Here is a 56,752-nt window from a genome sequence, read left to right as displayed (position 1 = left end):
CGGGGGATGTTGCCGCGCACCGATCAGGGAGCGGGGGTGAGCGTGACGGTCACCCCATCCGCCGACTCGTGGCCGCGCAGCGAGAGGATCCGCGTCTCCTCGTTCCAGGACAGCACCTCGGCGCCGCCGTCCACCCTGGCACCCGAGGGAAAGGTGCGCCGGGGCAGATAGACCTCGGTCGGCGCGGCGATCTCGGGATCGGGGCGGAAGGTCAGCTCGAGCCGATCCGGGTCCGCGGACCAGTGCGTCGGGGTGCCCGCGATCGCGCGGGGGTACGGGTGGTCGAGCGCGGGCACCAGGTTGCGCGCCGAGCCGTCCTCCTCGTACGGCCCCCAGCTGCCGTCGTCCCGCGACCAGTAGGCGACACCCGCGCCGATCTCGGCGGCCGTGGCGTACACCCGGTCGACGTAGTCGAGCGCCCCCGGGAGCGTGGTGTCGAGGCCGAACTCCCCCAGGATGATCGGGACGTCGCCCAGGGCCGCCGCGGTGCGCAGGGTGTTGCCGCGCCACGCGGAGACCGTCGCGTCGACCAGGTCGCGGGAGGTGCCCTCGTAGCCGCCGCCGAGATCCATCGGAAGCGGATAGATGTGCGGGCAGTAGGCAATTCGCGGGTCGCCGTCGCGGTTGTCGTCGATCGCACCGAGGCCGCTCGGGCTGCCCCAGTTGACGCCCATCGCCTGCGGCGCCACGCACACCCAGGTGTCCTGGTCGACGGCCCGGATCGCGTCGGCCGACTTCTGGTAGAGCGCGGTCAGCGGCCCGGCCTCGAAGACGGGACCCTGCAGGGTGCCGCCGTAGGGCTCGTTCATCAGGTCGTACGCGACGACGGCGGGGTTGTCGGCGAACCGCTCGGCCACCGCGCGCCACGCGTTCGCGTAGTGCTCGGAGAGTTCGGGGTGATCGCCGGTGGTGTTCCAGAAGTTGTCGAAGGCCCGGATCACGCCCGGGTCCAGGTAGTACTGCTCCCACATGTCGTGCGAGCCGACCGCCAACCCGTCCATGTAGGTGGCCCACGCCGGTGCGCCGTTGCCGGTCTTGCCATCCGGGGTGATCGCTCCCGACCAGAGGTCCTGGTGCATGTCCAGCATGACGTGGTACCCGCGGTCCGCGTACCAGCCGATGCGCTCCTCGACTCGGTCCAGGTACTCCTGGCTGTAGACCCCGGGCTGGGGCTCGACCGAGCGCCAGGAGATCAGGAACCGGACGAAGTTGGTGCCCATGTCGGCGTGCTCGCGTTCGAGGTCGGCCTCGGTGAAGTCGGGCATGCCGTCCGGGGTGCTCTTCGCGCTTGACGCCGTGTTGAACCCTCGAAGGATGAGCGAGCGCCCCTGGTCGTCGGTGAGGAACGCCGCTGAGGACGCAGAGGGCGCGGGATCGGATCGCAGCACCGCTCCGACGCCGCCGGCGAGGACGAGCGCACCGGCCGCGATGAGGGACACCACTCTGATTTGCCGCACGCGCTTCACACTCGACTTTCTTGATGATTCTGGACGCTTGGTCTGTTCGCTCCCGATAATGTTGCGACATGCCTGACGCCAGCGCTGCTGTTTCGGTGAATCCACAGGTCGATACCCGTTTGCCGGCCCCATGGCCCGGCGTCGTGACGCTCGCCGCCATCTCCGCCCTGTGCGGGGCCTGGTCGATCACCGGCGCCGTCCTGACGCAGCTGCCGGAGTTGCTCGTGCCGAGCGCGATCGGTCTGCCGTTCGCCATCCCGACGCTGCGGCTGTCCCCGCTCGGCGAGACGACCACCGCCTACTGGCTGGTCGATTGCGCCGCCGCGCTGGTGATGATCGCCGTCGTCTGGATGCGGTTGGTCAATTCCGCGCGCAGGCACCCGGGCGGCGGGGCCGGGCGAGCCTTCGCGGCCGGCCTGGGCGCCACCGTGATCGGCGTCCTCGTAGGCAACCTGATCCGCACCGTGTACCTGAGCTTCGTGCTGCAGGAGGGCCCGGGCGCCTACCTGGCCTCGCTCCTCGGCGGCGCGCTCATGTCGCTGCTCTGGGGTGCGATCGTCGGGCTGTTCGTCGGCGCGGCGCAGGCGATCGCACGAGCGGCAGCGGATCGTCGACCGGCAAAGGAATCGTCGAATGGTGTTCCCGCAGTGGATGAGTCGCCGATTGCGGAGGCCGTCAGCCCGCTGCCGTGAACCGAACATCGTGAGTCTCGGCGCCGGGATGCGCGAATGCCAGCAGGCGCTGCGCTTCGGCCTCAAGCGCCGACGTGGCACCCTTCGCGAGCGGTGCGAATGTCGCGATCTCGACGGCCGCAGAACGCTTCTTGGCGGTGACCGTGACGAATCCGGCGACCTGGCCACCGACCATGACAGTCGGCTTGATGATCCCGTTTGCGGTGAACACCACCTTGCGGTGCTCGTCCGCGAGCACCCGGCTCCGGTTCGCGTGGCCCAGCAGGACACTGTCGTACGGTGCCAGGATCCGTGGCGGCAGGCTGCCGGCCGCGTCCGGCCGCGCTGCGTCGGGCAGATCGAACAGTTCGGCGCCGTCCTCGTCAACGAACACCCGCAACCTGGGGCGGAGTCGGTCGAATACCTCCCCCAGCCTGGTCAGTCCGGACCATGCCTGGGCGTCCGCGGCCGACGCCGGGCCGTAGGCCGCCAGGTAGCGAAGGATCATCTCGTCCGGTTGCGATTCGGACAGCGGCGCGTCCGTCCACCGCTCCAGGGTGGTGCAGACCGGCTGACCAGACCGGCCCCAGATCCCCCTCGGGGGGACCTGCACGAGTGGGAGCAGGTTCCGGACCCCATGCGCGAGCGCCACCGGGTCGCGGTCCGGCCAACGCTCGGCCAGCAGCGGTCGCAGCTCGGCCATGCTCAGCGGGGTGTGCTCGAGCGTCGCCCGACTCCAGTCCGCCAACGCCGCGAGGTCCATCCCGACGAGGCCGTTCTTGTGCAGGGTGTTCGTCCGCAGGTCCGCATCCATGATCGGCTGTACCCACGGTCGCAGCGCCAGGGCATCCGCCGCGGTGACCGCATGCACCGTGCCGCGCATCACCACGATCCGGACGACATCACGGTTCTCGATCAACGAGGACAGGTCCGCCGGCCGAAATCCCTTGAGACGAGCCCACAACGCGAAGTAGGGCGCCATCGGCGCCTGCGCCTGCAGGCCGTACAGGTGCCCGATCACCTCGAGCGCGTTGTCGCCGGTGCGGCGTAACAGGTGCTGCCGTTCCAGCGTCGCGCGGCTCAGGGCTCGGCGCGACAACCGTTCTCGCAACACCGGGTGGTCAGATGGCCAGCTTGGCGAGCAGATCCCTGGCCCGCTCGGCGGTCTTCGGCTCGCACAACACGTCATAGCGTCCCGCCACCAACTGCATGGTGGACGCGAAATCCCGCTGACCGCGCGTGGCCGCGTACGGAATGGTGGTGGAGATCACTCCGAAGATGATGCCGCCCACGATGCCCGCGATGAGCGGACCGAGGAGGCTGTCGGTGAACAGCCCGAGCAGCAGGCCAAGGAACACACCCAACCAGGCTCCCGAAACAACTCCGCCACCAATCACTTTCGCCCAGGTGAGGCGTCCGAGAACGCGCTCGACCTGCATCAGATCGACACCGACGATGGTGACGTCCTCGACCGGGAAGGCCTGATCCGAGAGGTGATCGACGGCGTGCTGCGCCTCGGCGTAGGTCGGGTACGAGCCGATCGGCCACCCGGTCGGCGGGGTCGGCAGCGGCCCGCCGCGTCCGGGCCGATTCGGCTGTGCGAGCGGATTGGTCATCGTCTGTGCTCCCTCATCGGTGATTGACGCTCGTGAGAACTGCACTCTCGTCGACGTCCATCTTACTGAGGTTTCGGTTCGAACCGGGTGGTGCGTGCCATGCCCGCCGCACGGCCCTTGCCCGCGACGACCAGTGCCATATTGGCGCTGGCCTCGTCGATCATCTCGTCGCCGAGCATCGCGGCACCGCGCCCGCCGCCCGCGGCCGAGGTGTGGAACTCGTACGCCTCGAGGATCATCTCCGCGTGGTCGTAGTCGGCCTGACGGGGACTGAAAACCTCGTTGGCGGCGTCGATCTGGCCGGGATGGAGCACCCACTTGCCGTCGAAGCCGAGCGCCGCGGTCCGGCCCGCCGCGCGCCGGAAGGCATCGACGTCGCGGATCTGCAGATACGGTCCGTCGATCGCCTCGAGCCCGTGGGCCCGCGCCGCCATCAGGATCGTCATCAGGATGTGGTGATAGGCATCCCCCGGCTCGTATCCCTCCGGCTGCTCGCCGACCACCAGGGTCCGCATGTTGATGCTCGCCATGAAGTCCGCGGGACCGAAGACCAGCGTCTGCACCCGCGGGCTCGCGGTCGCGATGGCGTTGATGTTGGTCAGCCCGATCGCGTTCTCGATCTGCGCCTCGATACCGATCCGACCGATCTCCAGCCCGTTCGCCCGCTCGACCTGGGTGAGCAGCAGATCGAGCGCCTGCACGTGGCTCGCGTCGGTCACCTTCGGCAACAGAATCGCATCGATCTGGGCCCCCGCCCCGGAGACCACCTCGATGACATCCGCATGGGTCCACTCGGTGGTCCAGTCGTTGACCCGGACGACCCGGATCTGGTTGCCCCACCCGTCGGAGTTCAGTGCGTCGACGATCTCGGCCCTGGCCTGCGCCTTGGCGATCGGTGCGACCGCGTCCTCGAGATCGAGGAACACCTCGTCGGCTGGCAGCCCCTTGGCCTTGTCGATCATCTTCCGGCTGCTGCCTGGTACGGCAAGGATCGACCGGCGCGGGCGCGTGACCTGCATGTGGACCTCCAGTGTGAATTAGCCTGGCCATCATGGCAGCAGTGAGCAAGGTCTTCGTAGCCAGGCTCGCCGGCCTGGTGGTGCTCGGGCCGGACGGCGAATCGATCGGCCGCGTCCGCGACGTCGTCATCACCATCCGGATCGGTCGACAGCGCCCCCGGGTCCTCGGCCTGGTCGTCGAATTGCTCACCCGGCGGCGGATATTCATCCCGATGCTGCGGGTGACCGCGATCGAACCCGGCTCCGTCACGCTGACCGGCAACGTGAGTCTGCGGCGGTTCACCCAGAAGCCCGGCGAGGTCCTCGCGCTCGCGCAGGTGCTCGACACCCGGGTGCGCGTGGACGATCCCGAGCTCGAGGAACTCGAAGGCGTCGACGTGCTCGTCGTGGATCTCGGGATCGAGCTGACCCGGACCAGGGACTGGGTCGTCTCGCGGGTCGCGGTCCGCAAGCCTCGTGGACGGTTGACGCGGCGAGCGGCGATGCATGTCGTCGAGTGGCAGCACGTGTCGGGTCTGACGCATACGCAGCTCGCGCTGCCGGGGCAGGGTGTCTCGCAGCTGCTCGCGCAATTCGAGGGCATGCGCCCGGCCGACGTCGCGGCCGCGATCCGAGAGCTGCCCGACAAACGCCGTCACGAGGTGGCCGTCGCCCTCGACGACGAGCGGCTCGCAGATGTGCTGCAGGAGTTGCCTTCCGACGATCAGACCGACCTGCTCACCCACCTCGAGGTGGAGCGCGCAGCCGATGTGCTCGAGGCGATGGACCCCGACGACGCCGCCGACCTGCTCGGCGAGCTGCCCGACGCGGAGGCGGAGTCGCTGCTGCAGCTGATGGACCCCGAGGAGTCCGCTCCCGTGCGCCGGCTTCTCGAGCACTCCCCCGACACCGCGGGCGGCCTGATGACGCCCGAACCGGTGATCCTCACGCCCGCCACCACCGTCGCCGAGGCGTTGGCCCGGGTCCGGAATCCGGACCTGACACCCGCGCTTGCCAGCCTGGTGTTCGTGGTCCGGCCGCCGATCTCGACCCCCACCGGGCGATATCTCGGCTGCGTGCACCTGCAGCAGCTGCTGCGTGAGCCGCCCGCGTCGCTGGTCGGCGGGGTGCTGGACACCGACCTGAGCCGACTCGACCCGGACGACTCGCTGACGGCGGTGACCCGATACTTCGCGAGATACAACCTGGTCTGCGGGCCGGTGGTGGACGACGAGGAGCATCTGCTCGGCGCCGTCACCGTCGACGACGTGCTCGATCACCTGCTGCCGGAGGACTGGCGCGAACAGGAAGTGGCCGATGAGTGAGAAGCGGACAGCATCGGAAAAGACGACGGCGCTGAGCGCGCGGCAGCGGCTCGACACCCCACGCGGGACGCGCCTGTTCAGTTTCCAGTTCGACGTCGAGGCCGTCGGACGGGTCGGCGAGCGGTTCGCCCGATTCCTGGGCACCGGGCGCTACCTGGCCATCCAGACGATCGTCGTGATCGTCTGGATCACCCTGAACGTGTTCGCGATCCGGCTGCAGTGGGATCCCTATCCGTTCATCCTGCTCAACCTCGCGTTCTCCACACAGGCGGCCTATGCCGCGCCACTGATCCTGCTGGCACAGAACCGCCAGGAGAACCGGGACCGCGTCTCGCTCGAGGAGGACCGGTCCAGGGCCGAGCAGACCAAGGCCGACACCGAGTTCCTGGCCCGCGAGCTCGCCGCGCTGCGCCTGGCCGTCGGGGAGGTCGCCACAAGGGACTATCTGCGCCGTGAACTCGAGGAGATCAAGTCACTGCTGACCGCGCAGGACGACGAGGAACCCCGGCCGCCGCGCCGGTGAGCCACCCGACCCGCCAAAGAAGCACCACCACCGTCGCCGATATGTAATCTGGGTCACATTTCATGGGTCGGGCATCGCGAAGGGTGGGCGGATGCGGATCAGGGGTCTCGCGGCGGCATCGACGGCGACGATGGTCGCGGTCGGGGCGGCGGCCGCGTCGGTCGGCGCCGCGCTCGGCTTCGGCCCGTTCGGCACCGCTGCACCCACCCTGGCCGGGTACGCGGTCGCGGCGCCCGAGGTCACCGACCCGTCCGGGGCGGGCACGGTCGGCCTGCTGCCCCCAGCACCGCGGCCCGCCCGCGCACCGCACGCCTACACCCCGCCGCCGCCGGTCCGGTTCGAGTTGCCGCCGACCCTCGCCCCGCGGCTGTCGCCGATGCCGGTCGCGCTGAGCGAACTCGGCATCCCCGAGCTGGTGCTGGGCGCGTACCGCGTCGCCGAGTCGACGATGGCCGCGGAGGCACCGGGCTGCGGGGTGACCTGGCACCTGCTAGCCGGGATCGGCCGGATCGAGTCCGGCCACGCGGGCGGCGGGCGCACCGACGCCGCGGGCACCACGGTGACCCCGATCCTCGGGCCGACGCTGGACGGGCACCTCGCGGGCAACAACGTCATCACCGACACCGACGACGGCAGCCTGGACGGCGACAAGAAGCACGATCGCGCGGTCGGGCCCATGCAGTTCATCCCGGGCACCTGGGCACGGCATGCGGCGGACGGCAACGGCGACGGTGCCGCCGACCCGAACAACATCTTCGATGCCTCGCTCGCGGCCGCCAGATACCTGTGCTCGGGTGGGCTGAACCTGCGCGAGAGCGCCCAGGAGGTGCGCGCGGTGCTGCGCTACAACAACTCGATGGCGTACGCGGCCAACGTGCTGGCCTGGTCTGCGGCATACGCGGGCGGCGGGACGCCCGCCCCCGGCTCGATCCCGGACATCAGGCCTGAGCCGGTCGAGTCGACCTCGACCCCCGAGCCCGGCCGACCGGTGGACGGCGGCCGCGCGCTCGATGCCGCCGCACCCGCCGCGCCTGGCGCCCTGGCCCCTGCCCCTGCGCCACTGATCCCCGGACTGCCCGAGCTGCCGTGCCTGATCTTCTGCCCGCCGCCCGGCGCCGCTCCCGCAGCGCCGGTGGCGCCGCCTCCACCGCCCGTACCCTGACCGCGCGGTCGAAGAGCAGGCACCCGCGCCCTGCGCCAGTCCTCGCCCAGATCTCGAACGGCCCTCTTTTCGGTCTCGACCCGCCGCTGGCGTGACCTAACTGAAATTATCCGCTTTTCGCGTCCGACCAGCGATGACGGTCAAAATCTGGCTACGCAGATCACGGTAAAGTAACGGAAGTATCTCGAATTCGGGTAGCCTCGGCTCCGGTCGATAACAAATCAGTGCCCCCGACCGGGACGCAGGAGGATCACCGTGGGTCGTCACAGCAAGAAGAAGGACTCGAACCTTCGCCGCAACTCGGTCGTGGCGCTCGCCGGGCTCGTCCCGGCCGGACTGGTCGTCGGAACCACGGCAAGCGCCTCCCCCTCGCTCCCGTTCACGGTCGCCGCCGAGTCCGCGCCGATCGCCGACGTTCCCTCCGCACCGCAGCAGCCGGAGCCCGCGCCCGCCGCCGTGGCCACGCCCGCCCCCGAGCTCGCACCGGCCCTGCCGCCCGCTCCGGAGCCAGCACCCGCGCCCGCCCCCCTGCCCGGCGGACCGCTCGGCATCCCCGGGATCAACTTCGCCGCCTACCAGTCCGCCGAGAAGCTGCTCGCGAAGGACCTGCCCGGCTGCGGCATCACCTGGATGCAGATCGCCGGCATCGGCATGGTCGAGTCGCGGCACGCCAACGGCGGCCAGGCCGACGACAAGGGCGACGTGTTCGAGCCGGTGATCGGCCTGCCCCTCAACGGCAGCCTGCCCGGCCAGGCCGTGATCATGGACTCCGACGGCGGCACCCTCGACGGCGACACCGTCTACGACCGCGCGGTTGGCCCCACACAGTTCATCCCCACCACCTGGGCGCAGTTCGGCGCCGACGGCAACGGCGACGGCAAGGTCGATCCGCAGAACCTGTACGACTCCGCCGCGGCGACCGGAAAGTACCTGTGCGACCGCGGGACCAACATGCGCGACATCGGCTCGGCGACCATGGCGATCCACCGCTACAACAACTCGATGGCCTACGTGGCGAACGTGACCGCATGGGCGCTCGCCTACTCGACCGGCATCACCCCCACCGCGGACGCCCTCCCGCGAATCCACTGAATCCCAGGCAACCTAGGATTAGGGCATGCCAGTAGTGACCGAGTCCGACGTTCGTAGCGCGCTCTCCCGGGTGCTCGATCCGGAGATCCGCAAGCCCATCACCGAGCTGGGGATGGTCAAGAGCGTCGCGCTGTCCGATGACGCCAGTGTGGACATCGAGATCTACCTGACCACCGCGGGCTGCCCGATGCGGACCGAGATCACCGATCGGGTCACCAAGGCGGTCGCCGACGTGTCCGGCATCGGCGCCATCCGCGTCGAGCTGGACGTGATGAACGACGAGCAGCGCACCGAGCTGCGCAAGTCGCTGCGCGGCGACGCCACCGAGCCGGTCATCCCGTTCGCCCAGCCCGGCTCACTGACCCGCGTGTACGCCGTCGCCTCCGGCAAGGGCGGCGTCGGAAAGTCCAGCGTCACAGTCAACCTCGCGGCCGCGATGGCCGCGCGCGGCCTGTCGGTCGGCGTCCTCGACGCGGACATCTACGGCCACTCGGTCCCCCGCATGCTCGGCACCGACGCCAAGCCCACGCAGGTCGAGCGGATGATCATGCCGCCGCAGTCGCACGACGTGAAGCTCATCTCGATCGCGCAGTTCACCCAGGGCAACACCCCCGTCGTCTGGCGTGGACCGATGCTGCACCGCGCGCTGCAGCAGTTCCTCGCCGACGTCTTCTGGGGCGACCTGGACGTGCTGCTGCTCGACCTCCCGCCCGGCACCGGCGACGTGGCGATCTCCGTCGCCCAGCTGATCCCCGGCGCGGAGATCCTGGTGGTCACCACCCCGCAGCAGGCCGCGGCCGAGGTGGCCGAGCGCGCAGGCGCGATCGCACTGCAGACCCGCCAGCGCATCGTCGGGGTCGTGGAGAACATGTCCTGGATGGACCTGCCGGACGGCACCCGAATGGACGTCTTCGGCTCCGGCGGCGGTCAGGCCGTTGCCGACCGGCTCACCAAGGCCGTTGGCGCCAAGGTGCCGCTGCTCGGACAGATCCCGCTCGAGCAGGCCGTCCGCGTTGGCGGCGACGAGGGTGTCCCGATCGTGCTCAGCGCGCCGGACTCCCCCGCAGCCACCGCGCTGCGCGACGTCGCCGAGAAGCTCGCGGTCCGCTCCCGCGGCCTGGCCGGCATGTCGCTCGGCATCGACACCACTCGACACCTGTAAGCGCTACGCGCCCGTGCGCGGTTAACGGGTCTGTGGACCCGCTAACCGCGCACGGGCAGCGAAGCTGCCTGTCTGCTGCTACGTCGCGTCGGCGTCGTACGGCGGGCGCTCACCCGTGGCGAGCGGCGTCGACTCGCGCTGCGGCGAGGCGGGCAGGGAAGTGGCGCCGCCGGGCCCGCCACCGCTCTTCGGCTTCGCGTCGAAGTTCCCGGTGAGGATCGAGTCGTCGCCGTCGAGCAGATGCTTCGTGATCATCGAGCGCGGCGTCATCCCCCGCAGCTGCTGCAGGTCGGAGAGCGGCTTGCGCAGGTCCTCGAACTCGGGACCGAGCTCGCTCTTGAGCTGCTGGGTCGCGCCGCCCGCGTAGTCACGCACCTGGCGCAGCGACTTCGACACCCAGGAGACGGCACCGGGCAGCCGCTCGGGTCCGAGGATCACGAGCGCCGCGACGAGTAGGACCATGAACTCGCCCCAGCCAATGTTGCCAAACACCGGGTCAGCCTACGTGCCCGCGGCGATTCGCGCCGCGATCAGTGCCGAATTCACACCACATTCCGCGATCCCGAGGGCGGACACTCAGTCGGACGCGGGCGTGACCTGCACTTCGACAGTCCGCCCCGCCCGAACCAGCTGCACAGGGACCGGCTGGCCGACGGCCTGCTGGTGCACCGCGACCACCAGCTCGTCCGCGCTGGTCACGTCGCGATCGCCGACCTTGACGATGACATCGCCCTCGACGATCCCGGCCTGCTGCGCCGGCCCGCCCTCCTTGACGTTCGCCACCTCGGCGCCGCTGGTCTGCTCGTTGGTCACCGACCTCGCGTTCACCCCGATCTCGGGGTGGTGCATGGCGCCGGTGCGGATCAGCTCCTGTGCGACCGCGGTGACGTCGTCGACGGGGATCGCGAACCCGAGACCAACCGATCCCCCGCTCTCGCTGCGGATGGCGGAGTTGATCCCGATCACCCGGCCCTCCCGGTCCACCAGCGGACCGCCGGAATTGCCGGGATTGATCGCGGCATCGGTCTGGACCGCGTCGATCACCGCGTCGGTGTCGGTGCCCTCGCCGGTGAGCCGAACCGGGCGATGCAGCGCACTGACGATCCCGCTGGTGACCGTCCGGCTCAGGCCCAACGGTGAACCGACCGCCACCACGTCGTCACCGACCTTCAGGTCCGAGGATCGGCCGAGCTCGGCGACGGTCAGGTTGCCGACATCCACCTTGAGCACCGCGAGGTCGGTCTTCGTGTCGCGGCCAACGACACGCGCCGGAGCCTTGGTGCCGTCGGAGAACACGACGCGGAGCGTGGCGTCGTCCGGGTTCGTCGCGGCCATCGAGATCACGTGGTTGTTGGTGACGATGTACCCGGCGCCTTCGATGACCACGCCCGAGCCGGTGCCGGACTGCTCACCGAGGGCGACCTGGATGGACACCACCGACGGCAGCACCGCCTCGGCCACCTTCGCAACCTGACCGAGCTCGGTGGCGTCCCCGCTCGACTGGGTGAGCTCGACCCGCTGACTGGTCAGCGCGCCGACGTTCTCCGCGGTGACGCGCCCGATGATGCCGCCGACCAGGCCGATCGCCAGCGCGACGCCCGTCAGCGCGGCCAGCGCCCGGGGCGCGATGCGCTCGCCGAGCAGCACGTCGCGGACGCCGAGGGCGGGCGCGGGCAATTCCTCATCTGCCGGGGCGTCGAGGGCAGGGCCTCCGAGACGTGCGGGGGCGTCCGGATCCCGCCACGGGTCGGCCGGGACCTCCACGCCGGGCTCGTCGACCTCGCCCGCAGAGGGATCACGCTGGATCGAATCGGTTTCGCCTGCCGGTCGGCCGAACGCCTCGGCGAGCACCGGGTCGGGACTCCGAACGGCCACCTTGGGGTCGGCACCCCGGCCCGCGCCGGGCGCGAAGGAGGAATCGACGCCGTCAGGCCGACCGAACGCCGCCGCGGCCGCCGGGTCGACGGTGGGGCGGTACAGCGGTCGAGGCGTCAGGCGCGGCGGGGCCGTATCGCGTTCGGCTGCGCCGTCCGGCCGCGGGCCTGCGGCGGGCTGTGCGGGATCCGAGTTCACGCGGCTGTGTACCCCTCGTTGGCGTCAGTCACGGTTCCCAGTATCACCGACGCGGTGCCGGCTACCGCTTCCGACGCCAGGACGCGAACGTGTACGACGTCACCATCGCCGCGATCACGGCACCGGCCTTGCCGTCGGGACGCCGGAGTCCGGCCCGTTCCGCGAAGCGACGGCCGCGGTCGTCCCCCGAGGCGTCGACATCCGAGGGCGGGGTGCACATCGGGATCTGACTGAGCACGCCGAGAAGCGAACTGGGCATGCTGATCTCGGGCGCCTGGCGCAGCGCGCCGCGCGCGTGATGCTGGGCGTCGACCTCGGCCGCGCACTCCGGGCACATCGACAGGTGCTGCGAGGCCCGGAGGTAGGCGTTCATCTGCAGCTCGCCGTCGACGTACGCCGCGACCGCCTCGCTCGCCAAGTGCTCGGTCGAGCTGAACCGGCGCGGTTTCCGGGCCTGCGTCATCCAACCCTCCTGCACGGTCATGCGAATGTCATCTTCCCTGTCCCGGACACCGAAGTGAGGTACTCCTTCAGCGCCTGCCGACCACGGTGGATTCGGCTGCGCACGGTCCCGAGCTTGACTCCCAGTGTGGCACCGATCTCCTCGTACGACAGGCCTTCGACGTCACAGAGCACCACCGCGGCGCGGAATTCCGGTGCCAGCGAGTCAAGTGCGGACTGCAGCTCGGGATCGAGCCGGGCGTCGTGGTAGATCTGCTCCGGGTTGGGGCGATCGGAGGGCACTCGCTCGTAGTCCTCGGGCAGCGCCTCCATCTTGATCCGGTTGCGGCGCCGCACCATGTCGAGGAACAGATTCGTGGTGATCCGGTGCAGCCACCCCTCGAAGGTGCCTGCCTGATAGTTCGAGAGCGAGCGGAACACCCGGATGAAGGTCTCCTGGGTGAGGTCCTCGGCGTCCTGCGCGTTGCCCGAGAGCCGGTAGGCCAGCCGATATACCCGGTCGCCGTGCTCACGGACGAGTTCGTCCCATGAGGGCATGGTGGTCTGATCGCCGGTGGCGTCGAAGGCGGCGGTGCCGCTCAGATCTGCGGCGGCGGCGCCACCCGTGGACACCGACTCGGTGAACTCCGCGTCGAAGGCGGGAACGGCGTTGACCATCGAGATTGTGGAAACCTCCTGCTAAGGACAGCTGGTGAGTGAGCACAGACGATGCGAACAAAAGGCACAACCCCCGCGATGTCGGGTTTGTTCCCCCCGCCGGTTTCGTCCGATACCCCTTCCGGGCGGTCAGCGATCTCGTATGGACCCACCCTTTCCGATCCAAATGTGCGAGATGTGTGAGCAACCTGAGGTTCAGCTGAGAATCTGCGGGTCAGCGGCCAAGCTCACGTGCGCGCCTCGACTCCACCGCAGTGTGTCGGCTATAACCTCGGATCGTGCACAACAACGCCGAGCAGCTGCTGGCTCACACCGAGGAATCGGTCCTGGAAGACGCGATCCTCACGCTCGCGCGTGAACGGGCCGACGACCTCGGCGCGACCCCCGTTCCGCCATCGGTCGGCGCCCTGCTGAGCCTGTTCGCGCAGATGCTCGACGCGAAGACCGTGGTGGAGATCGGGACCGGCGCAGGCGTCAGCGGGCTGTGGCTGCTCGACGGCATGCGCGCGGACGGGGTGCTCACCACGATCGACACCGAACCCGAGCACCAGCGGGCCGCCAAGGACGCGTTCCGGTCAGGCGAGATCGCGCCCGGGCGCACCCGGCTGATCAACGGCTGGGGGCTGGACGTGCTGCCCCGCCTCGCCGACGCCGCCTACGACCTGGTGTTCGTCGACACCTCTCCCGCCGACCACCCGCAGTTCGTCGCCGAGGGCGTTCGGCTGCTCCGGCCAGGAGGGGTGATCGTCCTGCACAACGCGCTGCTCGGCGGTCGCGTCGCCGACCCCAACCAGCGCGACGCGACCACCCTCGCCGTCCGCTCGGCGGCCAGGGCGATCGCCGAGGACGACCGGTTGACGAAGGTGCTGCTGCCGGTCGGCGACGGTCTGCTCTGCGCGTCGCGCTCGGAGTAACCTCGGTCGGCCGCAGGCCATCTCGTCTCCGCGGTCGCCGGCGCTGCAGTCGGTGGGCTCAGATCCAGACGCCCTTGCCGATCGCGACGACGCCGCCGGGACTGACGGCGAACCGCTGGCGGTCGCGCTCGAGGTCGACGCCGATGATCTCGCCCTCGCCGACCACCACGTTCTTGTCCAGGATCGCGTGCCGCACCACCGCACCCTTGCCGACCCGCACGCCCGGCATCAGCACGCTGCCCTCGACGGTGGCGCCGTCGTCGACCATCACGTTGGAGCTGAGCACCGAGTTGCGGACCGTCGCGGCCGACAGGATGCAGCCGGATCCGACGATCGACTCCTGTGCGAGTCCGCCCTGCACGAACTTCGCGGGCGCCAGGTTCTCGGCGGCGCCGCGGATCGGCCAGCGCCGGTTGTACAGGTTGAACACCGGGTGCACCGACACCAGGTCCATGTGCGCGTCGTAGAAGGCGTCGATGGTGCCGACGTCGCGCCAGTAGCCGCGGTCACGGTCGGTCGCGCCGGGCACCACGTTGTCCTTGAAGTCGTAGACGTGCGCCGCGCCCTCCCTGACGAGTTTCGGGATGATGTCGCCGCCCATGTCGTGGTCGGAGTTCGAGTCCTCCGAGTCGGCGCGGATCGCGTCGACGAGCACCTTGGTGGTGAACACGTAGTTGCCCATCGACGCGAACGTCACGTTCGGGTCGTCGGGGGTGCCGGGCGGGTGCGCCGGCTTCTCCAGGAACTGGGTGATCTTCCCGGACTCGTCGGAGTCGATGCAGCCGAACGCGAACGCCTCGCTGCGCGGCACCCGGATCCCGGCGACGGTGACGCCCGCGCCGGACTCGATGTGGTGCTGGACCATCTGCTCCGGGTCCATCCGGTAGACATGGTCGGCACCGAACACGACGATGTATTCCGGATCCTCGTCGTAGACGAGGTTGAGCGACTGCAGGATCGCGTCGGCGCTGCCGGTGTACCAGCGCGGGCCGAGCCGCTGCTGTGCGGGGACCGGGGTGATGTACTCCCCGGCGAACCCCGACAGCCGCCACGTCTGGGAGATGTGCCGGTCGAGGGAATGCGACTTGTACTGGGTCAGCACACAGATCCGGAGGTAGCCGGCGTTGACCAGGTTGCTCAGCACGAAGTCGATCAGGCGGTAGGCCCCACCGAACGGCACCGCGGGCTTCGCCCGGTCAGCGGTCAACGGGTACAGACGTTTCCCTTCGCCTCCGGCGAGCACGATTCCGAGCACATGCGGCTGGCTCCTCACCCTGTCAACCTATCGGCCGCGCCTGACCCCCGCCAGCGGTGGCCCGAAGACGGCCCGGCGGCTACGTTTATCGCGTGCGGGTTGCGATGATGACCAGGGAGTACCCCCCGGAGATCTACGGTGGCGCGGGGGTCCACGTCACCGAGCTCGTCGCCCAGCTCGCCCGGCTCTGCGACGTCGAGGTGCACTGCATGGGCGAGCCCCGCGAGGGTGCGATCGTGCACCAGCCCGATCCCGCTCTGGCAGGCGCCAATCCCGCGATGACCATGCTGTCGGCGCAGCTGCGGATGGCGAACGCGGCTGGCGCGGCGGACGTGGTGCATTCGCACACCTGGTACACCGGCCTGGCCGGTCATCTCGCGGGCGAGCTGTACGGGCTACCGCACATCATGACCGCGCACTCGCTCGAGCCCCGACGCCCGTGGAAGGCCGAGCAGCTCGGCGGCGGGTACCGCATCTCCTCCTGGTCCGAGCGCAACGCGGCGGAGAACGCCGACGCCATCATCGCGGTCAGCGCGGGCATGCGGCTCGACGTGCTCGACGCCTATCCGTTCGTCAACCCGGATCGAGTGCACGTGGTGCGCAACGGGATTGACACCGACGTTTGGTACCCGGATTTCGGCGGCGAACGCCCGGCGTCGGTGTTGCGCGATCTGGGTGTCGACCCGGCCGCGCCGATCGCGGCATTTGTCGGCCGGATCACCCGGCAGAAGGGCGTCGGCCACCTGATCGCCGCAGCCCACGACTTCGACCCCGACGTGCAGCTGGTGCTGTGCGCAGGCGCGCCCGACACGCCCGAGATCGCAGAGGAAACCGAGCGCGCGGTGGCGAAACTGTCCGAGGCGCGGGGCAACGTGTTCTGGGTCAGGGAGATGCTGCCCACCGCTCAGGTTCGGGAGATTCTCTCCGCGGCAACGGTGTTCGTGTGTCCCTCGGTGTACGAGCCGCTCGGCATCGTGAACCTGGAGGCGATGGCCACCGAGACCGCGGTGGTGGCCTCCGATGTCGGCGGCATTCCCGAGGTGGTCGAGGACGGCGTCACCGGGCACCTGGTGCACTACAACTCCTACGAGCCGGAGGCGTTCGAACACGCGCTGGCGGCGGCGGTCAACGCGATCACCGCCGACCGAGCGGGCGCGTCCGCGATGGGCCGGGCGGGCCGGGCGAGGGCGATCGCGCACTTCTCCTGGGGTGAGATCGCCCGGCAGACCCTCGCGGTCTACGAGGCCGCGGTCGAGGGGTACAACGGTCGTCAGCCCGCGGCCGGAATCGGCCGGTAGCTGCTGATCGTGACGGACGCCGTCACCGTCGAGTGCTCGGCCAACCCGGCGATGCGCTGCGCCCTGGCCTCGTCCCCGAGGTGCCGGGCGGACGGGCCCATCGCGATCAGGCTGTCGACGTCGGTGCGCGAGAGGGTCATCGGGTATTCGACGCCGACCCGGTCCACCCGCTCGAAATGCCCGGACATGGTGGCGCCAAGGCGCACCGTCTTGTTCTCGTCCACCCGAACGAGTCCAAGCAGGTCCACGATCTCACGCAGGTGCCGGTCCGTCGGGGTGAGCACCACCAGCGTGCCGTCCGGCCGCAGCACCCGGCGCAGCTCCGCGGCGTTGCGGGGGGCGAAGATCGACAGCACGTGGCTGAGGGCGTGCCCGCGGACCGGGAGCTGGGTCCAGATGTCGGCGACCACCGACGCCGCCCGCGGATGGCTGCGGGCGAGCCATCGCGCGGCGGCCTTCGACACGTCCACGCCGATCCCCTGCGCGGCCGGCAGCGCGTCGAGGACGGCGGCGAGGTAGTGGCCGGTGCCCGCGCCGACCTCGAGCACCGCCGGGTCGTGCGGGGCCGCGGCGACGCAGGCGCGGGCCACCGCGTCCATCAGCGGGTCGAAATGGTGGCCGTCGAGGAATCGGGCACGGGCCGCGATCATCTCGGCACTGTCGCCGGTGAACTTCGCGGACCCGGACAGCAGGCTGACATAGCCCTGCCGGGCGACGTCGAAGCTGTGTCCCCGGCCGCACAGCAGGGTGCGGTCGGCAACGTCGAGGTCCCCGCCGCAGTGCGGGCAGGCGAGCAGCCCGACGACATCGGCCAGCATCGGTCCACCTCTCTCGATCGATCGCACCGCAAAGACCCCGCGAGCCGAGGTGGCAAGCGGGGCCATATGCCTGAAGGCTCGCGTCCGACGCTGTCCGTCGAACCGAACCTTTCCAGGAGCTAGCTGGTGACGCCCTTCAGCTCGTCTCCGAGCGCGGCGGCTTCTTCCGGGGTCAGCTCGACGACGAGCCGACCTCCACCCTCGAGCGGAACCCGCATGACGATTCCTCGCCCTTCCTTGGTGGCTTCGAGGGGACCGTCACCGGTCCGGGGCTTCATGGCCGCCATTACCTGCTCCCTCCAGATCTGCGCTGACAAGCTCTGCGCCTAGGCTTACCGTCGGTTCCCCGACAGCTGTTGTCGGGGATCACATGTGCCATTCTTCCCTATTGCAAGGATTGCCGGGAACCTGAGTCTCTTTTCCGTTCGATTGTGGACCGGAATCCGGGCTCAGCGGCGCGCCTGAACCCAGCAATCGAGCAGGTGATCGTCGACCATCCCGGTGGCCTGCATCAGGGCATATGCCGTGGTCGGACCCACAAACTTGAATCCTCGACGCTTGAGTTCCTTGGCCATCGCGGTCGACTCCGCCGTCACCGCAGGCACCTCGTCGACGGTGCGCAATCGTCTCGGGCGTGGCTGCGGAGCGAATGACCAGAGCAGCGCGTCGAGATCGGTGTCGGTCATCGCGAGCACCGCCCCCGCGTTGGCGATGCAGGCCTCGATCTTCGCCCGATTGCGGACGATTCCCGGGTCGGCCAGCAACCGCTCGACGTCCTCTGGGCCGAAAGCCGCCACCGCGTCGACGTCGAAGCCCGCGAACGCCGACCGGAACGCTTCCCGTTTGCGGAGCACCGTGATCCAGGCCAACCCTGCCTGGAAGGCCTCGAGGCACAGTCGCTCGAAGAGTTCGTCCCGACCGCGTAAGGGCGTTCCCCACTCCTGGTCGTGATAGTCGCGGTAGATCCGCGAGCCCGACCCGTCCACCGCCCACGGGCACCGTATCCGGCCGTCGTCCTGCGGGTCCGCGCTCATCACTTCTCCGGCCCGGCGGCCGGCTCCTTGCTCAGGCTCGCCAATTCGCTCCGCAGGGAATCGATCTCGCGGCCCAACCGATCCAGCGCCCAATCCACCTCGGAGGCCTTGTATCCGCGGACGGTCTGCTGGAACCGCAACGCCCGCACGTCGGCACCGGTGACGTCGCTCGCGGGGAGCATGGTGGCCGTCGTCCCCGGCGGCAGCGGGGCCATCTCCTCGCCGCGCCCGAAAACCGCCGAGGCGACCAGGAACAACAGCCCGCCGACCAGCGCCATGATCAGCAGATAGAGCAGCACCGTGAACATGCCCCGATCCTGTCACGGCGGTCCGACACGCACTCCTACGGCCTGAGCGTGTTCATCGGCGGTCGATCCGTCAGCGACACCTCCGTGGTCACCGGCACGAACGAATCGCCGTCGGCCAGGAACTGTGTCAGCCCGGCTCCGGAATCCTCGATACCGCACCGACGGAGCATGGTGCCGATGATCTGCCTGCTCATCACCCCGAGCTCGACCAGCGGCCGGTTGCGGTGCTTGCGCACACCCAGGTTCACCTGGCCGATGGCGCCGAGCCCGAGCCGGTCGTACGTGTCGAGCAACAGCCCGATCTCCACCCCGTAGCCGGGCGCGAACGGGACCGCGGACAACAGCTCCCTGGTCCCGGCGTACTCACCGCCGAGGGGCTGCAGCACCGAGGTCAGCTCGGGCCGCATCGCCGCCAGCAGCGGCCGCGCGACCAGTTCGGTGACCCGCCCGCCTCCGTTCGCGTCCTCGGTCCCGCTGACCCGCAGCGGCCGCCGGTAGTACCCCTTCACCAGGTGGATGCCCTCGACGGTGAGCAGCGGCCCCAGCAGCTTCGGCACGAACTCCGGGTCGGGGTTGATCAGGTCGGAATCGACGAAGGCGATCAGGTCACCGGTGCTCGCGGCGATCGAGCGCCACAGCACCTCGCCCTTGCCCGGCACCGGCGCGAGCCCAGGCACCGCCTGCTCGCGGCTCACCACGGTGGCGCCCGCGGCCGCCGCCCGGTCAGCGGTCTCGTCGGTCGAGCCGGAGTCGAGCACGATCAACTCGTCCACCAGGCTGCCGAGCAGCGGATGGATGGTGTCCACGACCGCGGACACGGTCTTCTCCTCGTTCAGCGCGGGCAGCACCACCGACACCGTCCGGCCTGCCTTCGCCGCGACCAGATCCGCGACGCTCCAGGAGGGGTGATCCCAGCTGTTGGCCTCCGACCACACGCGGACCGCGCTCGCCGTGCTCATGCCAGCCCCCGCACGGTGCGGGCCGGGGCCCTGGTGCCGACGATGGCCGCGACCATGTCGACCACCCGGCGTGTCGACGCGACCTCGTGAACCCGGAAAACGCGGGCGCCCTGCGCGGCCGCCAATGCTGTCGCTGCCAATGTGCCCTCCAACCGCTCGGCGAGTTCCACCCCTAGAGTCTCCCCGATAAAGTCCTTGTTGCTCAGCGCCATCAGGACCGGCCACCCGGTGTTTACGAGATCGTCCACTCGACGCAACAACTCGAGCCCGTGGAAGGTGTTCTTGCCGAAATCGTGGGTCGGATCGATGAGGATCCCGTCGACGGGCACCCCGAGATCTCGCGCTCGCACGGCCGCCGACACCACGTCGTCGACCACGTCCGCGACCACGTCGGCGTAGCGCACCCGGTGCGGCCGGGTACGGGGCACGGCGCCGCCGGTGTGCGAGCAGACGTATCCGGCGCCCAGTTCGGCCGCGACCTCGACCAGCGTCGGATCGGCGCCCGCCCAGGTGTCGTTGACCAGGTCCGCGCCCGCGCCACAGGCCAGCCGGGCCACCGGGCCGCGCCAGGTGTCGACGGAGATCAGCAGGTCCGGGTACTCGCCCCGGATCGCCTCCACGAACGGCACCACCCGGCGGATCTCCTCGGCCTCGCCAACCTCGTCCCCCGGGCCCGCCTTGACACCACCGATGTCGACCAGGTCCGCGCCCTCGGCGACCGCGCGGTGCACGGCCGCCATGGCTGCCTCGTCGGTGAACGTCGCGCCCCGGTCGTAGAACGAGTCCGGGGTGCGGTTAACGATGGCCATCACCAGCGCCCGATCGGTCGCCACCGGCTTGCCGCACAGGGTCGGCGAAGGCGAGGGCACCGCGTCAGGTCGCTTCGCGGCTGGTTCGGTCATGGCTTGAGGGTAACGACGCTCACGGCGCGCAGGCGTCGAGCGCCTCGTCGACCGCAGCGGTCACCAGCAGGCGGTCGAGTGCCCGCTCCTGCACGAAGCCTCCGTCGAGCAGCCCCTCGAGCCAGCTCAGCAGCCCGGAGTAGTGGCCGACCGGGTCGAGCAGGACCACCGGCTTGGCGTGCATGCCCAGGTAGCCCGCGGTCCAGGTCTCGAAGAGTTCCTCGAGCGTGCCGATCCCCCCTGGCAACGTGATGAAGGCGTCGGCCAGGTCCTCCATGATCTGCTTACGCTGACGCATCGTGTCGGTGACGATCAGTTCGTCGGCGTCGGTATCGGCAACCTCCCTGTGCACCAATGCCTTCGGGATGACTCCGATGGTCCAGGCACCGGCGTCGCGGGCGGCCCTGGCCACCGCGCCCATCATCGAGACGTTGCCACCGCCCGAGACCAACCGCAGCCCGCGGCGGCCGATCTCGGTGCCCAGTTCCGTCGCGAGGGCGAGGTACGAATCGTCGACCGGCCCGGAGGCGCAGTACACGCAGATCGTGCGCGCGGAGCTCACCACTCCTCCTCGGTGCCCATCAGCTCGGCGGCGTCGACGCCGTGCTGCGACTCGACGACGATCCGCACGGCCTCCTCGACGCTGTCGGTCACGTGGATCAGCTCCACATCGCCTTCGGAGATCTTGCCGCTGGCCAGCTGAGTGCCCCTGATCCACTCGACAAGGCCCGACCAGTACTCGGTGCCGAACAGCACGATCGGGAAGCGGGTGACCTTGCGGGTCTGCACCAGGGTCAGCGCCTCGAACAGCTCATCGAGGGTGCCGAAACCACCGGGCAGGCAGATGAAGGCCTGCGAGTACTTCACGAACATCGTCTTGCGGGCGAAGAAGTAGCGGAAGTTGATGCCGAGGTCGACCCACTCGTTGAGGCCCTGCTCGAACGGCAACTCGATGCCCAGTCCGATGGAGTACCCGCCCGATTCGCTTGCGCCGCGGTTCGCGGCCTCCATCACGCCGGGGCCGCCGCCTGTGATGACCGCGTACCCGGCCTCGGCGAGCGCCGCGCCGAGCGCGCGGCCCGCGATGTATTCGGGATGGTCGGAACCGGTTCGCGCGGAGCCGAACACCGTCACCGCCCTCGGCACCTCTGCCAGCGCGCCGAAGCCCTCGACGAACTCGCTCTGGATCCGCAGCACCCGCCACGGGTCGGTGTGCACCCAGTCGGTCGGCCCGCGCTGATCGAGCAGTCGCTGATCGGTGGTGGTCGCTTCCGCCTTGCGGTCGCGGCGCAACAGGATCGGGCCGCGGTGCTTGACCGAGGCGCTGCCCCGCTTCGAGGTGTTCTGCTTCGCGGCCCGGCCGGGCGTCTTGTCGGGTGCCATGCGAGCAAGGCTATCCCGACCCGGGTGACCCAATTCACTCGGTAATTGCCAGGGCAAGAAATTGCAAAGCAGTTTAGCCTTCGCTAACTTCTTGTTCGCGGCGGCAATGAAATGCCCCGCCTGCCTCGGTTGTCCGAGTTGCTGGTCGAGATTCCTTGTGAGGGGATTGCATTGAGTGTGAAGAACCTGCCCGTGCTGCGCGTCGGAAGCGTCGCGGCCGCTGCGGCGGTGGCGATCGGTTTGATGTCGGGCGGTGCGGCGCATGCCGACACCTTCGTCCCGCTGCCGGACGGACAGAAGGCCGGTCCGGGTGCGGTCGTCTCCCGCACCGGCGAGAGCGCCCTGATCTCGCCGTCGCTGGCAGCCAACGGCGCGGGCCGCGTGGCGTGGGTCTCCGGCACCGTGACCGCGGACGTCACCGGTGTCACCGGCGAGACCGAGGCGGGCCCGGCGAACGGCGCCAAGAACAGCCCCGGCACCAACAACTCGTCGACACACGGGGTCTCCCGGATCAGCACCGGCTACATCGTCGGCTGCCAGGTCGACATCACCGGTCTCGGTGGCTCCATCGGCGGCGGCATCAGCCTGGACGGTCCGTCGATGTCGGGTTCGCTGACCGTCCCGCTCGCCGCGGGCCAGGTCAAGTTCGTCGGCGTGAGCGGCAAGGACATCAAGAAGAACGGCAAGTACTCGGTGCAGTACCAGGACACCCAGCTGGAGATCCAGAACTGCGGCGGCTACGCCCAGGCCCGCGCCTACACCGTGGTCGAGATCGTCGGCAACGACTACGCCAAGACCACCCTGTACGGCCAGCCCTTCAGCATCGGCTAGTCGCGGCTGCGCCGCCCGTGCGCGAATTTCACCCCCGCTGGGGTACCGATCGCGCACAGTCCACACTTGAACTTGAAACCTGAACCCTCAGAGGGGAATTCATGAACGCCAGCAAGACCGGCCTGCGTCGCGGGCTGCAGATCGCCGCCGTCGGCGCCACCGCCGCGGTCGCGGTCGGCTTCCTGTCCGCGGGCGCCGCGAACGCCGACACCTTCACCGCGCTGCCGGACGGGAGCATCAGCAAGACGCTCGCCGACGGCACCGTCGTCACGATCACCCGGACCGGCGAGACCGCCAACGTCTCGCCGTCGATGGGCGCGACCCCGCTGCACCGCAACGTGTGGGTCTCGGGCAAGGTCGCCGCCGAGGTCACCGGACCGAACGCCAAGGGCGGCAGCATCACCGCGGGCTACGTCGTGGCCTGCCAGCTGACCCTCGGCGGCAAGGGCGGTGCCGACACCGGGATGTCCTCCAACTGGGAGGGCGAGGCCGTCAAGCAGACGGCAAAGGGCTCCGGCAACGTCAGCATCGGCCCCGGCCAGGCCAAGAACATCCGGCTCCTCGACCTGGAGCGGGAGGACAGCTACGGCAACGAGGCCCACTCCGGCGCACACTCGTTCAAGGGCAAGTCCGGCTCGGTCACCTACGCCGACTCCACGATCGGCGTCGAGGGCTGCGCGGGCTACGCGCAGGCCCGCTCCTACGCCACCGTCTCGGTGAGCACCGACAACGTCACCAGCAGCACGACCCTCTGGGGTCAGCCGTTCAGCATCGGCTGACCCCGCAAGGACGTCCGGCCCCCACCCCGACCGCCGGGGTGGGGGCCGGCCGCGTTCGGCGCTCGGTCACGCGTTGGGTAACGGACCGTCCGGCGGTGCGATTGACTGGACAGGTGGCGCACGATCGAAGGAGGGCTGCGATGGTGAGGATCGCCCGAAGCTCGAGCGTCCTGCTCCTGACGGTCGCGGGATTTCTCAGTGTCTCGGGTACGGCCGCTGCCGATGAGGGCCGCTACAACTACGTGACGCTGGGCGATGCGTGGTCGGCCGCGGAGGGCATCGCCTGCGGCGGACGCGTGTACGGCGGTGCCGTGTACTCAGAAACCATTCAGCCCGGGCCAGGGGCCGACCGCGTTGACCACCGCGGTTGGGTCCTCTTTTCGGTGGGCGCCGCGTTTGTCGGCCTCTCCGCCGCGCCGGGAGTGCACTGCTCGGCGGCCGCCACCATTTCCTGGCGCAATCTGGACACCGGCGCCGCGGGGTCTTGGACGTCCGACGTGAACGGTTCGCTACCGCCCTTCCTCGGCACCGGCGCCTCCACGGAGATCTTCACCGGTTCCGGCCGGGTCGAGGCGAGGCTCACCACCAACCGTCCGCACCTGCCGTCGGTCACCGGCTTCACGGTGTTCTGAGGCGTAGCCCGAACCTGCTTCAGGCGCTCAGATAGCCGCGCAACACCCGGGTCACATCGGTGATCTGCGAGGTCGGCACGTGCTCGTCCCGCTTGTGCGCGAGGTTCGGGTCGCCGGGCCCGTAGTTGACGGCCGGAATGCCGAGCGCCGAGAACCGGGAGACGTCGGTCCAGCCGTACTTCGCGCGGAACTGGCCGCCCGCCGCCTCGATCAGCGCGGCGGCGGCGGGCGCGCCGAGACCGGGCAGCGCCCCGGCGGAGCTGTCGGTCACCTCGAAGCCGAGGCCGAGGCCGTCCACCACCTCCCGCACGTGCGCGATCGCCTGGTCCACACTGCGGTCGGGCGCGAACCGGAAGTTCACGTCGAGCTCGGCGGCGTCGGGCACCACGTTCCCCGCCACTCCCCCGGCGATGCGAACCGCGGACAGCCCCTCGCGGTAGACGCAGCCGTCGATGTCCACCGAGCGCGGCTCGTAGTCGGTCAGCCGGGCCAGCAACGGCGCGAACTTGTGGATCGCGTTGTCCCCCAGCCAGGATCGCGCCGAGTGGGCGCGGGTGCCGGAGGTCGACAGCCGCACCCGGAGGGTGCCCTGGCAGCCCGCCTCGATGAACCCGCCGGACGGCTCGCCGAGCACCGCGACGTCGGCCTGCAGCCACTGCGGCAGCTCACGCTCGATCCGGCCGAGTCCGTTGTGCACGGCCGCGATCTCCTCGCAGTCGTAGAACACCAGCGTCAGGTCGTGCGCGAGATCGGAGATCGTCGCGGCCAGGTGCAGGAAGACCGCGTCGCCGGACTTCATGTCGACGGTGCCGCAGCCGTGCAGCAGCTCGCCCTGCTCGGGGTCGACGGTGCGAGTGCTTGGCACGTTGTCGGCGATCGGGACCGTGTCTAGGTGACCTGCCAGCATCACCCGGCTCGGCAGCCCGCGGTCGGTGCGGGCGAGGACCGCGTTGCCGTTGCGGATCACCTCGAAGCCGGTGGTCTGCTCGCGCAGCGCCGCCTCGACGGCGTCGGCGATCAGCGCCTCGTCGTGGGACACACTCGGGATGTCGACGAGGGCGGCGGTCAGCTCGATCGGATCGGCGTGCAGGTCCAGGCGCGGCGTCGGGGTCACCAGACCAGGTTAGGCGGCTGCGCCGCCCGTGCGTGGTTGACGGGCCCCCGGACCCGTCAACCGCGCACGGGTGCTACGCGCCTATCTCGTAGATGTCGCCGTCGAACCCGGCCCGGAAGAGCCGGCCGGCGGAGAACCCGGAGCCGCCGCTGCCGAAGGTCAGCACGCTGGACCCCTGCAAGCCGCCTGCGAGGGCGCAGTACCGGTTGTGCCCGTCCACCCGCAGGATCTCGCCGCTGATGTCGGTTGGCACGATCGGGCGGCCCAGCGCGTCCAGCACCAGCCCGTCCGGCGCGACGAACATGTCGGCACCGCCGAAGTCGACCAGCGACTCCGGCGCCGCCGGGTTCGCCAGCGGGATCCGGCTCACCCCCGGGTTGACGAAGGTGCGCGAGACGTAGAGGTAGCGATCGTCGGCGCTGAGCGCGGCACCGTTGGCGCTGGGCAGCACCGCCCAGTCGGGCTGGACGACACCGTTCGGCAGCACCCGCCCGACCAGCGACGCGAGATCGTTGGTGGCGTACACGGTGCCGTCACGGGTCACCGCCAGACCATTCGCCGCCGAGAGCCCGGACGCGAACGGTGCCACCGCACCGGTCCCGACGTCGATCTTGACGATGCCCGCCGGCCGCGCGACGTCGCCGACGAACACCCGGGCGTCGCCGTAACCGACCAGCAACCCGCCGTCCGGCGCGAACGCGAGACCGCCACCCATCGGGCCCGGCACGGTCGCGAACGGCACCGCAGGGGCACCGGGCCGGTCGATCCGGAGCACCCGGTTGCTGCGCAGGTCCGTGACGTAGAGCCGGCCCGCGCCGTCGACGGCGGCGCCCTCGATGGCGGCGCCAGGCGCCCGCCCGACCAGTACCGGGGCCCGACCGGCATCGGGGCAGATCGGCGCGGCGCCAGCCTGCGGCGTGGACAGCAGCGAGACGGTGGCGGCCAGCGCGGCGCCGGCGGCGGCGATCCTGGCCGGGCGAGCGAATCTCATTCCACGCATGCGTCCCCACATCCAATCGGCTGGTACGACGGGCCCTGCCGACAGCCTTCCACGGATGCGCGCGGGTGAAGGCTCGATTACTCCTGCCGGTATCCTGACTGCCCGTGAGCATTCAGGGAGCATCGGCAGTCGGTATCGCAAACGTGACCACGGGCGGGGTAGTCCTCGACACCTGGTACCCGGAGCCCACGCTGGGCGAATACCCGCAGGCAGGCACCGCCGTGCTCGAGGGCTCCGACGTCCCGGCCGAGCTCGCCGCGCTCGTCGGCGACGACGAGGCGCGCGGCGTCCGCACCGTCGCGGTGCGCACCACCATCGCCGACCTGGCCGCAGCGCCGCTCGACGCGCACGACGCCTACCTGCGTCTGCACCTGATCTCGCACCGCCTCGTCCAGCCGCACGGCGCCAACCTCGACGGCGTCTTCGGTCTGCTCGCCAACGTGGTGTGGACCAACTTCGGGCCCTGCGCGGTCGACGGCTTCGAGGTGGTCCGGGCCAAGCTGCGGGCCCGCGGCCAGGTCACGGTGTACGGCATCGACAAGTTCCCGCGCCTGGTCGACTACGTGGTCCCGTCCGGCGTCCGGATCGCCGACGCCGACCGCGTCCGCCTCGGCGCGCACCTGGCCAGCGGCACCACCGTCATGCACGAGGGCTTCGTGAACTTCAACGCGGGCACCCTCGGCAACTCGATGGTCGAGGGCCGCATCTCCGCTGGCGTCGTCGTCGACGACGGCTCCGATGTCGGCGGCGGCGCCTCGATCATGGGCACCCTCTCCGGCGGCGGCAAGGAGGTCATCTCGGTGGGCAAGCGCTGCCTGCTCGGCGCGAACTCCGGCCTCGGCATCTCGCTCGGCGACGACTGCGTGGTCGAGGCGGGCCTCTACATCACCGCGGGCACCAAGGTCTCCGGGCCGGACGGCACGGTGATCAAGGCCAAGGAACTCAACGGCAAGTCCAACATCCTGTTCCGCCGCAACTCGGTGTCCGGCGCCGTCGAGGTGACGCCGTGGAAGGGCACCGGCGTCGAGCTCAACGCGGCACTGCACGCGAACGACTGAACGAAGTACTGAAGTGACGACGAACGACCCGGCATCGAACGCGACCGAAACTCTCGCCGAACAGGGCGACACCTCACACCTGGGGCACGGACTCAAGGTCCGTCACCTGACGATGATGGGCCTCGGTTCCGCGATCGGCGCCGGGTTGTTCCTCGGCACCGGGGTCGGGATCGCAAAAGCCGGCCCGGCCGTGCTGATCTCGTACATCATCGCCGGCATCATCGTGGTCTTCGTGATGCGGATGCTCGGCGAGATGGGCGCCGCGATCCCGGCCAGTGGCTCGTTCAGCCACTACGCGCGCATCGGCATCGGCGAGTGGGCCGGCTTCACGATGGGCTGGCTGTATTGGTTCATGCTCATCATGGTGCTCGGCGCCGAGATCACCGGGGCCTCGGCGATCGTGCACGGCTGGCTGCCGGGCGTGCCGCAGTGGGTGGTGGCGCTGGTCTTCGTCACCTTCTTCGCGGTGGTGAACCTGGCCAAGGTGAGCAACTTCGGCGAGTTCGAGTTCTGGTTCGCCGCAATCAAGGTCGCGGTCATCGTCGCTTTCCTGGTGATCGGCGTGCTGCTGGTGTTCGGGCTGCTGCCGGACACCGACCCGGTCGGATTCACCAACCTGCTCGGCCAGGGCGGTTTCATGCCGAACGGCTTGGCGGGCATCGCGGCAGGCCTGCTCGTGGTGGCGTTCGCGTTCGGCGGCATCGAGATCGTCACGATCGCGGCGGCCGAGTCGAAGGACCCCGAGCACTCCATCGCCGCGGCCGTGCGCAGCGTGGTGTGGCGGATCAGCCTGTTCTACATCGGGTCGATCGCGATCATGGTGCTGGTGCTGCCGTGGACCTCGCCGCAGTTGCAGAGCGGCCCGTTCGTGGCGGTGCTGAACCAGGCGCACATCCCGTACGTGGCAGGCCTGATGGAACTTGTCGTGGTGGTGGCCCTGCTCTCGGCCTTCAACGCGAACGTCTACGGCACCTCCCGGATGGCCTACTCGCTCGCCCGCCGCGGCGACGGGCCCGCGCTGCTCGCCTCCCTGTCCAAGACGGGGGTGCCGACCAACGCGGTGCTGTTGTCGGTGTTCTTCGGCTTCGTCAGCGTGCTGCTGAACTGGCTGCTGCCCGACTCGTTGCTGTCGATCCTGCTGAACGCGGTCGGCGCTGCGCTGCTGGTGATCTGGATCTTCATCGTGGTCTCGCAGCTGCGGCTGCGCCCGCAACTCGAGGCCGAGGGCAGGCTCAGCATCCGGATGTGGGGCTTCCCCTACCTGAGCTGGGTGACGCTCGCCGCGCTCGGCGGCCTGATCCTGCTGATGCTGACGGACGCGGATGCGCGCAAACAGCTGATCTCCACGGCGGTGCTGTTCGCGGTCATCGCGGGGCTGTCGGCGCTCAACGCGCGGCGGCGACGTCGCGAGGCGGCACGCTAGCATCGATCGTCGTGACCGACACCGCCGTGGCCGACCGAAGGCAGTCCGACCCATCTGACCCCGTCCCGCTATCCGGCCGGGACGCGGCCCGGATCCGGATCGTCGCCGGGGTCGCGTCGGTGCTTGCGGTCCTGGCCGCGGTGTCGGTGCCGTTCCTGCCGGTACAGCAGCAGACCGCGACGCTGTCCTGGCCGCAGGCGGACTCGCTCGCCAGCATCGACTCACCCCTGGTGTCGTACGCGCCGCTCGAAGTCGACGTTTCGATCCCCGCCGCCGCGGCGCAACAGTTGTCCACCACCGGGGGCGTCGTGATCTCGACCGCCCCGGTCGGCGCGGCCGACGCGGCCCGCTACGGCCTCGTCGCCCGGGTGAACCCCGGCACCGATGATGCGCCCGCTCGGCTCGATGTCACGGCGCGCGACCAGCACCTGCTCTCGATCCCGGTCGACGATCTCGCCGGCCGTTCGGTCACCGTCACGTCGAACCCGGAGCGGACCACGACCACGGTGACGGGCAGCGACCCGACCACACTCGACGGCGACTTCCGGCCGCAGATGGTCGGCGTGTTCACCGAACTCCAGGGCCCGAGCCCGGCCGGTCTCACGGTGAACGCGGACATCGACACCCGGTTCTCGTCCTCGCCGTCGGCGATCAAGCTCGTCGCGATGATCGTCGCGGTGCTGGCGACAGCGGTTGCACTCGTCGCGTTGCACCGGATCGACAACCTCGACGGCCGGCGGTCCCGCCGGTTCCTGCCTGCGCGCTGGTGGAAGCTCGCCCCGATCGACGTCGTGGTGATCGGGACCCTCGTGCTGTGGCATTTCATCGGCTCCACCACGTCGGACGACGGCTACCAGTTCACCATGGCCAGGGCGTCCCTCGAGTCGGGCTACATGGCCAACTACTTCCGCTGGTTCGGGGTGCCCGAGGCGCCGTTCGGCACCCCGTACTACGACCTGCTGGCGCTGATGACGACGGTGTCCACCGCCAGCCCGTGGGTCCGGTTGCCCGCCTTGATCGCGGGCATCGTCTGCTGGCTGGTGATCAGCCGCGAGGTGGCCCCGCGACTGGGCGTCGCGGTGGGCAGGAATCGGCTGGCGCTGTGGACCGGCGGCCTGGTGTTCCTCGCCTTCTGGCTGCCGTACAACAACGGTCTGCGTCCCGAGCCGATCGTCGCCGCGGGCGTGCTGCTGACGTGGTGCTCGGTCGAACGCGCCATCGCCACCCGACGCCTGCTCCCCGCCGCCGTCGCGGTGCTGGTCGGCGCGCTCACGGTGACCGTCGGACCTTCCGGGATCATCTGCTTCGGTGCGCTGATCGCGGGCGCGCGGCCGGTCCTGCAGATCGTCTCGTGCCGCGCCAAGACCGTCGGCTACGTCGCCGCCGTCGGCCCGATCGTGGCCGCAGGCCTGGCCATTCTCGTCGCGGCGTTCGCCGACCAGACGCTCGCCGCCGTCGTCGAGATGCAACGCGTGCACGCGATTCCGCCGTCGACGGCATGGTTCGAGGAGTACAAGCGCTACGAATGGCTGTTCAACATCAACGCCGACGGGTCCCTGGCCCGACGGTTCGGGGTGTTCGTGATGGTCCTCTCGATCGTCACCAGCCTGCTGGTGATGCTGCGGCGCGGAGGGCGGATCCCGGGAACCGCATCTGGCCCGTCACGACGGATCATCGGCATCACCGCCGCCGCGATGGTGCTGATGATGTTCACCCCCACGAAGTGGACGCACCATTTCGGGGTGTTCGCCGGGCTGGCTGGTTCGCTCGCCGTCCTGACCGCCGTCGCGGTGGGCCCACTGGTGCTTCGGTCGCGGCGCAACCGGGCGCTGTTTGCCGCCGCCGTGCTGTTCCTCCTCGCGCTCGCGTTCACCAGCAGCAACAGCTGGTGGTACGTGTCGAGGTTCGGAATCCCGTGGTGGGACAAGCCGGTGATGATCGCCGGTTTCGGTGCGGGCACCATCCTCCTCGGTCTGACCGGGGTGACGCTGCTCGTCGCCGGGTGGTGCTTCCTTCGGGAACCCCACGAGGACACGTCCGCTCGGCCGGGCAGGCTGTGGTCGATTCCCCCGCTGACGGTCGCTGCCGCAGCCATGGTCGCGTTCTTCGTGCTCTCGATGACCAAGGGGGCCGTTGCCCAGTACCCGTCGTTCTCGCTGGCGAAGTCGAACCTCGGGGCCCTCGCCGGACATTCGTGCGGCCTGGCTGAGGATGTGCTCGTCGAGACCGACACCAATGCGTCCATGCTGCGCCCTCTCACCGCCGCGCCCGCGAACGCGCTCGGCGCGCAGAACGTCGGATTCACCCCGAACGGGGTGGCCGCTGACCTGACCGCCGACGAGGAGGCCTCGTCCGAAGGCATGGCGACGTCCCTCGACAATGAGGACGCCAAGGCCAGCGACGCGGCGGGCACCGCAGGCGGCCAGGGCGCTGTCGGCATCAACGGGAGCACCGTGGCCCTGCCGTTCGGTCTCGACCCGGCGACCACCCCCGTGCTGGGCACCTACGGAGCCAATGAACCTGCGGGGCTGACCTCGGACTGGTACGCGCTTCCGGCCGGGGGCGACCTCGTCTCGATGTCCGTTGCCGGACAGGTCTACTCGGTCGACGCGGACAGCATCGCCACCCCCGGCGCCCGGGTCGAACTCGACTACGGTGTCCACGGCGGCGACGGAACCGTTCAGAAGCTGGGCAGTGCGCTACCCATCGACATCGGCCCCGCTCCCTCGTGGCGAAACCTCCGGGTTCCGCTCGACGAGCTTCCCGCGGAGGCGAACGCCGTTCGGATCGTCGTCGAGGACACCGACACCCGACCCGACCAGTGGCTGGCGGTCACACCGCCGCGGGTCCCGCAGACTCGAACACTCGACGACGTGATCGGATCGCAGACACCGACGATGATCGATTGGGCTGTGGCCCTGCAGTTCCCGTGCCAGCAGCCGTTCAACCATCGACTCGGCGTGGCCGAGATCCCGGAATACCGCATCCTCCCTGACCGCCCGGCCGCGGTGATGACGAGCCTGTGGCAGGACCACTTCGGCGGCGGCCCTCTCGGCTGGATCGACCTCACCGCGACCGGCCGCACCCTCCCGACCTACCTCGACGGCGACTGGGGCCGCGACTGGGGCACCCTCGAGAAGTACTCCCGCATCGACCCGAATGCCGTACCGGCGCAGCTCGACACCGACACTGTGCGACGCTCGGGCACCTGGAGTCCTGGGGCGATCAATATCGCGTGGTGAGCCGGACCGGGTTGCGCGCGACCGCGACCGGCCATTAGAACCTGTTACAACTTCCGCCGGTTCGACGTAGTGTCGGCTGGTCCGATCCGTGCCGCCGAACAGGAGACACCCGTGAGCTTCATCCTCGTCGAGAGGCCCCGCGCGAACGTGGCCCTGGTGACGCTGAACCGGCCCGAGCGGATGAACGCGATGGCGTTCGACGTGATGGTTCCGCTCAAGGAATCCCTCGAGGCGATCAGCAACGACAACTCGGTGCGCGCCGTCGTCCTCACCGGCGCCGGTCGCGGCTTCTGCTCGGGCGCCGACCAGGCCTCCGCGGGCAGTCCCCCGCACATCGACGGGCTGACCCGGCCGTCGATCGCGTTGCGGGCGATGGAGATCCTCGACGACGTGGTGCTGGCGATCCGCCGGATGCACCAGCCGGTGATCGCGGCGGTCAACGGCGCCGCGATCGGTGGCGGCTTCTGCCTGTCGCTGGCCGCGGACATCCGACTGGCCTCCACCGACGCGTACTTCCGCGCGGCGGGCATCAACAACGGGCTGACCGCGAGCGAACTGGGGCTGAGCTACCTGCTGCCGCGCGCGATCGGGTCCTCCCGGGCCTTCGAGATCATGCTGTCCGGCCGCGACATCGACGCCGAGGAGGCCGAGCGGATCGGCCTGGTCTCGCGCCTCGTCCCCGGCGCCGACCTGCTCGAGGAGTCATTCACCCTGGCGGAGCGGATCGCGGCCTTCTCCCGGCCCGGCGTCGAGCTGACCAAGCGCACCCTCTGGTCGAGCCTGGACGCCTCCTCGATGGCACAGCACATGAACCAGGAAGGTCTGGGCCAGTTGATGATCCGGCTGATGACCGACAACTTCGAGGAGGCCGCCCTGGCCCGGCGGGAGAATCGCGAGCCGGTGTTCCGGGACAGCAAGTAGGGGGCACCACCCGCTCGACAGTGCCGCTACCTGGTGCGCAGTTCCCGCCTGAATCGCTCCGCGAACACAGCGGTGGACACCACGAAGAAGACCGCGCCGACGAGCCAGCCGACGGTCAGCCCGATGATCAGGCCTGCCACCGCGAACAGCGCCGCCTGCGCGTACAACCGGGATGGATTGGCGAGTCTCCTGCGCGACGTCGGAGCCATCCACACCGACCAGATCCCTGCCGCGGCGGCAGGCAACGCGATCGCCACGAGCACCCGACCGAGCAGTGACTCCATCGCGGCGACCCCGGCCAGGGTGAGAAGAACGAGCATCGCCAGCTCGCACAGGAACGCGACGATTTCGAGCGGCCCGACCTTCTCCTGCGGTCGCTCACCCAGTTCTGTCACCCGCGCGCCTCCGCCACCTTGATGATCACCTTGCCGAAGTTGCGGCCCGCGAGCATTCCGTTGAAGGCGGCCGGCGCGTTCTCCAGTCCCTCGACGATGTCCTCGCGGTACGCGATGCGGCCCGCGTGGATCCAGCCGGACATGTCGCCGACGAACGACTTGAAGTCGCTCTTGACGAACTCGCTCTGGATGAACCCGCGGATCGTCAGGCTCTTCTTCAGCACGTCGTTCATGAAGCCCGGCAGCCGATCCGGGCCCGCTGGGCCCGCTGTGTCGTTGTAGTGCGACACCAGCCCGCACACCGGAACCCGGGCGAAGTCGTTCAGCAGCGGGAACACCGCGCTCCACACCGCGCCGCCGACATTCTCGAAGTACACGTCGATGCCGTCGGGACAGGCCGCCGCGAGCTGATCGGCGAAGTCAGGGGCGCGGTGGTCGATCGCGGCGTCGAACCCGATCTCGCGCAGGTACGCGACCTTCTCGGGCCCGCCCGCGATGCCAACCGCCCTTGCGCCCTTGATCTTCGCGATCTGCCCGACGGCCGATCCGACGGGCCCCGTCGCGGCGGCGACGACCACTGTCTCGCCGGGCTTGGGTTCGCCGATCCGCAGCAGCCCGGCGTAGCCGGTGAAGCCGGGCATCCCCAGCACGCCGAGCCAGCTCTGCACCGGCGCGGCGCTCGGATCGAGCTTGCGCACGTGGTGCGCGTCGACCACCGAGTGGGTCTGCCAGCCCGAGAAGGACAGCACCACATCACCCTCGTGGAAGGCGGGGTCCTTCGAGTCGACCACCTCGCACACCGTGCCACCGACCATGACGTCACCGAGCTCGACCGGATCGGCGTACGACTTCGCGGCGCTCATCCGGCCCCGCATGTACGGGTCGAGGGAGAGGTAGAGGGTCTTGAGCAGTAGCTGCCCGTCCGCCGGAACAGGGGCGGGGACGGTCTCGATCCGAAAATCGGACGGCGCGGGTTCGCCGACTGGGCGGGACGCGAGCACGATACGGGTGTTCTCGGCTGGCATGGTCATGGTTATCGAGGTTAGTCGCGTCCGCCGAGAAAGTGGGCTGTCTACGGCCCGTCGCGTCGAAGCGCGCGAACGCCGGAGGTGCTCTACCGTGACCGACGTGCGAGCGACACCGAACCGGCGGACGATCCTGCTGGGCCTGCTCGGCGGCGCGGCATCGGCGGTGTCGGGCTGCGCCGACCTCGGGGGCCCGGCGGTCTCGAACGCCGAACCGGTTCCCCCACCCGGGTCCGCCGAGATCCAGGGGATCGCGGCACCCGTGCCCCCGCCGCTCCCTCCGCCGCCGCCGGACCCGGCCACACTGATCGCGAAGTATGCGGGCGCCGTCCCCCACGAGTGGGGACTGGCCGTGACCGGGACCAGGACCCGTCTCGCGGCGGCAGGCCCGCGGATGACGCTGACCTTCGACGGCTGCGGTGGACCGCGCGGCAGTGCCGTCGACGCCGAGCTGATCGCCCTGCTCGAACGCGAGCACCTGCCCGCCACCCTGTTCCTGAACACCCGGTGGATCGACGCCAACCGGGAGCTGACCGACCGGCTCGCCGCGAACCCGCTCTTCGAACTCGCGAACCACGGCACCAGGCATCTGCCGCTCTCGGTGACCGGGCGCTCCGCCTACGGGATCGCGGGCACCGCCTCGGTGTCCGAGGTCATCGACGAGGTGATGGTCAACCACCAACGCCTGCAGGAGATCACCGGTGTCGCGCCGCGCTGGTTCCGGCCGGGCACCGCGCATTGCGACGAGGTCGCGGCCGCCGTCGTCCGCGACCTCGGCGAGGAGGTCGTCGGTTTCACGGTGAACGGCGACTTCGGAGCCACCGCGTCAGCGGGCCACGTTCAGTCGGCCACTGCCGGGTCCACACCCGGCTCGATCGTCATCATGCACCTCAACCGCCCGCACGGCGCCACCGCGGCGGGACTGGCCGCTGCACTGCCCGCGCTGCGGGCGGAGGGCCGCGCGTTCGTCACCCTCGGGGGCGCGGGCGGGCTCGCGTAGGACCGCTGAGAACTCAGCCGAGCAGTTTCTTCTGCACCTTCCCGAGGGCGTTGCGCGGCAGCGAGTCCACCACTCGCACCTCGCGGGGCCGCTTGTGCGCGGACAGCTCCGCGACCACGTGCTCGATCAGATCCTCGGGCGAGGGCACGTCGCCGACCACGTAGGCCACCACCCGCTGGCCGAGATCGTCGTCGGGCACGCCGATCACCGCGACCTCGCGGACCGCCGGGTGCCCCAGCAGCGAGGCCTCCACCTCACCCGCCCCGATCCGGTACCCCCCGGACTTGATCAGGTCGGTCGACTCGCGGCCGACGATCCGGTGGAAACCGTGCTCGTCGATCACCGCGACGTCCCCGGTCTTGAACCAGCCGTCCTCGGTCCACGACACCGCCGTCGCGGCTGGGCGGTTGAGGTAACCGTCGAACAGCATCGGCCCGCGCACCTGCAGCCCGCCGATGCTCTCGCCGTCGTGCGGCACCGGAGCCCCGTCCTCGTCCATCAGCCGGGTTTCGACGCCCGCCACCGGCAGCCCCACCCAGCCAGGGCGCCGCTCACCGTCCACCCGGGTGCTGAGCGTGATCATGGTCTCGCTCATGCCATATCGCTCGATCGGCACCAGCCCGGTCAGGTCCGCGAGCCGCTCGAATACCGGCACCGGAAGCGGCGCGCTGCCGGAGACCAGCAGCCGGGCCCCGCTCAGCGCCCTGGCCGACTCCTCGTCCTCGACCACCCTCGACCACACCGTGGGCACACCGAAGTAGAGCGAACCGTGCGCCTGCGCGTACGCCTCCGGCGTCGGCCGCACGGTGTGGATCAGCCTGCTGCCGAATCGCAACGGGCCGAGCAGACCCAGAATCAGCCCGTGCACGTGGAACAGCGGAAGCCCGTGCACCAGCGTGTCGTTCGCGGTCCACTGCCAGGCCTCCGCGAGCGCGTCGAGCCCGGACGCGATGGCGCGCCTGCTCAACAGCACGCCCTTCGGCAGTCCGGTGGTGCCGGAGGTGTACAGCACGAACGCGATCGAGGACGGGGCCGGTTCGGGGTGAGAGTGCCAGTCCCTGGTGTGCAACCGCACCGGCACGACCGGCAACTCGCTGCCCTCGGGCGCCTGCCCGAGCCAGGCCTGGGCCCCCGAATCGGAAAGAATGTGCGCCAACTCGGCCTGACCGGCGTCCGGCGGCACCGGGACGACCGTGACGCCCGCGAGCAGACAACCGACCACCGCGATCACCGTCGACGCGGACGGCGTGGCGAGGACGGCGACCCGCTCGGCGCCGCCGATGCGCTTGGCGAGCGCTCCGGCAGCGCCGAGGAGGTCGGTGCGCGAGAGTGTGGTGTCGCCGATCCGGACGGCGTCTGGGAGGTCGTCGCCGCGGGCGACAGCGAGGGCATCTAGAGATCGGAGCAGCACGCCGTTCAGCGTCTCACACCAAGGTTCGCGAATCCGCGAACCCGACGTGCCCGAGCGGCGGGGGCACTCGGATCACCTTCGCCAGAAAAGGTGGTGGATTACGCCGCTCGGGCTGGGCACGACATCGAGGTGGAACCGGTCGAGGAGGTCTTCCGGCGACTCCCAGAGTCGCAGTCCGGATCCGAACGTCACCGGCGAGACCGCCACGTGCATGGTGTCGACCAGGTCGGCGTCGAGGAACTCTCGGATGGTGGTGACGCCACCGCCGAGTCGGACGTCCTTGCCCTGCGCCGCCTCCCGCGCCTGCTCGAGAATGGCGGCAGGATCGCCGTCGACGAAGTGGAACGTGGTGTCGGAAAGCGTGAACGAGGGCCGTTCATGGTGGGTCATGACGAAGACCGGGGTGCGGAACGGGGGCTCGTCGCCCCACCAACCGCGCCATTCGAGATCGTTCCAGGGCCCGCGTTGGTACCCGAATTTGTTGCGGCCCATGATCTCGGCACCGATATTCCGTGAATAGTCCCGGGTGAGGTAGTCGTCGAGACCGCGGCTGCCCCCGGGGTCGGTGCGCATGGGCCAGCTCGCCGTCGCGCCCGCCCACGCGAACATCGCGCCGGGGTCGAGACCGAACGGGCTCTCGAAGCTCTGGTCCTCACCGGCGCCGATTCCGTCACTCGAGACGTTGAAGTTCTGGACTCGTAACAGCTGTTCCACTCGGTTCTCCCGGACTCTCGACAATGATGACAAAGGTGTAGACCTCGCGGGTTCGACAAACTCATCGCTCGCCGATCAACAAACGCGTTTCGCCCTGCCCGTGCCCCGCCGCGTCGTGGCGGTCTCAGTCACCGGTCGCCGTCGCCTTCTCCGCGATGAGCTGGATGAGGTTGCCGCACGTGTCGTCGAAGACGGCCACGACGGCGGTGCCGATGTCGGTCGGCGGTTGCGTGAACACCACACCTTTGCCGGTCAGCCGGGCATATTCGGTCTCGACGTCGTCGACGGCGAACTGGGCGAGCGGAATGCCGTCCGCCGCAAGTGCATCTCGGTACGGCTTCACGGCCGGGTGGCGCGCAGGCTCGAGCAGAAGTTGCGGACCGTCGGGAGATTCGGGTGACACCACCGTGAGCCACGCGTCGTCGCCGAGGGGAATGTCGTGGTGCTTCGCGAAGCCGAGCACGTCGACATAGAAGGCAAGGGCTGCGCGCTGGTCGTCCACGAACAGACTCGTCAGATTGATCCTCATTGATTCAGGCTATGCGGGTCAGCCCCTCGGGAGAAGCGAACGTAGGAAGAAGGTCAGGTTTGCCGGCCGTTCGGCGAGCCTGCGCATGAAGTAGCCGTACCACTGGCCGCCGTAGGGCAGGTAGACCCGCATCTGGGCGCCGCCCCCGGCCAGGCGGAGCTGCTCGCCGTCCCGGATCCCGTACAGCATCTGGTGTTCGAATTCCCCCCGTCCCCGGCCCGTGTCTGCCGCCATCGAGCCCGCCTCCGCGATGATCGCCGGGTCATGGGAGGCCACCATCGGGTAGCCCCTGCCCTCCATCAGCACCCGCAGGCATCGCAGGTACGAGGCGTCCACGTCCGCCTTCGCCTGGAACGCGACCGACTCCGGTTCCCGGTATGCGCCCTTGCACAACCGGATCCTCGAACCCGGTCCGGCCAGGTCGCGGCAGTCCGCCTCGGCGCGACGCAGATACGACTGGAGCACCGTGCCCAGCCACGGGTAGTCGGCGCGCAGTTCGCGGACGATGGACAGGGCCCCGTCGGTCGTGGTGTGGTCCTCGGCGTCGACGGTGATCCAGACCCCGGACCGCTCCGCAGCCGCGCAGAGCGACCGCGCGTTCTCCAGCGCGATCTCGCGGCCGTCGACCTCCAACGCCTGCCCGAGCGCGGACAGCTTCACCGACACCTCCAGCCGCCGCACCTCGCCTGGTGCCCGCGCCTCCGGCTGGCCCGCCAGATCCGCGAGCAGGGCGAGGTACTCGGTGACGGTGGCCCGCGCCTGGGACGCGTCGGTGGTGTCCTCGCCGAGGTAGTCGATGCTGATCATCCGCCCGGAGTCGAGGATCGCGCGGGCAGCGTCCAGCGCCTGCGCCCTGGTCTCCCCCGCAATGAAGCGGGTGACGATGGATCGGGTCACCGGTGCCCTGGTGATCGCCGACTTGAGCATCGTCGAGCGGGCGGCGGCCAGGATCGCGGGTCGCAGCGGGTTCGCGAACACCTGCGACGCCACTGCTACTCCCCCAGCTCCATGTGCGGGTAGCGGTGGTCCGTCGGTGGCACGAAGGTCTCCTTGACGGTCCGGGCGGAGGTCCAGCGCAGCAGGTTGATCGGCGAGCCGGCCTTGTCGTTGGTGCCCGAGGCGCGGGCCCCACCGAAGGGTTGCTGGCCGACCACGGCACCGGTCGGCTTGTCGTTGACGTAGAAGTTGCCCGCCGCGAATCTCAGTGCCGCACCTGCCTTGTCGATCGCGACGCGGTCGTCCGCGATGACCGCTCCGGTGAGGGCATAGGGAGCGCTCGAATCCACCACCGCGAGCAGATCGTCGAAGGAGCCGGGTGCGTCGTCGTCGTAGACGTGCACCGACAGGATCGGCCCGAAGTACTCGGTGGCGAAGCACTCGTCGCGCGGATCCTCGGCGAGCAGCACCGTCGGCCGGACGAAGTACCCCTCGCTGTCGTCGTACTTCCCTCCGACCGCGATCTGCACCCCGGCGGCGCCTCGTGCCCGCTCGATCGCGGCGACATTCTTGTCGTAGGCCGCTCGGTCGATCAGGGCCCCGCCGAAGTTCGACAGGTCCGTCACGTCGCCATAGCCGAGCTGATCGACCTCGGCGAGAAAATCGTCTCCCATCCTGTCCCACACCGACTTCGGGACATATGCCCGCGACGCGGCCGAACACTTCTGGCCCTGGTACTCGAAGGCGCCGCGCACCAGTGCGGTGCGCAACACCTCGGGGTTGGCGGACGAATGCGCGACCACGAAGTCCTTGCCGCCGGTCTCACCGACCAGGCGCGGGTACCCGCGGTACGAGTCGATATTGGCCCCCACCTCCCGCCAGAGATGCTGGAAGGTCTTCGTCGAGCCGGTGAAATGGATGCCCGCCAGGCGCGGATCACCCAGCGCCACATCGGATACCGCGGCCCCCGCGCCGGTGACCAGGTTGATCACCCCCGGCGGCAGCCCCGCCTCCTCGAGCAGCTTCATGGTCCAGTACGCGGCGACGGTCTGCGTGGTCGCCGGCTTCCAGACGACGGTGTTGCCCATCAGCGCGGGCGCGGTCGGCAGGTTGCCCGCGATGGCGGAGAAGTTGAACGGCGTGATCGCGTAGACGAATCCCTCGAGCGGCCGGTACTCGAGCCGGTTCCACACCCCCGGGCCGGAGACCGGCTGATCGGCCAGGATCTGCCGGGCGAAGTGCACGTTGAACCGCCAGAAGTCGATCAGCTCGCACGGTGCGTCGATCTCGGCCTGCTGGACCGACTTGGACTGTCCGAGCATGGTCGCCGCGGCCAGCGTCTCCCGCCAGGGACCGGAGAGCAGGTCCGCGGCCCGCAACAGCACGGCGGCCCGGTCGTCGAAGGACAGCGCCCGCCAACCGGGTGCGGCGGCGACCGCGGCCTCGACGGCGGCGTCCGCGTCCTCGTGGGTGGCATTGGTGAGCGTCCCGAGCACGGCCGAATGGCGGTGGGGTTGAACGACGTCCACCCGGTCACCCGAGCCCTGCCGGTGCACACCGCCGATCACGTGCGGCAGCTCGACCGGTTCCGAGGCCAGTGCGGTGAGCTTCGCGATGAGCAACTGTCGCTCGCGACTTCCCGGCGCGTACGAGTGCACCGGTTCGTTGCTGGGCGAGGGAACCCGAGTGACGGCGTCCATGCTGCCTCCTGCCCGCGGGGTGACGCTGCAGGGGCGGTACCCCGGCAACGAGGAACTCCGCCCCCAGGCTAGCGCAGGAGCGGAGCCTGCGGAGCGACCAGAGGGATCAGAGCGGAGCCTGCGGAGCGACCAGAAGGATCAGAGCGGAGCCTGCGGAGCCGGCCGAGCTACCAGGTTCTTTGTCTCCCGGAGGTCCCAGGCCTGGTCCCCGAGGAACTGCGCGGCGGGTCCGGTGAACGCGCGCGCCGCCTCGTCGTCGCCGCGCAGGGTGTAGGCGAACCACGCGGTGAGGTAGCCGCGGAACCCGCCGCCGTCCCGCGGCCAGGTGTGCGCGGTTCCGAGCAGCCGGCCACGTACTGCCTGGCCGGGCACCGCGTCGAAGTAGCGTTCCTGCGCGCCCGCGGTGGAGACGGGATCGTTCGCGCCGGTGACGAAGAGCACCGGCCCTGCGAGCGTTGACGTGTCGATCGCATCCGCTGGCTCGGACGCCCACATCGGATCGGGCAGGTTCATCACCGCGGTGGAGGTGATCCGGCCACCCGCGCGAGTCGTGGCGTTGACCGCACCTCCCGCCCCCTGGGAGTGGCCGAGGGCGGCGATGCGGGTGACATCGAGCCGCCCGTGCAATGCACTGGCCGGGTTGGTGTCCTGCTCGACCACCTCGTCAAGGGCCTGCAGCATCTCGACCCCGTCGCCGGTATCGCAACTGTTGGCGACGACCACCACGAAGCCCCACGACGCCAGGTGCCGCAACAGCGGTTCGTACTCGCGCGAGGTGGCGTGGCTGCCGTTGCCGAAGGTGACGATCGGATGTCTGACGCCGTCCTCGCCGGTGTCGGCAGGGTAGAACACCTCGTGACGCGTGCCGGGCGGTGGCCCTTCGGCATGCGCCGGGTCGGAGCCGCTCGGCCACACGTCCTGGCATCCGGGTGCCCTCCCCGGCGCCGCCTCGCTAGCGACCTCCCATGGCCCGACTTCGGCGTAGCGCTCGGAAACCGGTTGCCCCACGGGCGTGCTCGCGGAGACGGGTGGGCCGGTGAAGAGCACGGCTGCCGCGACCACGACCGCGGCCAGCGCTGCGGGCCTGCGGAGGGGAGGCATTCGCGTCAACCGGCGAGCCGCGCGGCGGCGGCGGCGATCCGCTCGTCGGTTGCGGTCAGCGCGATCCGCACGTGCCGACGGCTGCCGGGCCCGTAGAAGTCGCCGGGCGCGACCAGGATCCCGCGGTCCGCGAACCAGTCGACCGTGTCCCGGCAGGCTTCCTCCCGGGTGGCCCACAGGTACAGGCCTGCCTCCGAGTTGTCCACGGCGAAGCCGGCCCCGCGCACGGCGGGCAGCAGCACCTCGCGGCGCGCGCGGTACCGCTCGCGCTGCTCGTTCTCGTGCGCGTCATCGCGCAGGGCTGCGGTCATCGCGGCCTGCACGGGGAACGGCACCATCATCCCGGCGTGCTTGCGCACCTCCAGCAGCTCCGCGATCAGGGCGGCGTCACCGGTGATGAAACCCGCCCGGTAGCTGGCCAGGTTCGAGGTCTTCGACAGCGAGTGCACCGCCAACAGGCCGGTGTGGTCGCCGTCGCAGACGCGGGGGTCGAGGATCGAGTACGCCTCGGCCTCCCAGGTCAGGCCCAGGTAGCACTCGTCGGAGACCACGATCGCGCCCCGCTGGCGGGCGAAGTCGACCACCTTGCGCAGGTGGTCGATGCCGAGCACCTTGCCGGTCGGGTTGGACGGCGAGTTGATGAAGATCAGCGCCGGGCTCTCGGGGCCGAGGCGCATGGTGCCGTCCGCGCGCAGCACGCGGCAACCGGCCAGCAGCGCGCCGACCTCGTAGGTGGGGTATGCGACCTCCGGGATGACCACGAGATCCCCGGCGCCGAGGCCGAGCAGACGCGGCAGCCAGGCGATCGCCTCCTTGGTGCCGATCGCGGGCAGCACCGCGGCCTCGTCGAGTCCGGTGACCCCGTACCGCCGAGCCAGGGCACCGACCGCGGCCGCCCGCAGCTCGGGGGTGCCGTGGGTGGTCGGATAGCCGGGCACCTGCGACACCGCGGCGAGCGCCTCACGGATCAGCGGCGCGACCGGATCGACGGGGGTGCCGACCGAGAGGTTGACGATCCCGTCCGGATGCGACTCCGCCGTCGCCTTCGCCGAGGCCAGCGAGTCCCAGGGGAAATCGGGCAGACCCTGCGACACCGGGACACGGGTGCGCGCGGTCACGGCGCTACCGCGCAACTCAGCCCTCGCCCATGGGCGGAAGCGCCTTGATGAACGGCGGGTCGTAGTCGACCTTGCCGAGCTTGGCGGCTCCACCGGGCGATCCGAGCTCGACGAAGAAGTCGACGTTCGCGCTCACGTAGTCGTTCCACTGGTCCGGCACGTCGTCTTCGTAGAAGATCGCCTCGACGGGGCAGACGGGCTCGCAGGCGCCGCAGTCCACGCACTCGTCGGGGTGGATGTAGAGCATGCGGCCACCCTCGTAGATACAGTCGACAGGGCATTCCTCGATGCACGCCTTGTCGAGAACATCCACGCACGGTTCAGCAATCGTGTAGGGCACTGCTGCTCTCCCTGCCTTTCGTCAAAGACCATTACGCTGCGCGAACCCCCATGTCCGCCCAGTAGTTACCAGTATCGCTCCCCCCACCCGGAAGCGCCCGCTTAGGGTGCCCTGACCGCCTGATCCGGCCGTCGCGCAGGGCCACACGCACAGACTACTGGCGACCAGCCGCGCGCACCGGGTCGAAGTCAGACGCTTGACAGGCCCTGCACGCCGGATCGACCCTCCGCCGTCCGCACGGTGTGACCGTCGATCCAGCGCTGGCCCTGTGCGGCCGCGCGGACCAGGGCGCCCCGCTCGCCGAAGTAATCCGCCACCGCACCGACCAGCGGCAGCTTCCCGAGCGTGCGATAGGGCTGGCCCGGCCTCGGGCGCTTCTCCAGCTCGTCCGGGATCGCCCGCAGCATCCGGGAGGTCGACCACATCGCGCCGAGCAGAGCGAACGGCCGCCACGACGACCCGGACTCGGCCGGCGCCGCGTCCGGGTGCGCGAGCAGCGTCCTGGCATCGGTCTGCCTGCCGCAGAGCACCGAGGCGAGCAGATCCACCTGGGCGCTGCGGTCGGTGACGCCGAGCTCCCGTGCCACCGCGACCAGCACCACCGTCTGGTTCGCGAACGCCAGCAGGTCCTGGATCGGCAGCCGCCGGATCAGCGGACCGAAGACTCCGGGGAACGCGACCGCGATGGTGTTCAGCGCCCCGAGCCGGGTCACCCACCACCGGGCGCGGCGCTCGTCGCTCGCCCGCTCCCATGCCGCGGTGCCTGGCACCTCCGCGACGTCGAGCAGCCAGGCCGCCGCGTCCAGCACCTTCTCCGCCATCGAACGCTGCTCGGCCGTCGGCGTGAACGTGCGCGCCTTGATCCGCAGCGGGTCCGTGCTCATCAGATCCAGCACCGGGTTGATCCCCCAGGCCGCGCGGTCGAGCACCGCGACGACCCTGCCGTCGCCGATTCGATCCTTGTCGCTCATGCCACTCCCACCCTTTCGGCATAACCCGTCGTGCGCTGGCGGGCCGGGCGCCCGATCCCCTCGGCGATCGCCCGGAGTTCCGCCACCGTCATCTCCGATCCGTGCTGCGAACCGGCCATCCGCGAGATGGTCTCCTCCATCAAGGTCCCGCCCAGGTCGTTGGCGCCGCCCTGCAGCATCGCCTGGGTGCCCGCGACCCCGAGCTTGACCCAGCTGGTCTGGATGTTGTGGATCCGCCCGTGCAGCATGATCCGCGCCAGCGCGTGCGCGGCCCGGTTGTCACGCTGCGTCGGGCCCGGCCTCGACGCCCCTGCCAGGTACAGCGGGGAGGACTGGTGCACGAAGGGCAGCAGCACGAACTCGGTGAATCCGCCGGTGCGGTCCTGGATCCCGCGCAACACGTTGAGGTGCCCGACCCAGTGGTGCGGCTGATCGACGTGCCCGTACATCATCGTCGAACTGGACCGCAGGCCCACCTCGTGCGCGGTGGTGACCACGTCGACCCAGGTGTTCGTCGGCAGCTTGCCCTTGGTGAGCACCCAGCGCACCTCGTCGTCGAGGATCTCCGCCGCGGTGCCGGGGATGGAGTCCAGGCCCGCCTCACGCAGGTCGGTCAGCCAGTCCCGCACGCTCTGGCCGCCGCGGGAGGCGCCGTTGACGATCTCCATCGGGCTGAACGCGTGCACGTGCATCGACGGAACCCGCGCCTTCACCGCGCGGACCAGGTCGGCGTAGCCGGTGACGGGCAGTTCGGGATCGATGCCGCCCTGCATGCACACCTCGGTGGCGCCCGCGACATGCGCCTCCCAGGCCCGGTCCGCGACCTCGGCGGTCGAGAGGGTGAACGCGTCGGCGTCGCCCTTGCGCTGCGCGAAGGCGCAGAACCGGCAGCCGGTGTAGCAGATGTTGGTGAAGTTGATGTTCCGGTTCACCACGTAGGTGACGTCGTCTCCGACGGCGTCGCGGCGCAGGGCGTCGGCCAGCGCGACCATCGCCTCCAGGCCGTCACCGTCCGCGGTGGCCAGGGCCCGGTACTCGTCGTCGGTGCAGCCGCCGGGATCGCGCTCGGCGCTGCGCAGCGCGGCCAGCACCTCGGAGGCGAGCCGCACCGGGGCGCCCTGGTTCGACAGCTCGAGCACCTGTTCGCGGACCGAGTCCCAGTCTCCGAACGCGCTACCCAGGTCGCTGCGGGTCTCGGTGTTGCGGCCCTCGGTGTCGATGGCGGTGTTCAGGTCGGTGCGTCCGGCCGACTCCCATGCCTCGTCCGGCTCCTGCCAGGGCAGACCCGCAGGCCGGGTGTCGGGCAGGGCAAGCCCGGTCACCGGGTCGGCGAGCGCCTGCACGTGCGCGGCGATGCGGGGGTCGATCCACGGCGAGCCTGCCAGCACGTACGGCGGCTGCGCCGCGGTCCGCTCGGTGAGCCGGTAGCCCGCCTCGGCGGTGATCGCGGCGAGGGTGTCGAGGTTCGGCCACGGCCGCTCCGGGTTGACGTGATCCGGGGTGAGCGGCGAGACGCCACCCCAGTCGTCGACGCCCGCCGCGATCAGGGCGAGGCATTCGGCGGCGGACACCAGATTCGGCGGCGACTGGATCCGCATGCCGGGCCCGAGCAGCAGTCGGGCGACGGCGATGGTGGCCCGGAACTCCTCGATCCCCGCGTCCGGGGCATCCCGCATCGCGGTGTCGTCCTTGGCCAGGAAGTTCTGCACGATCACTTCCTGGATGTGACCGAACGCCTTGTGCGACTTACGGATCGCGAGAATCGACTCGGCGCGCTCGGTCAGCGTCTCACCGATGCCGACCAGGATGCCGGTGGTGAACGGAACGGACAGCCTGCCCGCGTCGGTGAGGGTGCGCAGCCGGACCGCCGGGTCCTTGTCGGGGCTGCCGTAGTGGCATTCGCCCTTCTCCGTGAACAGCCGGGTGGAGGTGGTCTCGAGCATCATGCCCATCGACGGCGCGACCGGCTTCAGCCGCGAGATCTCCTCCCAGCTGAGCACGCCCGGGTTCAGGTGCGGCAGCAGTCCGGTCTCCTCGAGCACCCGGATCGACATCGCCCGCAGGTAGTCCAACGTCGAGTCGTAGCCGCGAGCGTCCAGCCACTCCTTCGCCTCAGGCCAGCGCGCCTCGGGGCGGTCGCCGAGGGTGAACAGCGCCTCCTTGCAGCCGAGTTCGGCGCCCTGTCGGGCGATCTCCAGTACCTCGTCCGCCTCGAGGTACATCCCGTGCCCCTCCGCGCGGAGCTTGCCCGGCACCGTGACGAACGTGCAGTAGTGGCACTTGTCGCGGCACAGCCGGGTCAGCGGGATGAACACCTTGCGCGAGTAGGTGACGATCTTCGGCCTGCCCGCCGCCTCGAGCCCGGCGTCGCGCACCCGCGCGGCGGAGGTGGACAGATCGTCCAGGTCGGCGCCGCGCGCATGCAGCAGCACCGTGGCCTCGTCGACGTTGAGGGTGGCGCCGTCGCGGGCGCGTCGGAGCGCCCTGCGCATCGCGGACGGCGACGGGGCACCCGCACCGGCCGCGGGCGCCTGCGCGCCCACCTGCGCGGACCCCGACGGCATGGCCGGGTCGGGCAGCATCGCGGGCGTGGTCGTGGGGGCGTCGTCGGTGCTCACGCGTTCGATCATGCGCCATCACCCGTGGGACCTGCCAGGGGAGGCCTCCCGGTGGCGCCGCGTGGACAGCCGTCAGTCGTGCGGATACTCGTCCTCGTCCGGCACGCTGCGGGCCTGCTCGGCCGCATCGGCGTCGTTGACCTCGAGCGAACCGGAGGCCTCCCCGCTCTCCTCCGCACCGTCCTCGTCCGGGGTGCTGACCGCAGTGTCCTGTTCGACGCGGTCAGCCTCGGGGACCTCGGACTCGACTCCACCCATGTCCGCCTCCTTCCGACCTCTGTGTCCAGGCTAGTCCGCAAGGCACCACGTGCCGCCCCGACATCGGGCAGGCTGGGGCGGTGAGCACTCCCCCGCCTCCCGTCGTCACCATGGCCGACCCGCAGTGGCGGCCCAGTACCCGGGCCCCGCTGCTGTGGGCGGTCAACGCCGCCCTGCTGTGGATCCCGATCTTCATCGCCCAGATCGTCTGGGGATTCGTCGACGGACGCTGGACCACCTGGCCGCACGTCGCGGTGTTCGCCGCCAGCCTGGCGTTCGCGCTGACGCACATCCTGGTCGTGCCGCAGTGGCGCTACCGGGTGCACCGCTGGGAGGTCAGCACCGACGCGGTGTACACGAAGACCGGATGGTTCAACCAGGAGCGCCGCATCGCCCCGATCTCGCGGGTGCAGACGGTCGACACCGAGCGCGGACCGATCGACCGGATGCTCGGCCTCGCCACGGTCACCGTGACCACCGCGTCGTCCGCAGGCGCGGTCACCATCACCGCGCTCGACTGCGAGGTCGCGGACCGGACCGTCGCGCAGCTCACCGAGATCGCCGGCCGCAACATCGGGGACGCGACATGAGTTCGCAAGGGCACCGCGCCCCGCAGTACTTCGAGGCACAGAACCCCGCACCCGGCACCGCCCCGCCGGAGGCGTCCGGCGCCGCCGCGCTTGCCGCCGAACAGGAGCAGCCGTGGCTGCGACTCGACAAGCGGATGCTGCTGGTGCATCCCGTCGACGAGGTCGTCAAACTGCTACCGGTGCTGCTGATCTCGCTGATCGTCGGCAGCCAGAGCGGAAACCACATCTTCGGCCTGGCCGTCGTCGCCGCACTCGTGGCCTACGCGCTGCTGCGCTGGTTCACCACGAGCTACCGGATCGGTCCGGTGCACGTGCAGCTGCGTACCGGGGTGTTCCAGAAGAATCTGCTCTCGGTGCCGCGCAACCGGATCCGTTCGGTCGATGTGGAATCCGGTGTGCTGCACAGGGTGCTCGGCCTCTCCATCGTCCGGATCGGCACCGGCCAGCAGTCCGGACACGGCGACTCCAAGAGGTTCGAGCTCAACGCGCTCGACTCCGCCCTGGTGCCCGCGCTGCGCGCGGCCCTGCTGGCCGGGCACCAGGAACCGGCCGGATCGGCCGACGCCGGAACGGCGCAGGCGGGCGCGGCCGCCTGGACGCCGGAGACGGAGATCGCGCACTGGACGCCCGCCTGGGTCCGCTACGCGCCGTTCTCCGTGACCGGGGTGCTCACGGTGGCCGCGGTGGTCGGCCTCGCCTTCCAATACGGCCTCGGCAGCCGGATCGCCAACTCCCCGATGGTGACCCGCGGCCTCGATTCGGCGCAGCAGCTCGGTACCGCGGTCGCGGTCGCGCTGGCCCTGCTCGCGCTGCTCGTCGTGGCGAGCGCGCTCTCCTGCGTGCGCTACCTCATCGCGTTCGGCAACCTCAGGGTCACCGACACCGGCACGGTGCTCCACGTCAGCCACGGCCTGCTCAAGACCAGGCAGACCACCCTGGACCGGACCCGGCTGCGCGGCACGTCACTGCGGGAGCCGCTGCTGCTGCGCGCCGCGGGAGGCGCACGCCTCGACGCGATCATGACCGGGATCAGCGCCGAGAAGGCGCAGTCCACCCTGCTGATGCCGCAGTCGCCGAAGGCCGAGGCGGAGCGGGTGGCGGGCGTGGTCCTTGGCGGCGCGCACTCCCCCACGACGCTCACCGCGCACGGCCCCGCGGCCAGGCGGCGCCGGTACACCAGGGCACTGATTCCGGTGACGACACTGGCTGCCACTGCCGGGGTCGCGGCAGCACTGGGCGCGCCGCTGCGCTGGCCGCTGTGGGCCGGGCTCGCGGCCGCGGCCGTCGCAGCCACCGCGCTGGCCTGGGACCGCTACCGGGGCCTCGGCCACGCCGCGCCGCCCGGCTGGCTCATCACCCGCAGCGGCTCACTGGACCGCAGCCGGGCCAGCCTCGAGGCCGACGGGATCATCGGATGGACCGTGCGGCAGAGCTATTTTCAGCGTCGCGCCGGGGTGGCCACCGTCGTCGCCGCCACCCCTGCAGGCGCAGGCCACTACGAGGTTCTCGACCTGCCCGCCGACCGCGCCTGGGCCCTGATCGAGACGGTGACGCCCGGCGCGGGCGACATCTGGATCCGAACCACCTGACAGCACGGCACCGCACATCTCATCGACGCACGGAGGACACCGATGCACGACGATCGCGAAATCGTGGAAGAGCGGCTGCGGCGGTTCGTCGACCAGCGGCTCGGCGCGGCGCTCTACCGGGAGACCGCGCCTGCCGAGATCTCCGCGTGGCAGGTGCCGGGCGAGCCCGTGCCTGCGGCGGAGGCCCTGACGCAGGAGTTCGCGCCCATCACGGTCGGGACCCGGTGGGGCAGGCCGTGGGGCACGATGTGGCTGCACGTGACCGGCAGCGTGCCACCCGGCTGGCTGACTCGGTTGGGTGACGGCGTCGAGGTGGAGCTGGTGGTCGATCCCGGCTTCACCGGCGGCCCCGGCTTCAACGCGGAGGCGCTCGCCTACCGGCCCGACGGGTCGGTCATCAAGGCAATCTCGCCGTTCAACAGCCACCTGCCGGTGGATCCGCACCGGCCCCTCGACCTGTACCTCGAAATGGCCGCGAACCCCGACGTGGCAAAGAGTTTCGGCTTCCAACCGACCGCGATGGGTGACCGGGCGACCGCGGGCGACGAACCCCTGTATCAGCTCCGCCGGGTCGACTTCGCTCTCCGCGACCGCACGGTGTGGGAGCTGACGCAGGACATCGCGGCGCTCAGCGGCCTGATGCACGCGCTGCCGTTCGACCTACCGCGCAGGCACGAGATCCTGCGCGCCCTCGAGCGAATGCTCGACACCGTCGACCCGGACGACATCGCGGGCACCGCGGCCGCCGGGCGTGCACAGTTGCGCGAGGTGCTCGCGCGTCCCGCCTATGCCAGCGCGCACAACCTGGTCGCGGTCGGGCACGCGCACATCGACTCCGCATGGCTGTGGCCGGTCCGCGAGACCATCCGCAAGTGCGCCCGCACCTTCTCCAATGTCGTTGCGCTGATGGACGATCACCCCGACTTCCGGTTCGCCTGCTCCTCGGCGCAGCAGCTCGCCTGGGTGCGGGACGGCTACCCGGAACTGTTCGAGCGGATCCGCGACAAGGTCGCGGCCGGCCAGTTCGTCCCGGTCGGCGGCATGTGGGTGGAGGCCGACACCAACATGCCAGGCGGCGAGGCCATGGCGCGGCAGTTCGTGGCAGGCAAGCGGTTCTTCCTCGAGGAGTTCGGCATCGACACCCCCGAGGTCTGGCTGCCCGACTCGTTCGGCTACTCGGCCGCGCTGCCGCAGCTGGTGCACCTGTCGGGGTCGCGGTACTTCCTCACCCAGAAGATCTCCTGGAACAAGACGAACAAGATGCCGCACCACACCTTTCGGTGGGAGGGCATCGACGGCACCCAGGTGTTCACGCACTTCCCGCCCGTCGACAAGTACAACTCGGACCTGTCCGGCCACGACCTCGGCCACGCCCAGCGCAACTACCGGGAGCAGGGGGCCGGCACCGTGTCGCTGGTCCCGTTCGGGTGGGGCGACGGCGGCGGCGGGCCGACCAGGGAGATGCTGGCCGCGGCCGAGCGGACCCGATCGCTCGAGGGTTCGCCCACCGTCACGCTGGACTCCCCGGTGAACTTCTTCCGCCGCGCCGAGGCCGAATACCCCACCCCGCCGGTGTGGTCCGGCGAGCTGTACCTGGAGCTGCACCGCGGCACCTACACGTCGCAGGCGCAGACCAAGCAGGGCAACCGTCGCAGCGAGCACCTGCTGCGCGAGGCGGAACTGTGGGCGACCACCGCCGCGGTGAGGGCGGGCGCGGACTACCCGCACGACGAGCTCGAGCGGCTCTGGCACCTGGTGCTGCTGCAGCAGTTCCACGACATCCTGCCCGGCAGCTCCATCGCGTGGGTGCATCGCGACGCGGAGCGCAACTACGCGGCGGTCGCGGCGGGGCTGGAGAAGATCATCGCCGAGTCGGCACGGTCGCTGACCGGAAAGGGCACGGCGACCCTCACGCTCAACGCCGCCCCTGATGCGCGCGACGGCGTGCCCGCGCTCGGCATCTCGGCCGCGGACTCCAACGCGAAGCCCACCCGGGTCACCAAGCGCGGCAAGGGTTTCGTCCTCGACAACGGCCTGATCCGGGTCGCGATCAACGGCGACGGGCTGATCACCTCGCTGACCGACGCCGACACCGGCCGCGACGCCATCGCACCCGGCGCGGTCGGCAACCTGCTGCAACTGCACCGGGACGTGCCGAACCAGTGGGACGCCTGGGACATCGATGAGTTCTATCGCCACACGGTGACCGACCTGCGGGACGCGGACTCGGTGACGCGAGACGGCGATGTCGTGGTGGTGCGCAGGTCGTTCGGGGACTCGACGGCGGTGCAGCGGCTCGAGCTCGCGCCCGGCGCCCTGGCGCTGGAGATCACCAACCAGATCGACTGGCACGAGCGGCAGAAGCTGCTCAAGCTGGCCTTCCCCTTCGACGTGCACGCCGACCGCAGCGCGGCGGAGACCCAGTTCGGTCACGTCTTCCGCCCGACGCACTCCAACACCTCGTGGGACTTCGCGAAGTTCGAGATCTGCGCGCACCGCTGGGTGCACGTCGGCGAGCCCGGCTACGGCGTCGCGGTGGCGAACGACTCCACCTACGGCCACGACGTCGGACGCTCCACCCGGCCGGACGGCGGCAGCACCACCACGGTGCGCCTGTCGCTGCTGCGCGCACCGCTCTACCCGGATCCGGCCTCCGATCAGGGCTCGCACACCCTGAAAGTCTCGGTCCGCCCGGGGGCGTCGATCGGCGACGCCGTGGCCGAGGGCTACCGGATCAACCTGTCGCCACGCACCGTCACGGGCGGCACCCCGGCCGAACCGCTACTGCGGGTGTCGAATCCGGCTGTGGTGGTGGAGGCGGTCAAGCTCGCCGAGGACCGCACCGGCGACGTCGTGGCGCGGCTGTACGAGTCAACCGGCGCCAGGTCAACCGCGCGGATCGACGTGGACTTCCCGCACGCGGGCGTCGAGTTCGTCGACCTGCTCGAGCGGCCGCTGGATGCCCCCGCTGGCGTCGTCGTCGAGGACGAAACGATCACCGTGACGCTGAGGCCGTTCCAGGTGGTGACGCTGAGAATGCGGGCAGTGTCGGCCTGACCAATCATCCGCATTCTTCAGCGCCGATTGCTCCGCGGCTGCTAGAGATGACGGCTGGACCGCATCGCATTTCCCTAACCCTTCTCAGGAGTACTCACGTGAAAACCCGGCTCCGCGCGGCCGCAACGGGCCTCGCGACCGTCGCCATGTTCGCCCTCGGCACCGCGTTCCTCCCCTCGGCGACCGCCTCTGCCCAGTCCTCGGATTTGGGATCTGCCGGGGCGGCGCCCGCCCAACCGCTCGCGGGAATCAACAACTTTGCCTGCAGATCGGAGCAGCATCCCCGGCCGGTCGTGCTCGTGCACGGCACCGGCATGAGCATGGAGCAGTCCTGGGGCCCACTGAATGACGCGCTCAAGCTCGACAACTACTGCGTCTTCGCGCTGAACTACGGCTGGGGCCCATCAGCCACCCGCACCGACCCCTTCGGTCTTCCGGGCGCAAACGCGTGGGGACACACCGCGATCGAGGCTTCGGCGCGCGAACTAGCCGCGTTCATCGACACGGTCCGCGAGCGCACCGGCGCCGCACAGGTCGACGTAGTCGGGCATTCGCAGGGCGGCACGATGACCCGCCAGTATCTCAAGTTCGAGGGCGGCGCGTCGGGCAACAAGGTGCACACCCTGGCGATGCTCGGACCGTCGAACCACGGGACGACTATGGGCGGCACGTACCCGAACGAGGCCGCAGCCATCGCCAAGGGCGCCTCGAAGGCCATGCAGCAGCAGGCTGTCAATTCGACGTTTCTGACCCAGCTCAACGCCGGCCAGGAGACGTTCCCGGGGATCGACTACACCGTCATCGCGTCGAACACCGACTCGATCATCACCAATACGGGCAGCGACGGAAAGCCCTACTCGGACCCGACGTTGTCGTTCCTCGCCCCGGGCCCGTCGGTCGAGAACTTGATCGTGCAGGACGAGTGCCCTGGCACGACCCTCAAGATCACGCACGCAGGCGAGGAGAACAACGCTGGCGACCCGCAGGGGCTTCTCAACCACTCGGCGCCGATCTTCCTCGTTCGAAAGGCCCTCGACCCGACCCTCGCGGGCATGGTCCCCTGTTCCGGGTAGGCCACCGCGCCTCGCGGTGACCCGTCCGACAGGGCCCACCACCGGGCATGAGGCCCACACCCTTTCGTATTCCACCCGATCATTTCTCAGGAGTACTCACATGAAAGCCCGGCTCCGTGTTGCCGTGACGAGCGTCGCGACCGTCGCACTGTTCGCCCTCGGCACCGCGATCGTCCCCTCGGCAACCGCCTCTGCCCAGTCCTCGTCGACCGGCTCCGCGGGGGATCAGGATCCCCCACAGGGCGAACTCGCGGGCGCGAACGACTGGAGCTGTGTGCCCTCGGAGCGGCATCCTCGACCGGTCGTGCTCGTGCACGGCACGGGGATGACAATGCAGAGTGCCTGGGGCAACCTGAAGGACTCGAATCTGCCGGGACCGCTGATCAAGTCGCTCCGGGACGACGGATATTGCGTCTTCGCACTGAACTATGGGTTCGCCGCCGCTCACTTCCTGGGTCCGACGGGCATCCGCGATCCCCTGGTCAAGGACGATTGGGGACACGCCGCAATCGAAGACTCGGCGCGGGAACTCGCCGAGTTCATCGAGTCAGTTCGGGAAAGAACGGGTTCCCAGAAGGTCGATGTCGTCGGGCACTCGCAGGGCGGCACGCTGGCCCGGCAGTACCTCCGGTTTGCAGGCGGCGCAGGCCAGCAGAATCCCGCGAACAACAAGGTTCACGCACTCGTCATGCTCGGACCGTCGACCCACGGGACTACGTACTGGGGCTACACCCCGGCCATCGCCAAGCTGTGGGGTTCCTCGGTCGCGATGCAACAGCAGACCACAGGATCGGAGTTTCTGACCGATCTCAACACCCAGGAGACGCTCCCGGGGATCGAATACACCGTCATCGCGACGACGAAGGACGATCGCATCCTCCCGTACCATAGTTCGTTCCTGAAGCCGGCTCCCGGAACCGAACAGTCCGTGCACAAGATGACAGTTCAGGACAGATGCGGCAACCCGAACCTCGCGGTCTTGCATTCCAGGACCATCCCCGGCATTGCGGGTACGTCAACCGGGCTCCTCGACCACGCGGTGCCGCTCTTCCTCGTCCGACAGGCCCTCGACCCGGATCTCCCCGGCACGCCTGCATGCTGACCACGGCGCCGCCAGCCTCCGAAGCGCGCGGGTACCGTCGGGCCTGTGGAACACCATGCCACCCTCGCCGACATGGACGCCGAACTGATCGACTGTCGGCGGTGTCCGCGCCTGGTCGCCTGGCGGGAGCAGATCGCGGCCGATAAGCGGGCCGCGTTCCGCGACGAGACCTACTGGGGCAGGCCCGTTCCCGGCTTCGGCCCGGCGGACGCCGCGCTGCTGATCGTCGGGCTGGCGCCTGCCGCGCACGGCGGGAACCGCACCGGCCGGATGTTCACCGGCGACCGCAGCGGGGACGTGTTGTACGCGGCGCTGCACGCGGTCGGTCTGGCGAACCAGGCCACGGCCACCCACATCGGCGACGGGTTGGCCCTGCGCGGGACCCGGGTCACGGCTCCGGTGCACTGCGCGCCACCGGACAACAAGCCGACCACCACCGAGCGGGACACCTGCAGGCGCTGGATCGACGAGGAGCTGCGGCTGCTCACCCCCACCCTGCGGGCGGTGGTGGTGCTCGGCGGATTCGACTGGCAGGCACTGCTGCCCGCGCTGGCCGACGCCGGGTGGGCGATCCCGAGGCCCCGGCCGAAGTTCGGACACGGCGCGCACATCGTGCTCCCCCCGACCGGCGACGGGCGCGAACTCCACCTGTTCGGCTGCTTCCACGTCAGTCAGCAGAACACCTTCACCGGGCGGCTCACCCCGGCGATGGTCGAGGCGGTGTTGGCCGAGGCCGGCCGGTCAGCGGGGCTTCTCTAGGAGCCCGCGCTGCCCGTCCAGGCGCCGAGGCTTCCCGTGCCCGTCCCGCCGTCGGGAGTACCGCCCCAGCCGGCGGGGACGTGCCCGATACGCACCCGCTGCGGATGATCACCCACGGGCACCGTCGCCACCTTCTGCCCGGTCGCGAAGTCGATCGCGCTCACGGAATCGGTGGCACTCTCGGAGATGACGCAGTGCGTGCCGTCGCCGTTGACCGTGGCCCAGTACGGCTTTCCGGCCGGGACGATCGGGGTCTCCTGCAGCGTGGCGGTGTCGACGACGGTGACGTAGTCGTCCATCGTCCCGGCGATGCACAGCCTGCCGCCGTCGGGACTGATCGACATGCCGTGATGGCGGGAGTCGTTGACCCAAGTGGTTCGGTCCGGGTTGGTGTTCGGGTTCTTCGGCAGTTCCTTGATCCGGGTGATCTTGTCGGCGGCGACGTCGTACTCGAGGAAGCCGTTGAAGAAGGACACCTGGAAGTAGAGCTTGCTCTCGTCGGGGGTGAACGCCACGGGGCGAACCGAATCCGAGAGGTCCTTGCGGCCGAAGGCGTCCAGACGATCCCGCATGTCGATCACCTTGACGGTCTGGAAGGTCTGGGCATCGACAACGGTGATCTTGCGGTCGCCCTTGGTGCCGTCCTGCGACGGGGCGTCCAGCGGGGTGTTCACCTCGCCGATGGACATGTTCCACAGGTAGCGGCCGCCGTCGGTGAACACGTTCTCGTGCGGCTTGTCGCCGGTCGTGAACGAGCCGACCTGGGCTCCGGTGTGGATGTCGAGCACGTGCACGGTGTTGCTGGTCGACGCGGAGACCGCGACCCGGTTGCCGTCGGGCGAAACGGCCATGTGGTCTGCCCGGTAGCCGGACACCGGGAAGCGCCAGTTGACCTTTCCGCTCACCAGGTCGATCGACACGACGTCGGCGAAGCTTGGACGGGACGCCACCACCGCGGATCCGTCTGGCGTGGTGTACATGTCGTCGACGAATTGGTCGTGGCCCTCGCCCGCGGTCTCGCGCACCCCGAGGAAGAAGGCCAGCTTGATCGGGTTCAGGTAGATCTCCCGCAGCCGCTCCTCCCTGTCCGGGATGATGTTCACCCGGCCGACCTTGGCGTAGCCGCCGGTCGACTCGATGACGTCCGCGGTCCCGTCCCAGTTGTTCCCGACGAACAGCACCTCGTTGAGGCCGTTCGCAGGCTGCGGGTCGGCGTTGGCGGCGCCCGCGCCGACCCCGAACGTCGCGGCGACGGCGGTGGCCATCGTCGCTGTGGCCCAACCCATCCGACGGAAGCGGGTCAACCAGCTCGATGCCTCGGTCACGTGTCTACTCCAGTCGTCGCGCTGCAGCGGTCGACGGGCACGCTAACAGTCGTTCGCCCGCCCCGAGCGGCA

The 56,752-nt window shown here is 70.0% G+C and carries 55 protein-coding genes; 22 read left to right on the top strand and 33 right to left on the bottom strand.

Annotated features, from left to right (window positions below):
* Positions 1-23 precede the first annotated feature (23 nt).
* Positions 24-1,457 (bottom strand): cellulase family glycosylhydrolase, encoded by a 1,434-nt coding sequence (locus tag ACFXMV_RS17520; RefSeq protein WP_378498179.1) that lies wholly within the window; start codon positions 1,455-1,457, stop codon positions 24-26.
* Positions 1,458-1,525: 68 nt separating this feature from the next.
* Here ACFXMV_RS17520 and ACFXMV_RS17515 point away from each other — a divergent pair, with 68 nt between their 5' ends.
* A complete protein-coding gene (locus tag ACFXMV_RS17515) occupies positions 1,526-2,149 on the top strand; it encodes a hypothetical protein (protein WP_378498178.1) in 624 nt (207 codons plus the stop codon).
* Here the strand turns inward: ACFXMV_RS17515 and ACFXMV_RS17510 are convergent.
* The 3 genes from ACFXMV_RS17510 to ACFXMV_RS17500 all read right to left on the bottom strand — a co-directional run bounded on the left by ACFXMV_RS17510 (position 2,133) and on the right by ACFXMV_RS17500 (position 4,763).
* Positions 2,133-3,227, bottom strand: a complete 1,095-nt coding sequence (locus ACFXMV_RS17510) for a winged helix DNA-binding domain-containing protein (RefSeq protein ID WP_378498177.1) — start codon at positions 3,225-3,227, stop codon at positions 2,133-2,135. The genes ACFXMV_RS17515 and ACFXMV_RS17510 overlap by 17 nt on opposite strands.
* Positions 3,228-3,249: 22 nt before the next feature.
* Complete coding sequence (locus ACFXMV_RS17505; RefSeq protein WP_378498176.1) at positions 3,250-3,744, bottom strand: general stress protein; 495 nt, start codon at positions 3,742-3,744, stop codon at positions 3,250-3,252.
* Positions 3,745-3,806: 62 nt separating this feature from the next.
* Positions 3,807-4,763 carry an HpcH/HpaI aldolase/citrate lyase family protein gene (locus ACFXMV_RS17500; RefSeq protein WP_378498175.1) on the bottom strand — a complete coding sequence of 319 codons (957 nt, stop codon included), beginning with the start codon at positions 4,761-4,763 and terminating at the stop codon, positions 3,807-3,809.
* Between the two features lie 32 nt (positions 4,764-4,795).
* Here ACFXMV_RS17500 and ACFXMV_RS17495 point away from each other — a divergent pair, with 32 nt between their 5' ends.
* The 5 genes from ACFXMV_RS17495 to ACFXMV_RS17475 all read left to right on the top strand — a co-directional run bounded on the left by ACFXMV_RS17495 (position 4,796) and on the right by ACFXMV_RS17475 (position 10,006).
* A complete protein-coding gene (locus tag ACFXMV_RS17495; RefSeq protein WP_378498174.1) occupies positions 4,796-6,067 on the top strand; it encodes a magnesium transporter MgtE N-terminal domain-containing protein in 1,272 nt (423 codons plus the stop codon).
* Entirely contained in the window at positions 6,060-6,590 is a 531-nt protein-coding gene (locus ACFXMV_RS17490; RefSeq protein ID WP_378498173.1) for a DUF1003 domain-containing protein, read from the top strand. The genes ACFXMV_RS17495 and ACFXMV_RS17490 overlap by 8 nt, the downstream gene beginning before the upstream one ends.
* 91 nt (positions 6,591-6,681) lie before the next feature.
* On the top strand, positions 6,682-7,752 hold the full coding sequence (locus ACFXMV_RS17485) for a lytic transglycosylase domain-containing protein (protein WP_378498172.1): 1,071 nt from the start codon (positions 6,682-6,684) through the stop codon (positions 7,750-7,752).
* Positions 7,753-8,007: 255 nt separating this feature from the next.
* A complete protein-coding gene (locus ACFXMV_RS17480; RefSeq protein WP_378498171.1) occupies positions 8,008-8,844 on the top strand; it encodes a lytic transglycosylase domain-containing protein in 837 nt (278 codons plus the stop codon).
* Between the two features lie 25 nt (positions 8,845-8,869).
* Complete coding sequence (locus ACFXMV_RS17475; RefSeq protein ID WP_378498170.1) at positions 8,870-10,006, top strand: Mrp/NBP35 family ATP-binding protein; 1,137 nt, start codon at positions 8,870-8,872, stop codon at positions 10,004-10,006.
* Between the two features lie 78 nt (positions 10,007-10,084).
* On the opposite strand, the gene tatB is transcribed toward ACFXMV_RS17475, so the two are convergent.
* The 4 genes from tatB to sigE all read right to left on the bottom strand — a co-directional run bounded on the left by tatB (position 10,085) and on the right by sigE (position 13,198).
* Positions 10,085-10,498 carry a Sec-independent protein translocase protein TatB gene (tatB, locus tag ACFXMV_RS17470; protein ID WP_378498169.1) on the bottom strand — a complete coding sequence of 138 codons (414 nt, stop codon included), beginning with the start codon at positions 10,496-10,498 and terminating at the stop codon, positions 10,085-10,087.
* Positions 10,499-10,582: 84 nt separating this feature from the next.
* The gene (locus ACFXMV_RS17465; RefSeq protein ID WP_378498168.1) at positions 10,583-12,079 is read right to left on the bottom strand and encodes a trypsin-like peptidase domain-containing protein; all 1,497 of its coding nucleotides are present in this window, start codon (positions 12,077-12,079) and stop codon (positions 10,583-10,585) included.
* Positions 12,080-12,140: 61 nt separating this feature from the next.
* A complete protein-coding gene (locus tag ACFXMV_RS17460; protein ID WP_378498192.1) occupies positions 12,141-12,542 on the bottom strand; it encodes a zf-HC2 domain-containing protein in 402 nt (133 codons plus the stop codon).
* 17 nt (positions 12,543-12,559) lie between these two features.
* Positions 12,560-13,198 carry an RNA polymerase sigma factor SigE gene (gene sigE / locus ACFXMV_RS17455; protein ID WP_378498167.1) on the bottom strand — a complete coding sequence of 213 codons (639 nt, stop codon included), beginning with the start codon at positions 13,196-13,198 and terminating at the stop codon, positions 12,560-12,562.
* Positions 13,199-13,476: 278 nt separating this feature from the next.
* Here sigE and ACFXMV_RS17450 point away from each other — a divergent pair, with 278 nt between their 5' ends.
* The gene (locus ACFXMV_RS17450; RefSeq protein ID WP_378498166.1) at positions 13,477-14,112 is read left to right on the top strand and encodes an O-methyltransferase; all 636 of its coding nucleotides are present in this window, start codon (positions 13,477-13,479) and stop codon (positions 14,110-14,112) included.
* A gap of 58 nt (positions 14,113-14,170) precedes the next feature.
* On the opposite strand, the gene glgC is transcribed toward ACFXMV_RS17450, so the two are convergent.
* Positions 14,171-15,385, bottom strand: a complete 1,215-nt coding sequence (gene glgC / locus ACFXMV_RS17445) for a glucose-1-phosphate adenylyltransferase (protein WP_378498165.1) — start codon at positions 15,383-15,385, stop codon at positions 14,171-14,173.
* Between the two features lie 74 nt (positions 15,386-15,459).
* Here glgC and glgA point away from each other — a divergent pair, with 74 nt between their 5' ends.
* Positions 15,460-16,665 (top strand): glycogen synthase, encoded by a 1,206-nt coding sequence (gene glgA / locus ACFXMV_RS17440; RefSeq protein ID WP_378498164.1) that lies wholly within the window; start codon positions 15,460-15,462, stop codon positions 16,663-16,665.
* Here the strand turns inward: glgA and ACFXMV_RS17435 are convergent.
* From ACFXMV_RS17435 to ACFXMV_RS17400, 8 genes are all read right to left on the bottom strand, one after another.
* Positions 16,638-17,483 (bottom strand): putative RNA methyltransferase, encoded by an 846-nt coding sequence (locus ACFXMV_RS17435; protein ID WP_378498163.1) that lies wholly within the window; start codon positions 17,481-17,483, stop codon positions 16,638-16,640. The genes glgA and ACFXMV_RS17435 overlap by 28 nt on opposite strands.
* A gap of 119 nt (positions 17,484-17,602) precedes the next feature.
* A complete protein-coding gene (locus ACFXMV_RS17430) occupies positions 17,603-17,770 on the bottom strand; it encodes a DUF3117 domain-containing protein (protein WP_003931055.1) in 168 nt (55 codons plus the stop codon).
* Between the two features lie 162 nt (positions 17,771-17,932).
* Positions 17,933-18,517 carry a DNA-3-methyladenine glycosylase I gene (locus ACFXMV_RS17425; RefSeq protein WP_378498162.1) on the bottom strand — a complete coding sequence of 195 codons (585 nt, stop codon included), beginning with the start codon at positions 18,515-18,517 and terminating at the stop codon, positions 17,933-17,935.
* Positions 18,517-18,825 carry a DivIVA domain-containing protein gene (locus tag ACFXMV_RS17420; protein WP_378498161.1) on the bottom strand — a complete coding sequence of 103 codons (309 nt, stop codon included), beginning with the start codon at positions 18,823-18,825 and terminating at the stop codon, positions 18,517-18,519. Before ACFXMV_RS17420 ends, ACFXMV_RS17425 begins: the two co-directional genes overlap by 1 nt.
* 35 nt (positions 18,826-18,860) lie before the next feature.
* Positions 18,861-19,784: a glucosyl-3-phosphoglycerate synthase gene (locus ACFXMV_RS17415; RefSeq protein ID WP_378498160.1), complete on the bottom strand. Its 924-nt coding sequence runs from the start codon at positions 19,782-19,784 to the stop codon at positions 18,861-18,863.
* Positions 19,781-20,686, bottom strand: a complete 906-nt coding sequence (gene folP, locus ACFXMV_RS17410) for a dihydropteroate synthase (RefSeq protein ID WP_378498159.1) — start codon at positions 20,684-20,686, stop codon at positions 19,781-19,783. Before folP ends, ACFXMV_RS17415 begins: the two co-directional genes overlap by 4 nt.
* A gap of 19 nt (positions 20,687-20,705) precedes the next feature.
* Complete coding sequence (locus ACFXMV_RS17405) at positions 20,706-21,248, bottom strand: TIGR00730 family Rossman fold protein (RefSeq protein ID WP_378503194.1); 543 nt, start codon at positions 21,246-21,248, stop codon at positions 20,706-20,708.
* Entirely contained in the window at positions 21,245-22,069 is an 825-nt protein-coding gene (locus ACFXMV_RS17400; RefSeq protein WP_378498157.1) for a TIGR00730 family Rossman fold protein, read from the bottom strand. The genes ACFXMV_RS17405 and ACFXMV_RS17400 overlap by 4 nt, the downstream gene beginning before the upstream one ends.
* A gap of 171 nt (positions 22,070-22,240) precedes the next feature.
* Here ACFXMV_RS17400 and ACFXMV_RS17395 point away from each other — a divergent pair, with 171 nt between their 5' ends.
* The 3 genes from ACFXMV_RS17395 (at position 22,241) to ACFXMV_RS17385 (ending at position 24,311) form a co-directional block, all read left to right on the top strand.
* Positions 22,241-22,900 (top strand): MspA family porin, encoded by a 660-nt coding sequence (locus ACFXMV_RS17395; protein WP_378498156.1) that lies wholly within the window; start codon positions 22,241-22,243, stop codon positions 22,898-22,900.
* Between the two features lie 101 nt (positions 22,901-23,001).
* A complete protein-coding gene (locus ACFXMV_RS17390) occupies positions 23,002-23,679 on the top strand; it encodes an MspA family porin (RefSeq protein WP_378498155.1) in 678 nt (225 codons plus the stop codon).
* Between the two features lie 140 nt (positions 23,680-23,819).
* Positions 23,820-24,311 carry a hypothetical protein gene (locus tag ACFXMV_RS17385; RefSeq protein WP_378500117.1) on the top strand — a complete coding sequence of 164 codons (492 nt, stop codon included), beginning with the start codon at positions 23,820-23,822 and terminating at the stop codon, positions 24,309-24,311.
* 19 nt (positions 24,312-24,330) lie between these two features.
* On the opposite strand, the gene dapE is transcribed toward ACFXMV_RS17385, so the two are convergent.
* Positions 24,331-25,425 carry a succinyl-diaminopimelate desuccinylase gene (gene dapE / locus ACFXMV_RS17380; RefSeq protein ID WP_378500118.1) on the bottom strand — a complete coding sequence of 365 codons (1,095 nt, stop codon included), beginning with the start codon at positions 25,423-25,425 and terminating at the stop codon, positions 24,331-24,333.
* Positions 25,426-25,498: 73 nt separating this feature from the next.
* Complete coding sequence (locus ACFXMV_RS17375) at positions 25,499-26,425, bottom strand: SMP-30/gluconolactonase/LRE family protein (protein ID WP_378500119.1); 927 nt, start codon at positions 26,423-26,425, stop codon at positions 25,499-25,501.
* 104 nt (positions 26,426-26,529) lie between these two features.
* On the opposite strand from ACFXMV_RS17375, the gene dapD reads away from it, so the two are divergent.
* The 4 genes from dapD (at position 26,530) to ACFXMV_RS17355 (ending at position 33,069) form a co-directional block, all read left to right on the top strand.
* Positions 26,530-27,483, top strand: a complete 954-nt coding sequence (dapD, locus tag ACFXMV_RS17370) for a 2,3,4,5-tetrahydropyridine-2,6-dicarboxylate N-succinyltransferase (protein ID WP_378500120.1) — start codon at positions 26,530-26,532, stop codon at positions 27,481-27,483.
* A gap of 112 nt (positions 27,484-27,595) precedes the next feature.
* Positions 27,596-28,906, top strand: a complete 1,311-nt coding sequence (locus ACFXMV_RS17365) for an amino acid permease (protein WP_378500123.1) — start codon at positions 27,596-27,598, stop codon at positions 28,904-28,906.
* 11 nt (positions 28,907-28,917) lie between these two features.
* The gene (locus tag ACFXMV_RS17360; RefSeq protein WP_378500121.1) at positions 28,918-32,148 is read left to right on the top strand and encodes an arabinosyltransferase domain-containing protein; all 3,231 of its coding nucleotides are present in this window, start codon (positions 28,918-28,920) and stop codon (positions 32,146-32,148) included.
* Between the two features lie 111 nt (positions 32,149-32,259).
* Positions 32,260-33,069, top strand: a complete 810-nt coding sequence (locus ACFXMV_RS17355) for an enoyl-CoA hydratase (RefSeq protein WP_378503195.1) — start codon at positions 32,260-32,262, stop codon at positions 33,067-33,069.
* A gap of 26 nt (positions 33,070-33,095) precedes the next feature.
* On the opposite strand, the gene ACFXMV_RS17350 is transcribed toward ACFXMV_RS17355, so the two are convergent.
* Together ACFXMV_RS17350 and ACFXMV_RS17345 are read right to left on the bottom strand one after the other, a co-directional pair.
* Positions 33,096-33,464, bottom strand: coding sequence for a YrdB family protein (locus ACFXMV_RS17350; RefSeq protein WP_378500397.1), 369 nt, complete (start codon positions 33,462-33,464; stop codon positions 33,096-33,098).
* Positions 33,461-34,495: an NADP-dependent oxidoreductase gene (locus tag ACFXMV_RS17345; RefSeq protein WP_378503196.1), complete on the bottom strand. Its 1,035-nt coding sequence runs from the start codon at positions 34,493-34,495 to the stop codon at positions 33,461-33,463. Before ACFXMV_RS17345 ends, ACFXMV_RS17350 begins: the two co-directional genes overlap by 4 nt.
* A gap of 88 nt (positions 34,496-34,583) precedes the next feature.
* Here ACFXMV_RS17345 and ACFXMV_RS17340 point away from each other — a divergent pair, with 88 nt between their 5' ends.
* Entirely contained in the window at positions 34,584-35,489 is a 906-nt protein-coding gene (locus ACFXMV_RS17340) for a polysaccharide deacetylase family protein (RefSeq protein ID WP_378500399.1), read from the top strand.
* Between the two features lie 13 nt (positions 35,490-35,502).
* Here ACFXMV_RS17340 and ACFXMV_RS17335 read toward each other — a convergent pair whose 3' ends face one another.
* The 11 genes from ACFXMV_RS17335 to ACFXMV_RS17285 form a co-directional block, all read right to left on the bottom strand.
* Complete coding sequence (locus ACFXMV_RS17335; RefSeq protein WP_378500400.1) at positions 35,503-36,900, bottom strand: acyl-CoA synthetase; 1,398 nt, start codon at positions 36,898-36,900, stop codon at positions 35,503-35,505.
* Positions 36,901-36,972: 72 nt separating this feature from the next.
* The gene (locus ACFXMV_RS17330; RefSeq protein WP_378503197.1) at positions 36,973-37,614 is read right to left on the bottom strand and encodes a dihydrofolate reductase family protein; all 642 of its coding nucleotides are present in this window, start codon (positions 37,612-37,614) and stop codon (positions 36,973-36,975) included.
* 124 nt (positions 37,615-37,738) lie between these two features.
* Positions 37,739-38,143: a VOC family protein gene (locus ACFXMV_RS17325; protein WP_378500402.1), complete on the bottom strand. Its 405-nt coding sequence runs from the start codon at positions 38,141-38,143 to the stop codon at positions 37,739-37,741.
* An 18-nt stretch (positions 38,144-38,161) separates the two neighbouring features.
* Entirely contained in the window at positions 38,162-39,070 is a 909-nt protein-coding gene (locus ACFXMV_RS17320) for a proline dehydrogenase family protein (RefSeq protein ID WP_378500404.1), read from the bottom strand.
* Between the two features lie 65 nt (positions 39,071-39,135).
* Positions 39,136-40,779 carry an L-glutamate gamma-semialdehyde dehydrogenase gene (gene pruA, locus ACFXMV_RS17315; RefSeq protein ID WP_378503198.1) on the bottom strand — a complete coding sequence of 548 codons (1,644 nt, stop codon included), beginning with the start codon at positions 40,777-40,779 and terminating at the stop codon, positions 39,136-39,138.
* A gap of 138 nt (positions 40,780-40,917) precedes the next feature.
* Positions 40,918-41,880, bottom strand: a complete 963-nt coding sequence (locus ACFXMV_RS17310; RefSeq protein ID WP_378498890.1) for an alpha/beta hydrolase — start codon at positions 41,878-41,880, stop codon at positions 40,918-40,920.
* 5 nt (positions 41,881-41,885) lie between these two features.
* Positions 41,886-42,974, bottom strand: coding sequence for a succinyldiaminopimelate transaminase (dapC, locus tag ACFXMV_RS17305; RefSeq protein ID WP_378503211.1), 1,089 nt, complete (start codon positions 42,972-42,974; stop codon positions 41,886-41,888).
* A gap of 40 nt (positions 42,975-43,014) precedes the next feature.
* Positions 43,015-43,338: a ferredoxin gene (gene fdxA, locus ACFXMV_RS17300; protein WP_378498891.1), complete on the bottom strand. Its 324-nt coding sequence runs from the start codon at positions 43,336-43,338 to the stop codon at positions 43,015-43,017.
* A gap of 188 nt (positions 43,339-43,526) precedes the next feature.
* Entirely contained in the window at positions 43,527-44,309 is a 783-nt protein-coding gene (locus ACFXMV_RS17295) for a hypothetical protein (protein WP_378498892.1), read from the bottom strand.
* Entirely contained in the window at positions 44,306-46,891 is a 2,586-nt protein-coding gene (locus tag ACFXMV_RS17290) for a bifunctional FO biosynthesis protein CofGH (protein ID WP_378503212.1), read from the bottom strand. The genes ACFXMV_RS17295 and ACFXMV_RS17290 overlap by 4 nt, the downstream gene beginning before the upstream one ends.
* A 108-nt stretch (positions 46,892-46,999) precedes the next feature.
* Positions 47,000-47,185: a hypothetical protein gene (locus ACFXMV_RS17285; protein ID WP_378498893.1), complete on the bottom strand. Its 186-nt coding sequence runs from the start codon at positions 47,183-47,185 to the stop codon at positions 47,000-47,002.
* Positions 47,186-47,295: 110 nt separating this feature from the next.
* Between ACFXMV_RS17285 and ACFXMV_RS17280 the strand changes: the two genes are divergently transcribed.
* The 6 genes from ACFXMV_RS17280 (at position 47,296) to ACFXMV_RS17255 (ending at position 55,355) form a co-directional block, all read left to right on the top strand.
* The gene (locus tag ACFXMV_RS17280) at positions 47,296-47,775 is read left to right on the top strand and encodes a PH domain-containing protein (RefSeq protein WP_378498903.1); all 480 of its coding nucleotides are present in this window, start codon (positions 47,296-47,298) and stop codon (positions 47,773-47,775) included.
* Positions 47,772-49,364, top strand: coding sequence for a PH domain-containing protein (locus ACFXMV_RS17275; protein ID WP_378498894.1), 1,593 nt, complete (start codon positions 47,772-47,774; stop codon positions 49,362-49,364). Before ACFXMV_RS17280 ends, ACFXMV_RS17275 begins: the two co-directional genes overlap by 4 nt.
* Positions 49,365-49,406: 42 nt before the next feature.
* Positions 49,407-52,421 carry an alpha-mannosidase gene (locus ACFXMV_RS17270; RefSeq protein WP_378498895.1) on the top strand — a complete coding sequence of 1,005 codons (3,015 nt, stop codon included), beginning with the start codon at positions 49,407-49,409 and terminating at the stop codon, positions 52,419-52,421.
* A gap of 98 nt (positions 52,422-52,519) precedes the next feature.
* The gene (locus tag ACFXMV_RS17265; RefSeq protein ID WP_378498896.1) at positions 52,520-53,494 is read left to right on the top strand and encodes an esterase/lipase family protein; all 975 of its coding nucleotides are present in this window, start codon (positions 52,520-52,522) and stop codon (positions 53,492-53,494) included.
* A 100-nt stretch (positions 53,495-53,594) separates the two neighbouring features.
* Positions 53,595-54,596: an esterase/lipase family protein gene (locus ACFXMV_RS17260; RefSeq protein WP_378498897.1), complete on the top strand. Its 1,002-nt coding sequence runs from the start codon at positions 53,595-53,597 to the stop codon at positions 54,594-54,596.
* 72 nt (positions 54,597-54,668) lie between these two features.
* Positions 54,669-55,355: a uracil-DNA glycosylase gene (locus tag ACFXMV_RS17255; RefSeq protein ID WP_378498904.1), complete on the top strand. Its 687-nt coding sequence runs from the start codon at positions 54,669-54,671 to the stop codon at positions 55,353-55,355.
* Here the strand turns inward: ACFXMV_RS17255 and ACFXMV_RS17250 are convergent.
* Entirely contained in the window at positions 55,352-56,680 is a 1,329-nt protein-coding gene (locus ACFXMV_RS17250) for a YncE family protein (RefSeq protein ID WP_378498898.1), read from the bottom strand. The two genes, ACFXMV_RS17255 and ACFXMV_RS17250, sit on opposite strands and share 4 nt — an antisense overlap.
* Positions 56,681-56,752 lie beyond the last annotated feature (72 nt).

This window comes from Rhodococcus sp. NPDC059179 (assembly GCF_042754885.1).
Lineage (GTDB): Bacteria > Actinomycetota > Actinomycetes > Mycobacteriales > Mycobacteriaceae > Rhodococcus_G.
Note: the sequence above shows the minus strand (reverse complement) of the source record. Positions and strands in the feature narration are given on the sequence as shown.

Excerpts from the sequence above, each read along its gene's own strand:
- ACFXMV_RS17515 (WP_378498178.1), top strand. The coding sequence starts at position 1,526 with ATGCCTGACGCCAGCGCTGCTGTTTCGGTGAATCCACAGGTCGATACC.
- ACFXMV_RS17505 (WP_378498176.1), bottom strand. The coding sequence starts at position 3,744 with ATGACCAATCCGCTCGCACAGCCGAATCGGCCCGGACGCGGCGGGCCG.
- ACFXMV_RS17500 (WP_378498175.1), bottom strand. The coding sequence starts at position 4,763 with ATGCAGGTCACGCGCCCGCGCCGGTCGATCCTTGCCGTACCAGGCAGC.
- ACFXMV_RS17495 (WP_378498174.1), top strand. The coding sequence starts at position 4,796 with ATGGCAGCAGTGAGCAAGGTCTTCGTAGCCAGGCTCGCCGGCCTGGTG.
- ACFXMV_RS17490 (WP_378498173.1), top strand. The coding sequence starts at position 6,060 with ATGAGTGAGAAGCGGACAGCATCGGAAAAGACGACGGCGCTGAGCGCG.
- ACFXMV_RS17485 (WP_378498172.1), top strand. The coding sequence starts at position 6,682 with ATGCGGATCAGGGGTCTCGCGGCGGCATCGACGGCGACGATGGTCGCG.
- ACFXMV_RS17475 (WP_378498170.1), top strand. The coding sequence starts at position 8,870 with ATGCCAGTAGTGACCGAGTCCGACGTTCGTAGCGCGCTCTCCCGGGTG.
- ACFXMV_RS17460 (WP_378498192.1), bottom strand. The coding sequence starts at position 12,542 with ATGACGCAGGCCCGGAAACCGCGCCGGTTCAGCTCGACCGAGCACTTG.
- sigE (WP_378498167.1), bottom strand. The coding sequence starts at position 13,198 with ATGGTCAACGCCGTTCCCGCCTTCGACGCGGAGTTCACCGAGTCGGTG.
- ACFXMV_RS17435 (WP_378498163.1), bottom strand. The coding sequence starts at position 17,483 with ATGCTGGCCGATGTCGTCGGGCTGCTCGCCTGCCCGCACTGCGGCGGG.
- ACFXMV_RS17430 (WP_003931055.1), bottom strand. The coding sequence starts at position 17,770 with ATGGCGGCCATGAAGCCCCGGACCGGTGACGGTCCCCTCGAAGCCACC.
- ACFXMV_RS17425 (WP_378498162.1), bottom strand. The coding sequence starts at position 18,517 with ATGAGCGCGGACCCGCAGGACGACGGCCGGATACGGTGCCCGTGGGCG.
- ACFXMV_RS17420 (WP_378498161.1), bottom strand. The coding sequence starts at position 18,825 with ATGTTCACGGTGCTGCTCTATCTGCTGATCATGGCGCTGGTCGGCGGG.
- ACFXMV_RS17415 (WP_378498160.1), bottom strand. The coding sequence starts at position 19,784 with ATGAGCACGGCGAGCGCGGTCCGCGTGTGGTCGGAGGCCAACAGCTGG.
- folP (WP_378498159.1), bottom strand. The coding sequence starts at position 20,686 with ATGACCGAACCAGCCGCGAAGCGACCTGACGCGGTGCCCTCGCCTTCG.
- ACFXMV_RS17400 (WP_378498157.1), bottom strand. The coding sequence starts at position 22,069 with ATGGCACCCGACAAGACGCCCGGCCGGGCCGCGAAGCAGAACACCTCG.
- ACFXMV_RS17390 (WP_378498155.1), top strand. The coding sequence starts at position 23,002 with ATGAACGCCAGCAAGACCGGCCTGCGTCGCGGGCTGCAGATCGCCGCC.
- ACFXMV_RS17385 (WP_378500117.1), top strand. The coding sequence starts at position 23,820 with ATGGTGAGGATCGCCCGAAGCTCGAGCGTCCTGCTCCTGACGGTCGCG.
- ACFXMV_RS17375 (WP_378500119.1), bottom strand. The coding sequence starts at position 26,425 with ATGCGTGGAATGAGATTCGCTCGCCCGGCCAGGATCGCCGCCGCCGGC.
- ACFXMV_RS17365 (WP_378500123.1), top strand. The coding sequence starts at position 27,596 with ATGATGGGCCTCGGTTCCGCGATCGGCGCCGGGTTGTTCCTCGGCACC.
- ACFXMV_RS17345 (WP_378503196.1), bottom strand. The coding sequence starts at position 34,495 with ATGACCATGCCAGCCGAGAACACCCGTATCGTGCTCGCGTCCCGCCCA.
- ACFXMV_RS17325 (WP_378500402.1), bottom strand. The coding sequence starts at position 38,143 with ATGAGGATCAATCTGACGAGTCTGTTCGTGGACGACCAGCGCGCAGCC.
- ACFXMV_RS17320 (WP_378500404.1), bottom strand. The coding sequence starts at position 39,070 with ATGCTCAAGTCGGCGATCACCAGGGCACCGGTGACCCGATCCATCGTC.
- pruA (WP_378503198.1), bottom strand. The coding sequence starts at position 40,779 with ATGGACGCCGTCACTCGGGTTCCCTCGCCCAGCAACGAACCGGTGCAC.
- ACFXMV_RS17310 (WP_378498890.1), bottom strand. The coding sequence starts at position 41,880 with ATGCCTCCCCTCCGCAGGCCCGCAGCGCTGGCCGCGGTCGTGGTCGCG.
- ACFXMV_RS17295 (WP_378498892.1), bottom strand. The coding sequence starts at position 44,309 with ATGAGCGACAAGGATCGAATCGGCGACGGCAGGGTCGTCGCGGTGCTC.
- ACFXMV_RS17290 (WP_378503212.1), bottom strand. The coding sequence starts at position 46,891 with ATGCTGCCCGACCCGGCCATGCCGTCGGGGTCCGCGCAGGTGGGCGCG.
- ACFXMV_RS17285 (WP_378498893.1), bottom strand. The coding sequence starts at position 47,185 with ATGGGTGGAGTCGAGTCCGAGGTCCCCGAGGCTGACCGCGTCGAACAG.
- ACFXMV_RS17280 (WP_378498903.1), top strand. The coding sequence starts at position 47,296 with ATGGCCGACCCGCAGTGGCGGCCCAGTACCCGGGCCCCGCTGCTGTGG.
- ACFXMV_RS17275 (WP_378498894.1), top strand. The coding sequence starts at position 47,772 with ATGAGTTCGCAAGGGCACCGCGCCCCGCAGTACTTCGAGGCACAGAAC.
- ACFXMV_RS17270 (WP_378498895.1), top strand. The coding sequence starts at position 49,407 with ATGCACGACGATCGCGAAATCGTGGAAGAGCGGCTGCGGCGGTTCGTC.
- ACFXMV_RS17260 (WP_378498897.1), top strand. The coding sequence starts at position 53,595 with ATGAAAGCCCGGCTCCGTGTTGCCGTGACGAGCGTCGCGACCGTCGCA.
- ACFXMV_RS17255 (WP_378498904.1), top strand. The coding sequence starts at position 54,669 with ATGGACGCCGAACTGATCGACTGTCGGCGGTGTCCGCGCCTGGTCGCC.